The sequence below is a fragment of the Mesobacillus maritimus genome (assembly GCF_023715205.1).
GTDB classification, from domain to species: domain Bacteria; phylum Bacillota; class Bacilli; order Bacillales; family Cytobacillaceae; genus Mesobacillus_B; species Mesobacillus_B maritimus_C.
Genome location: NZ_JAMBNR010000016.1, coordinates 57,672 through 115,342 on the forward strand (window position 1 = coordinate 57,672; position 57,671 = coordinate 115,342).

Consider the following 57,671-nt stretch of genomic DNA (forward strand, 5'->3'; position numbering starts at 1 on the left):
TTCATCAGGTTTAAAACCAAATAAAACAGCCCCTAGGGGATAATTTTCTTGAGTTTCTTCGTTAAATACAGAAACATAGAAATAGCCATTTGATTTTTCATAAGCACTAACGAAGCAAGAAACATATTTCCAATTTTTAAACTTGTACCATTTATCAGTGCGTTTTCCTTCTTCCCAAATGCTTTTTATATGCTTAGCAACAATTCCTTCACCATCACTCAATTGAACCTGTCCCCAAAGAGAGTTGAAATTTGTTTCTGAAGGTACAAGTTGTATCAGTTTCGCATGCTTTTCGTCTGGAAAGTTTGGCAAATCTAGAGTATCAAAAAAATCCTCTAAAATCTTACGTCGTTCTAAATAGGTTTTACTGGTTACCTTTTTTCCATTTAAAGTTAAAACATCAAAAATCATGAGTTTACATGGATTATTCTCTGCTTTTTCTTTGATTTTTTGTTTTGCACGCATTCTTCCACGAATTTGTAGAGCTCCAAAGTTTGCTTTGTACGGGCTCTCAAGGTTAGCCAATTCACCGTCTAATATAATTGGAAGAAAGGGTTCAAACAGCGATTTGTTTTCTAAAAGAAATTGTTCGATTTCTGGGAAATTTTCAAGCAGACTGTTGCCATTTCGACTAGTAAGTTTTAACTCTTTATCCCATTCAAGGAATGCCCGGAAACCATCGTATTTTACTTCATAACGCCATTCATCCCCTTTTGGGCGTTCAAAGGTTAGAGTCGGTAGCATTGGTTTCATGTGCAGGCTCCTTTCTTTTTTATTTTTTGTCGTTAGTTTTCCTGAAAGAAGAGAAACTAAACAAGAGGATTGGCAAATGTTTATATGGATGATTACGGTTTTCTAACACAAATTAAACATAAAACCAATTTAGAATGGAGCAATGTCGATGCATACGATGTGGAAAGGCAGTATTTCATTTGGGCTTGTGAACATCCCGATAAAACTGCATACGGCAACGGAGGATAAGGATATTAAATTAAGGAATTTGCATAAGAAGTGCAATTCCCCAATTAAATATGAAAAAGTTTGTTCTGTTTGTGAGGAAGAACTTAACCCTGATGATATAGTGAAGGCTTACGAATATACAAAAGGAAAATTTGTCGTACTTGAAGAAGAAGAGCTTGAAAACCTTCGCAAAGAAAATGAAGACAAAGCGGTAGAAATCATTGATTTTGTAAAAATGGAAGAAATAGATCCAATTTATTATAACCGTAGCTATTATATTTCACCTAATGAAGGTGGTGGCAAAGCCTATTCTTTGCTAAGAAAAGCGCTGCAAGAAACTGCAAAGGTGGGTTTGGCTAAAATTATTATTCGCGCTAAGGAACAATTAGCTCTAGTTAGAGTTTATGAAAACACACTTGTCATGGAAACAATCCATTTCCCAGATGAAGTGAGAAATGCTGCGGATGTCCCAAGTGTCCCAACAGAGGATAAAGTAACCGAAAAAGAGCTTGATACTGCAAAAATGTTAATCGACCAATTGACAACTGAGTTTAATCCAGAAAAGTATACAGACGAATATCGCACCGCCTTGTTAGAGCTAATTGAAAGCAAGCGAACTGGACAGGAAACGGTAACCGCAAAAGAGAAGGAGCCAGTAACCAATGTTACCGACTTGATGGCAGCTCTCCAAGCATCTATTGACCGTACCAAGCCACCTACTAATGAAAAAGTGAAAAAAGAACCAGTAAAAAGGAAGAAGGCGGTTACAAAAAGAAAGAAAGAAGCATAGAAAAATTTTAACCGATTTTGCTAAGCAAAGTCGGTTTTTCATTCTGATTCGTAAAAACTTGGAGGTGCACTTGATTTTTATGAAAGCGTTAGGCACAAAAGCTTATTTCAATTAGTAGACAAAATAATTCAATTGATAGTAGGCTTAATAGGTGAGTTCAATTGATGTGAAGTGATTTTACTAGTTGGAAGACGGCTAAGTAATGCAATAGAAGCACAATTTAAAGATTGTTGAGCAAAGCTATAGTAACCAGCTAAGCACCATGATTAGCTGGTATTAGTGTTGTATAACTTTTCTATTTTTAAAGAACTACTTGTATTATTTGTTGTTAAAATCCTCAAACATTTGAACATGGAAAAAGTTTTTCACTTCTCTAGTTTGATAGAAAATTTGCAGGGGTCACAATGGTTAGTGCTGTTTTAAATGGCAAAGCTGAACGTTCATCGATTTCTAAATTACAATAATAAATTTGAGAAAAAAGCATTTTAATAAAGGGTTTTGCTAACGGTTTGTCAAAATAGTATTTGCTAATCCTGCATTCGCAGGGTTCTAATAACCGCCCTTTTAAAGGGAGAAGGAACAAATTTATAGAAGGGGCTGTTATCAGGATGAAACCATGGAAGATTGGTTTAATTGTTTTGGGGTGTCTTGTGGTTCTTGGAGGATACTTTGGTTATTCCCAGTATAGTGAGAACAAAACTGAAAAAACAATGAAGGTAGCTAGTAAAGAAGGTAGTGACAAGGGGATAACTAGTGATACTGTGGCACAATTTACTGAAGAAGAAGAGGCTAAAAAATATAAAGATGTGGGTCAGTTTATTCAAGATTTCCATGGGAAGTACAATGACACTCTTGGATGGGGGCGAATTAATTCGATTGACTGGACCGAGCAAAAAGAAATTTCTAATGAAATTCTTAAAACAATGAAGAATGTCCAGACAGATAACGAAGACCTCGCTAAAGACTTCGAAAGTATTGCCGATTATGCTAATGAGGTGGTTGCCGGAAAGAAAAACCAAAAGACACTGCAAAATCTTCATCGCTATTTCCATGATTTAGATATCGAATTTAACGGCTATAATGGAACCGACGATTATTTCGATGTTACGACTTTTAAGAGTAACTGACAGAATTAAAAGCTAGTCAAGAAAGTAGGTTCGAGGATAGGGATGAAAATTGTCGTTGTTTCGGATACCCATATACCAAAGCGAGCAAAAAATTTCCCTACACGTTTAACCATGGATTTGGAGACAGCTGATTTAATCATTCATGCTGGGGATTGGCAAACGTTAGACGTTTACCATAATTTGTGTCGTTATGGAAAAGTAATCGGTGTCACAGGGAATGTGGATAGCTCTGAGCTTGCTAGAAAGTTAAACAGTAGAGAAGTGGTCAGTATTAGAGGTTACAGATTTGGCATTGTTCATGGTCACGGGACAGGGAAAACAACCGAAAAAAGGGCTAAAGCTGCTTTTTTGGACGATAAAGTAAATTGCATTATTTATGGCCATTCTCATATTCCTATCCTTAAAAGCGAAGAAAATCTTATTTTATTTAACCCCGGTTCTGCGACAGATAAACGGCGACAAAAATCTTATTCATATGGCATTATTACATTTAAAGATGATGTTGAGTTTCAACATATCTTTTTTAATGAAAAAGACTAAAGGTTTTCTACGAAGAACAAACTAGTAAGGCAACAACTAAGAAAAAGGTGGAGTGAAATATGAAGGCTTTCACGGTGGATTTTCATGCAGCAGATCAGGTTGAATCCATGACTGTTCAAAAGTTAACGGAAGAAGACTATAATCAGGCTACAGCTGGAGGGACAAGACACCTCTTTGACTTAGATACGAATATTGGGTTTTTCGTATTTTTTGATGCAGTAGACCAACAAGAGAAAGTCAGCTATATGGTTTTACAGTATGAAGAAGATAGTGAAGATCCGATGGCTTGTTACAGCTTTGAACTTAAAGCGTTTTATGAATTTATGGCATTATATCTAAATGATTTGGAGTTTAATGAGGAGTTAAGCGAAGAAGAGGAAGAGTATGGCCCAATTCATCATTTAGCGCATCTCCTTTATCACATAGTTGAAGCAGGCAAAGAAGTTAATGGATAAAAAAAGAGCAAGTTTATCTGCTCTGAGACTGTCGGTACCTCGATGAATTCGAGATACCGATAGTCTTATTTATTGTTTATACGCTTCGTTTTCATGGGGATCCTCCTGATGAAATGTACCTAGGAGTCTTACCTGTTCCACCGATAACGCGCCTTACACTTTAATCAATTTTAACGAAGGTCTATTCCTCTGTATGGGCTGTAGCAAGATTGTTCTTGCAGTAGTTCGTTACGAAATCTTCTTCCTCTTCTTCGAGAGCAAAGTCGAGTACTTTCTCCGTTGAGCGCTCGATAAAGTAGTACTGAAGGATCTTAGCTTCCTCTTTATCTACTGATAAGATCACCTTTAGCATGATTCCATTTTCCGTATATAACTCATCTTCTTCATCTACGAGAAGGTTTAAGAAAAATTCATACCGTTCTCCCTTTAATAACCCAAAGGGATCTTCTAACAATTCTACAGTATGTCCAGTAATTTCCATTTAACATCATCCTTTTAATTTTCTCCTTTTATTATATATCGAAAGTTCTTCAAACAATCAACTATCCTACCTGAAAAATTGAACATGATTATCATTTATGAAGACCTTTTTCTCAAACATCGTTGCTTTCAGGGCTTAAATAGAACTCAAATGCCATCTTTTTTATCAAAAATTTGCTTTAGCGTATGAGAAAAGCACGCCGTTTTCACTTACATAATTGCTACCTCCAAATCAAACAATAATCAAGATGGAATACAGGAGGGATAAACATGAGCAGTAAGTCCTCAAAAGAATCAAAGTTAGCTTGGTGGCAGCTTTCCATGATTGGAATTGGCTGTATTATTGGAACAGGCTTTTTTCTTGGCTCCGCGCTAGCAATTACTAAAACAGGGCCATCTGCATTACTAGTTTTTGCAATTGCAGCCCTGGGAACCTATCTTGTCTTTGACGCGCTTTCAAAGATGGCAGCCAAAGACCCTCAAAAAGGTTCTTTCCGTTCGTATGCAAAGAAAGCTTATGGGAAGTGGGCAGGTTTTTCAAGTGGCTGGGTGTACTGGGGTGCAGAACTTTTGATAATGGGCAGTCAATTGACCGCTCTATCCTTATTCACGAAGTTCTGGTTTCCTGATATTCCGTTATGGGTTTTTGCTACTGGTTATGCAGTTTTGGGGATAGCGGTTGTTTTATCAGGGACACAGGGTTTTGAGAAAATGGAAAACATCTTTGCAGTTGTAAAGGTAGCTGCAATTTTTATGTTTTTAGTTCTTGCTACACTCGCGGTTTTTGGAGTTTTTAAAGGTCTAGGACACAGAGTAGATGTTGAGAATACAATGAATCACTTTCTTCCTGGTGGATATATGAGCTTATGGACCGCATTGATATATGCATTTTATGCGTTCGGTGGTATTGAAATAATGGGAATAATGGCACCGAGGTTGAAGAACAAAGGTGATGCACCTAAATCAGGCAAACTAATGTTGCTCCTCTTAACGAGTATTTATCTATTAGCTATAGCCTTAGCGGTTTTTCTTGTTCCATATGATGACTTTTCAACGAAAGAGAGTCCGTTTGTTACCACTTTAGATCATTATAAACTTCCACTGGTTCCACATTTATTTAATGGGGCGATGATTATTGCTGGATTCTCGACAATGTGTGCTTCTCTTTTTGCGGTTACGAGTATGATTGTTACTTTATCTAAAGATGGAGATGCCCCCAAAGTGTTATCAAATGAAGGAAAGTTAAAGGTTCCACATTTTGCATTAGGATTGACCATATTAGGTTTAATTACTTCGATTATATTAGCATTAGCGATGCCAGATCGGATTTATGAATACTTGACGACAGCAGCAGGGTTAATGCTCATTTATAATTGGTTATTTTTGTTATTCTCATTTAAGCATATTATAAAACTAACTAAGTTTGATAAAGTAAAACGATTTATTGGAATTGCTTTAATTTTATTAGCTGTTAGTGGAACATTGTTTGATCATATGGCAAGACCAGGATTTTTTATTTCGCTTTTATTTTTGGCGATAATCGGAATTATTTTACTCCTAAGAAACGTTTTAGGAGGGAAGAAAAAGAAAAAAAGTACAAAAGTACCAAGACCACGCTTCCAGTAAGGTGCGTAACAAAGGGCCATTTACGGCTCTTTTTTGTTTTTTCGCTAGGGAGAGTGATTGCCCCTAAAAACTTCACAATGTCTATAATGCCCGTTCTTGAATCAATGGAGAAGGATAGAACACTTTTGTTTGAATTAATGATGAAGTAAAACCTTTATCGCTTGAACCCCGAAGTAAATGGCGAAACCGATTAGGGAAACCCCAGAAAGAAGTGAGATGCTCATAAGGAGTTTTGAGGTTAAGAGCTTACGAAAACTACTAGAAATAAATGCCATGGTAATATCCCAGATAATCAAACCTAAAATTATCGCAAAGCTATATAAAAGTAGCTCACCTACTCCAAAAGATGAAGCGGTTCGAGCAAGGACAGATCCATAAATACCTAACCAGAATAGAATCGTTAGCGGGTTAGATATAGACATGAAAAATCCAGCCATAAAAGACCTCCAGCCTGATTCTGTGTGTTGCCTACTGCTCACCGCAACTTTGCCAGCGCCAAGAATGGTTTCAATACCTGTATACATTAGGACGAAAAACCCAAATAACCATAGAAAGGTTTGCATAAATGGGGTATCAAGAAATCTTACCACTCCCATATAGACGGCAATCATATAGATAATATCTGCACTTAATGCTCCCAATCCTAATAACCATGATTGGAAAAAACCACTTTTTATTCCTTTGTCCATTTGTGCTGCATTAACTGGTCCAATTGGTGCAGCAAGTGATAAACCAAGAATGATATAACTGAGAAAAGTGCTCAAACGAAAACCTCCATTACAAACGATAGTCCATGCTTGTACTATATGTATTCAACGTCAAAAGCCTGTACAACTTAAATTGAAATATTTTATAAGGAAATTGCGGTTATTTTTGGAGGAGATGAGCATATTATTAAAGGGTTGACCTATTGGTAAGCAGAGGGAAAACAGTAATTTTGTAAAAATTATTTAAATGTGTTATGATGGGAGAAGGTTGAATAAAAGGGGAAAATCATTTATTATAAAAGTTTTAAACTTATTATAATAAGTGTTTTTTATTATGAAATGCCTTGGATAAATAATGGAATGGAGCGTGAGGGAAATGGCATTTGGAAGAAAACCTCCTGAAGAGATTGTCACGGCAGAAACAAAGATATGGGTATGTACTTCAGATCAATGTAATTGTTGGGTGCGTGACAACTTTAAAAGTAGTGCAATCCCAACCTGCCCAATTTGCAGTAGTGAAATGGAACAAACTACGAAAGAGTTGGAAGTGGTTAACAACCATAGTTTCAATGTCACAGGGTAAAAATCTGTTTGCCTCATAAAGCGCGCTTAGAAATTATACACGTTAATATTGGTTTTTATTGTATGCAGTAAAGGAGGATTTCATCCATGTTTTGTGAGGATGAGTCCTTTTTTATTGTCAATAATTTGTGTGTCCAATTGTAACATCCTTTACGGGTTAGGGTCCTTATTAAACCCATTGAGCTAATCGGAGAGGAATGAATCTTGAAAAATTTTTAATGTTTGAGCTCGTTGTCTATAAAATTTGTCCTTATTCATGTATAATGTTAATGTTGTATGCAGTTATAAATTGCAGCGATACGTTATCTAATTTGAAGATTCAATGTTGAAAGTGAGTGTTCATGATGGGCCGTAAATGGAACAATATTAAAGACAAGAAAGCATCCAAAGATGCAAATACTAGTCGTATTTATGCGAAATTCGGGCGTGAAATTTATGTAGCAGCGAAGCAAGGAGAACCTGACCCGGAAGCGAACCAAGCGTTGAAGGTCGTTCTTGAGCGAGCGAAGACATATAATGTCCCTAAAACAATTATTGAACGTGCAATTGACAAGGCTAAGGGTGGGGATGAAGAAACCTATGATGAACTACGTTATGAAGGTTTCGGTCCAAACGGATCTATGGTTATTGTTGATGCGTTAACAAATAATGTAAATCGTACAGCGTCTGAAGTTCGAGCAGCATTTGGAAAAAATGGTGGAAACATGGGAGTTAGTGGTTCAGTCTCTTATATGTTCGATGCGACAGCTGTTTTTGGCGTTGAAGGTAAAACGGCAGATGACGTTTTAGAATTGTTAATGGAAGCGGATGTCGAGGTACGCGATATTCTCGAGGAAGAGAACACGGTCATTATTTACGCTGAACCGGACCAATACCACGCTGTCCAAGAAGCTCTCAAAAATGTTGGTATAACAGAGTTTACAATTGCTGAATTAACGATGCTTGCCCAAAGTGAAGTGGAACTACCAGCCGATGCGCAAGCACAATTTGAAAAAATGATTGATGCTTTAGAAGACTTAGAAGACGTTAGACAAGTTTACCATAATGTTGATTTAGGTGAATAAACCTTCAAAAGCAGGCCTGTAATATTTTGAGGTCTGTTTTTATATTTAAAATGAATAGGATTTGCGTTGAGCGAACAAAAAAATGTACAATTTTAACGAAGTCAAATATATATAGGTGGTAAAGCAATGATTGTCAAGACAGAAGAAGATTTACAAGCGTTAAAAGAAATTGGAAATATATGTGCTCGGATTCGTGATGAATTGGTTCAAAGAACTAAACCAGGGATTACGACTAAAGAGCTGGATGACGTAGCAGGTGAAATGTTTGAGAAGGCTGGTGCAATATCTGCTCCAAAGGGAGAATATGATTTCCCGGGTTACACTTGTATTAGTGTAAATGAAGAAGTTGCTCATGGTATCCCTGGAAAACGTGTAATTAAAGAAGGGGACTTGGTTAATATTGATGTCTCAGGTTCTAAAAATGGCTACTTTGCTGACACGGGTGTTTCCTTTGTTGTTGGAAAAGATGCAGGTATTAAAACAAAAGTTTGTGATGTAGCGAAAGAGGCTTTTGAAGCCGGCCTAAAAAAAGTAAAACCGGGCGCAAAAAAGAATGCAATCGGCAAGGTTGTTATGCAAACGGCAAAAAAACATGGGCTAACGGTTATTATGAATTTAACTGGTCATGGAATTGGTCGTAGAATTCATGAAAAACCTGATCATATCTATAATTACTATGAACCATGGGATAATGAACTTTTAAGAGAGGGCATGGTTATTGCGTTCGAACCATTCATCTCGACGCAAGAAGAAGAAGTATATCAATTAAATGATGGTTGGACATACGCTACGGATCATAGCATTGTTGCTCAATATGAGCACACAATTATTATCACAAAAGAAGGTCCAATTATTATAACAGAATAATAGCCGGTTAAAAGGTATTAAAAAAGACACTCGACTTGAGTGTCTTTTTACTACTTTGTACAAACAGCAATCCCCATTGGGTAGTGAATCCCATTTCTGCCTGGCTCAACAAGGACTCCCTTCTGGTAATAAAAGAGTTTCTCTTGGTATTGGTCAAACATAGAATGAAATTCCTGGACTGTTAGCTGATGAACGTGAAAAGGCTCGCTGGTTGGTTTGCCTCGACCCTGTCCAAAGGGTGTAGAAATTACCAGTTTGCCCCCGGGTTTTAACAAACGATAAATATTATGGATGAACTGTTCTTCGAGTTCGATATGTTCAAGTGTTTCAAAGCTCACAATTAAATCAAATTGGCCGAGTTTATCTGGGATGGTAGGATCTGTAACATCCCCTTGTTGAAAGTGAATCAGTGGATGATAATAATTTGCTTTTGCATAACAAATGGCTTCCTCAGCAATATCAATTGAAAACAATTCGGTAATTTCCTTCTTTCTTGCTTTGGCGAGAATGTTACTTCCGAAGCCACTTCCGCAAGCAAAATCGAGAACGCGTCCTTTCGCATATGGAATCGCAAAGTGGTATCGAGCGATGTGTTCAAGTAGAAGCCCATTTGTTGGCTTCATCAGTGCTGGGATAACTCGTTCTCCTGTATATTCAATCATATTAGTTCCTTTCTTTTTTACTCTATAAGTTAATTTTCCTTAATCACGTTTTTTTAATCGCCTGTTGCTTATTATTTCCAAGAACAAAATCCCTCCATTAGTTTGGAGGGATTGCTTTTGGATTACATAACTCCAATTTGTCCTGTTCGCTATCAATCCATATCTTATCGAAATCAGGAAGATTTAATGTAGCCAAAGAAAAGTCTTTAAGAAAAGTATTAAATTCTACCCGGGTAATGGAATGATACAGAAAGTGAAGCGAGTGACTCTCAATTAGGTAGGTTTCAATTTTTTGTAATAGTTTATTTCGTTTCGATAACTCTCTCTCATTTACAAATGACTCGAGTATGTCATCAATAATTCGTTTAAGATCTTTACTAAAGAATTGTCGGAGGAAGCCGTGCTCGCTTTTGTAAAGACAATATAAACTAAAACCAATTTCCTCCTGCAGAATCACGGATAGAAGAACAATATCTGCTTGGGTGAGGAGTTCTCTTCCTTTTGGATTATGATCAGGTATTGGATGAACCGAAAGAGAAATACCAATTTTCCTTGCTTCTTCTTGTAGCCATAAGGCACTATCATAGCCCTCATTTATATCAAAATAATACAGAGTGATTGGTTCTCCTCGATAACCACTTAACTCAAGAAAGTCTTTTGCTTTGTTAATAGAGTTATTTCTTCTTGGATGAATTCGACTGTTTACAGGTACAAAGCTGTAAGCAGGAAGGGTCCGGTTCCCCTTTAAATCATTTACTATTTTCTTAGGTTCGTATAAAGAGACAAGCGCTTTTCGAAAGTATGGGTTGTGATGAATACCGCCTTTAGAGCCGTTAAAAACAAGAAAACGACTTCCGGTAAATTCGAAATTTTTGACACGATGATTAGCTGTAACAGCTTCTGGCACTTGGATTTTATTTAGTTCAACGTTGTTAAACTTTTTTGTCATCCATATATCTACTTCGTCAATGATTGCTCGTTCTTTGAAATAGCCATCAAATGCTTGGAGGCGGATATGATGTTCAGTCTTATCAGATAGCATAAATGGTCCCGTACCATTCGTACCCATACTATCAGTTGATTTTGAGAGAATGGAACAATGATAGGAACAAAGCAGATACGGGAAGACCCAGTTTGTTTTGTTAAGATGGAAAGTAACTGTGTAATCATTGATGATTTCAATTTCCCTTAAGTCACTTAATAATGAATGGAAAAAAGTCTCCTGTCCTAACTTTTTCATTTTTGTAAAAGTAAATTTTACATCTTTAGCGGTCAGTAAATCACCATTGTGGAAATGAACAGCCTTCCGTAAATAAAAGGTCCATTCCTGCCCGTTATTATGTTCACTCCATGCATATGCTAAAGAGGGTTCTACTTGATGTGTTCCTTCATTGTATTCAACTAGTGTATTATAAATTTGCTTTACCAGATGAGCCTCGGTATATAAAAATACTTCTGATGGATTCAATGTTTGGACCGTCTGTGGAAGTAAAATAGAGACGGTTGATTTTATCTCACCCGAATTTGCAACTTCAATTTTGGGTTGAAGCGCCTCTTGTAATTTTTCAAAAATAATGGTTCGATTTTCATCTTCCAATTGAGTATTCTCTAAAAAAGACAAGATATCTGATATCGCTTCATTTTGGACTAACTTATTCACGTATCGCTCGGCAATTTCATGAAATGGAAGGTGAAATGCAATCTTGGAATGGACACCTCTACCTCTTCCGGAAATCCATGTGACATATTTTTTGTCTTCTAACTTTTTTAGGATGAAGTTGACATTACGATCCGTGCAAAAAAGAATTTCAGCTAGTTCATGTCGAGTTGTCTCGACCATTTGATTTGTAGAAAAGTGATTTCTTAAAATTAGTAGATATTCTAGTGGCCTCATGGTTTTCTCCTTATAAGGTGAAAAATAAATGAAAAGATTTCTAAATTAGGCAAACCTTTATCAAGTTATGATGATTATACCTTATAAATAATGAAAGAGTGAAGGTCTAGACTTGTTAATTGAAAAGTTTAAATTGTCATATATTGAATGCGGGCAGCTATTGCTTCTTAAGTTACTGGCTGGATATTTACAAAGAGGTAGGTAAATGATAGTGGAGTATTTTGATTACAACCATCATCTTTAGGAGGTTTTGATAAGTGAAAGCTGGCGGACAGATGTTAATCATCTGTCCGGGCTTTGGTTGAGGATTGGTTTTTAGTTATTTGTTTCTGTGGAGACTGTATTTGAATATTACCTAAGCGATTATTGCGATTGCTTTCGAGAAGGTGTATATGCGAGAGCTCTTCGGTTAATTCCTGGATGGACAGCAATTCGTATAAAATAATTGTCTCTGGAGAAAAATTCGATTTTTCCTGCATCTCAGTTGATTCTATGAAAGAGTTTTGATCAGCAAACCATTCAGTAATTTCTTTAATTTTACTGTTGTATTCGTTACTAATGATGAAATTTGGATTATAAAAGATTCCTCTGATTAAATGGATGGTCTCCATTATAAGCTCTGTTTTTGATTGACCCATGCGATAGTGGTGAGATGGTAGATAAATTAAGTTTCCAATATGGAAGGTGACCTGTCGTAATAGATTTAACTTTTTATACTCATAATGAAAACTTTGTACATCTGATTTTCGAATACGATGGTACTTCCATTCATCTTTTTGATAGGTGCATAAAGTCTCTGTGTATTCAATTTCTTTAACCAATTGATGAAATGATTTGTGTAAATCCTTATCGGTTGATTGTGAACAGCATAATTCTTTCCCACGATTCGTTAAAATTTCTCCAGCTTTCATAAAAAGAGTGTGGATCCTGCGGCTTATCGTGTCTGAATATTTTGGGGGCATCACGAAAAGGTTCACAAGCGAAGAAACAACGAGTCCAGTAACGGTTGTTCCTAGTCTTATAAAAAAAGAGGACACATATTCATCATGGACAGTTGAAATCATTGCAACACCCGTTAAGGTAGCAACTAATATTCCATCGTGCAATTTTAATTTATTACAGGTAATAATGGTTGCAAGAGCTACAAAAGTATAGGATATTGGACTGTCTCCAATTAAGAAGGTAGCGAGAACGGAGTAACCTGCACCAATTGCCGAGGCAGGGAAACGGACAAAAGCTTTCTTTATCGAATCTGCAGCGGTTGGTTCTATTGTTACAATCGCTGTGATTACAGCGAACATAGCTGGCCAGTTTAAGAAATGACAAATTAAGGCAGTTACAAAAACGGCAATCCCTGTTTTAACAATTCTCCCACCAACAAATCTAAATGTCTTAAAAAAACTCATTAAAATTATCCTTTAAGTGTTTTTTATACTATTATACCCAACTAAAAAGGTCTAGCAAACAAAGAGTATCTTGCTTTAGCTACTAATAACTCTATGGAGCCGAAGTTATCCTTAAAGGAGGGGATTCCAATAAAACTGAATAAATGCGAAAAAAACCTGTTACTGATTAAGAAAAATTAGTATATGAAAACGACATAAATGCATTGTCTATATGAGTATTGACCATCTTTTGACGATATTAAGACGATATTAATAGGTGAAGCATTAAACTAAAATCATTATGATAAAATGGAAAAATTTTATTAATAAAGGCGGTAAATGGACGAGAACAACAAGGAAATTCAAAAGTTATGAAAAAACATTGTTATAGTGCAGACGAAGAGCATGCAAAAGAAGTAACCAGTGTTTTATGAGTCTCTTTGAGTGAAGTTGAAAGCAACTAGTGGGAAAATGGAATAAGATCAGAAAGGCGAGAAAAAATGGCTTGAACTCTTCACTCAAACTTAAAGCAGGCTTTAATAGGATTATAATTTCTTAGGTAGTATTTCAGTATACAAATCACATACTATTCCCCCTGTAAGTAACCATAATTTCCCCAATTTTCATGAGAATTTGCATTACTTTTAACCCTACAGGAAGCACTCTTTAACTATTTTAAATTATTTTTCCCTATAAATTATTAGAAATTGAAACTAGAGCCATGAAGAGAGAGTGACTCGTAACGTTAGGTTCTTTATCACTAGTATTTTTAAGAAAGTTGGTACAGTGATTGCCAGTTTTTGTGATAGCGGCAGTATAGAAGTACCCTTCTTAAGATTTAGAACCATGCTGTTGGTAGGTTTGGTAGTTGTTTTTGAATGGTTTTGACTGAATTTGGACGAAAATGATTGAAATTTGTATCCGTTACCAATATAATGTTGTTATAACATGATGAAAGGGTGTTGTTTGTATGTTAACACCTGAACGCCACCGGTTGATCTTGCAATTAATTAAGGAAAAGTCAGTAGTAAAAATCCAGGAAATAGTTGAACGGACTGGTAGTTCGGAGTCGACGATTCGCCGGGACTTGAATCAGTTAGAACAGGAAAAACAATTGAAACGAGTTCACGGGGGAGCTGCTCGGCTTCAGGGAAAGTTACAAGAAATGAGCATGGTTGAAAAATCCACCAAAAACCTTCAAGAAAAAAAACAAATTGCTAAATACGCTGCTAGTTTAATTGAAAAAGGGGATTGCATTTACCTTGATGCAGGTTCTTCTACTTACGAAATGATTCCTTTCTTATTACAAAAAGATATTGTCGTTGTAACGAATGGTTTCATGCATATAGAGTCATTATTAGAAAATGAAATAACAACCTATCTAATTGGTGGTTATGCAAAGAAAAAAACGAGAGCCATGATTGGACGAGGTGCTTTAATTAGTTTAGAACAATATCGATTTGATAAATGTTTTTTAGGTGTAAATGGGATACATCCGGAATTTGGATATACAACTCCTGACCAAGAAGAGGCGCTAATCAAACAAAAAGCAATATCTTTGTCTAGAGAGGCTTTTGTATTAGCAGATAGTACAAAATTCGCAGAGGTTTCTTTTGCCAATGTAGCTGCATTAAATAAAGCGACTATTGTAACCAATGAAATAGATGAAGAAATCCTAAAGAAATATAAAAGTAAAACAAACATAAAGGTTGTGACAGCATGATATACACGTTAACACTTAATCCTTCAGTGGATTATATTTTAGGTTTAGACGAAGTAAACCTTGGGAAATTAAATCGAACTAAAACAGAAGCAAAGTTTCCTGGGGGAAAAGGGATTAATGTCTCGCGTGTACTTTGTTCATTAGGGGTACCAAATACTGCAACAGGTTTTATCGGGGGATTTACAGGAACTTACGTTAAAGATTATCTTACCCACGAGGGGATAGAAGCAGCCTTTGTTAACGTTTCTCAAGATACAAGAATTAATGTCAAATTGAAAGCAGATGAAGAAACAGAAATCAATGCAAGAGGTCCGGAAATATCGGAGAAAAATGTTCAAATGTTAAAGGAACAAATAAAAAATTTGACTAAGGAAGACCTTCTTGTTCTTGCTGGAAGCATTCCATCTACGCTACCTGAATCCATTTATGAAGAAGTCGTTCATATATGTAATGAGCGCGGAGTAGAGTTCGTCGTAGATGCAGAAGGGGATATCTTAAAAAGAGTCTTACCATACCACCCATTTTTGATTAAGCCGAATCATCATGAATTGGGACAATTCTTTAATAAAGAGATTCAAACATGTGAGGAAGCGATCATTTACGCAAAAAAACTGATTGAACTTGGCGCAAAGAACGTTATTGTATCACTTGCAGAAAAAGGCGCTGTCTTTATTAATAAAGAGAAAGCATTAACCGCAAGTGTTCCAGTAGGGCAGCTTATGAGTTCTGTGGGAGCAGGTGATTCAATGGTAGCAGCTTTTCTTGCTAAAAGTACAGTCACTGGAAACTTAGAAGACGCATTCCGGTACAGTGTGGCTGCAGGTAGTGCAACAGCCTTTTCAATTGGATTAGGAAGTCCTCAAAAGATTGAAGAATTACTACCACAAGTTCAACTTAAACAGAGCTAAAGGGGAATAGAAGATGAGAATTACAGAGTTATTAACAAAAGACACCATCCTTCTTGCTATGAAAGCCAAGACAAAAGAAGAAGCAATTGATCATTTAGTAGATGTACTCGTTGCGGCGGACCGAATCGATGATCGTGAAGGTTTCAAGGCAGCGATTGTAAATAGAGAACAACAAAGTACTACCGGGGTTGGAGAGGGAATTGCAATTCCTCATGCGAAAACCAAATCTGTAAAGCAACCGACGATTGTGTTTGGAAAGTCAGTTGAAGGAGTCGACTATGAGTCATTAGATGGACAACCAGCACATTTATTCTTTATGATTGCAGCGCCTGAAGGAGCTAATAATACTCACTTGGAAGCATTAGCTCGTTTGTCTGGAATGTTAATGCAAGCTGAGATTCGTAACCAATTGATGGAGGCTACATCCGCAAATGAAGTCATTGAGATTATAAATAATCATGACGAAGAAGAAGAGAATGAAACCGTTGTTTCGGATAGCAAGAATTTTGTTATTGCGGTAACCGCTTGTCCCACAGGAATCGCTCATACTTATATGGCTGCTGACGCGTTGAAGGCAAAGGCTGCAGAGTTGGGAGTTGATATAAAGGTTGAAACTAATGGTTCAGGTGGAGCAAAGAATGTACTGACCGAAGAGGAAATCAAAAATGCAGTAGGTGTTATTGTTGCTGCTGATACGAAAGTAGAAATGGCAAGATTTGCTGGAAAACATGTAATTGAAACTCCAGTGGCAAGCGGAATCCGTAAGCCACAAGAATTAATTGAACGGGCATTAAAACAGGATGCACCTATTTATCAAGCAGAAAAAAGTTCGAGTACAGAAAAAGAACATAATGAGGGAAAAAAATCTGTAGGTTCTACAATTTATAAGCATTTAATGAACGGTGTTTCTAATATGCTCCCATTTGTTGTCGGTGGTGGAATTTTGATTGCTATCTCCTTTTTGTTTGGATATAATGCTGCAGATCCGAATGACCCAACATTTCACCCTGTTGCGAAACTACTGAAAGATATCGGTGGAACAGCATTTGGATTACTTGTTCCCGTTTTAGCAGGATTTATCGCCATGAGTATTGCAGACCGCCCCGGATTTGCACCTGGTTTGGTTGGTGGACTTTTAGCTGCTAATGCAGATGCAGGCTTCCTAGGTGGGTTAGTTGCTGGTTTCCTAGCAGGTTATGTTGTTGTTGGATTGAAGAAGGTCTTGCAGGCTCTACCAGCATCAATTGAAGGAATCAAAACCATTCTTTTATATCCATTACTGGGTATTGCATTAACTTCTATCTTAATGATTTATCTTGTAAATGAACCTGTGGGCGCTTTGAATTTGGCAATTTCAGAATGGCTTTCAGGTTTAGGGACGGCAAATGCTGTTTTATTAGGTGGGGTTCTTGGCTTGATGATGGCTGCCGATATGGGTGGGCCTATTAACAAAGCTGCATATGTATTTGGAACTGGTTTATTGGCTAATGGTGTCTATGAACCAATGGCAGCGATCATGGCTGGAGGTATGGTTCCTCCACTTGGAATTGCTTTAGCAACAACGTTTTTTAAATCGAAATTCACTAAACAAGAACGTGATGCAGGAAAAGCAAATTATATTATGGGATTATCTTTCATTACCGAAGGTGCCATCCCTTTTGCAGCCGCAGATCCACTTCGTGTGCTTCCATCTGCTATGGTTGGGGCTGCAGTTGCTGGTGGATTAACGATGATGTTTGATATTAGTTTAAGAGCCCCACATGGTGGACTATTTGTTGTTCCACTAGTTGAAGGTGGTTGGTTCATGTATCTACTAGCGATTGTTATTGGTGCTGTTATTACAGCTATTTTACTAGCGATATTAAAAAAACCAGTCGAGAAATAAACCAAATTGTATCTAAGCAATCCAATAGATTTTGTTACTATCTTAAAAATTACACAAGACTGAAAAGGGTTAGAGAAAACTTCTCTAACCCTTTTTTCTCGAATTTGTAGGAAATCTAAAAAATATGTTGGAGGAACGTAATTGAAAAAGCATGTTGTTTCATGGTTGTGGGATGCTATGTTGTAGAGAAACCGAATAAACGAAGGAGAAAATAAAAATGCCATTCTGTCAGTTAGAATACGGAAAAATCTATTACGATGAATACGGGGATGGAGTTGCAATCATGATGATTCACCCACCGGCAATGGGAAGGAAAGTATTTTCTTATCAAATTCCGTTAGGTGAGAAGTTTCACTTAATCTTACCCGACCTAGGTGGCCATGGGGATTCAGAAACGAAAAAAACAATGTTTTCTACAAAAGAATATGCTCAGGAAATCCTTGCTATATTGGATCATCTCCAGATCGACAAAGTTCTGCTTTGTGGTTATTCCTCTGGTGGTAATATCGTGCAGGAATTTGCTTTATCCTTTCCTGAACGAACAAGAGCAATTATTTTGTGTGGTGGATTTCCGAAAGTACACTCCTATCTTCTAAAATATGAACACATTGCAGGAATGTATATGGTTAAGCGACATGATAAGTTGTTGGCAAAAGGGATTGCTTCTGCTCATACTGCTGAAAAACATATTCGCGATATGTTATATCAACATATGCTGAAAGTGGACAGGCAAACATGGTTTTACTGTTATCATGAATCTTTGCACTTTTCGTGTTTGGAGCGCTTACCTGAACTTAAAGTTCCTTTATATCTTTTTTATGGTTCGCGAGATTTTAACAATAAACATATCCGTCTTTATAAAAAATATGTACCACAAGTGCAAACATTTATTATTAAAAAAGTAGCTCATCAAATTATTACGAAAAAACCTGATGAATTTAATCAAGCTCTTATACAAATTGTTAAGCAATTAACCTAAATAAAAGTCCCGCTCTAAAAGAAGAGCGGGATTTTTTATGCCTCTTTTTTAGGTGGTTTGATTGCAAATAAAGTAACAATTGCTGCAGCAATACTTAATCCTGTTAATAAATAAAACATGAATTTATCTGAGTGTTTCATCATAATCGCAATAACGGGTGGTCCTGCCGCCACGCCAATAAAGCGCATTGAACTGTATATCGAAGTAATCGTACCGCGCTCTGCTTTTTCAATAGTTGCCGTAATTAATGAATCAAGAGGCGGCAATGATACGCCAATCCCAATTGCTCCAACTAGAAAAACAATTATTAAGTACCAAAGGTTCTCTGAAAAACCGAGAAGAGCAATGGAAATACTCATCAAAAGTGAACCTGTAAACGAAATCCATTTCATTAAAATTTGATTTTCTTTTATGACTTTCCCAGTTATAAAAGATGCTAAACACAGTGCACCAAGTGGCAGCGCTAAGAATAACCCTTTTTTAAGATCGTGAATGTTATACTTTGTTTCTAAAATGGTTGATAGGTAAAAAAGCACCCCAAATAATACAAACATTAAAATGACGCCGATAAAAAAGATGGCATAAAGCCAACGCCCATTCTCGCTAAAAATCAAACGGATTTTTTTTACAAAATCTTTGAAAGGGAGTGCTTCTTTCTTCTTTTTCGGGCTCTTAACTAAAAGAACCATTAACAAAATAGAAATGGCTGAAAAGATTGGTATCGAGAAAAACGGTAAAAACCAGATAATTCCCGCTAAATAAGAGCCTAGGATAGGACTAAGTACCTTTCCTAGTGTATTTGAGGTCTCAATTTCTCCTAATGCACTGCTAACATCATCATCGTTTTTAAACATATCGCCGACTAGTGGCAATACAATAGGGAAAGACCCAGCTGCACCTGCCCCCTGTAATGCCCGACCCACTAATACGAGCCAGTACCCATCAGTCATTTTCCATGTCGCCCATCCAGCAATCAGTCCGCCGATTCCAGCTAAAGCTAAACTAGGGATAATGACTTTCTTCCTCCCAAGCCGATCAGATAAATATCCAGCAATTGGGATCAGGAAGATGGCAACAATGGAATAAACAGTAATAATCAAACTAGACTGAAATGAGGAGATTTTCATTTCTCTTTCAAGAATAGGTAACACTGGTATTAACATTGAATTCCCAAGTGTCATAACTAACGGAATTGACGAAATGGATAAAATTGCCCATTTCTGACTACTTGTTCCAGACTTTTTCTTAGAAGATTTATCTTCTGAGCTCGTGAACAATTTTTCCACGTAATTCATCTCATACCCGCCTTTGATTCATACTGTTAATAGCTTTCACTAAAACGCTGTAAATAGCACTTCTTTTTTATGGTAAACGTTGATGACCCACCCATTTCAAGACAAAAAAGCAGGGATGCCGAGTGAAAATGTCTTATAAAACGGATTTAATCTATGCTTGAAACAGGGAAGTTAATTCAAAATAGTTCCGATGTCAAAAGAATCTAATGAAAAAGCAAACTGAGCAGTGATCAGGTATTTTACATTTTTAAGCATAATAAAATTGCTCCTTTGCAATAGTGGAGCATGAAAATCGATTTCACTTGCTGTTTTATAGGGTATTAGAAAATGTTTTTAGAAAAAGAAAAAAGAAAAAAGAATTTTATGATTTCTTCAACTAGCGGCTTTGATAAGGTTTTGAAAGCTTTTAGTGTAGTTTTGGATGGTTTGATTAAATAAAATCTTCGGAATTTATGAAATTTATTTGTGATTTCCTCTTGACAATTACTGCAAATATTTTTATGATTAGAACCAATAATATAAATGTTGCGTTGAAGAAGAGTAGTAATTATAACCGAAATAACAGAGAGCTGGTGGACGGTGTGAACCAGTATGGACGTTATAATGAATGGACTTCTGAGCTCTAGACTGAACCCTGTGGGAAGTAGGATCTAGCGAAAGACCTCATCGTTATAAGAGGTAGGATTAAAGCTTAATGGCTTTAATCTATAAAGTGAGCTGAATTTAGCTAATCAAGGTGGTACCACGGGTTTCTCGTCCTTATTTATAGGAGAGGACCCGTTTTTTGTTTTTTTAAAAGGTTTTTCTCGATAAAAAACCAATTCATAAAAAATATATAAATAAATCGTTGCGCAAGAAGAGTACTTAGCTAATAATCGTCACAGAGAGCCGGAGTTGCTGTGAACCGGTACGCTTATGGCTTTGGAATGGGCTTGCAAGAGGCTTCCTGAACGGGTATCAACTAGTAGGGAAACACGGGATTCCACCGTTAAAAGGATAGGATATATAGTCTGAATTTTTATTTTTGACAAATGTATCCGAAAAGTGGAAACCTTCTAGGTTTCAATTTGAGGTGGCACCGCGGTCTTAATCGTCCTCTATACGCATTTTTCTTTTGCGTATAGGGGATTTTTTTATTTGGATTGAAAGGAGCGAGCAAAACATGGTTTTAAAACATCAGGAGGGTATTTATATTAGGGAAATTGAAGGCGATATATTAACTCCGATTGCCATTTATCAAAAAATCTCTGGAAAGAAAAAATTTCTATTCGAAAGTTCTTTAAAACATGAGGATACAGGAAGATACTCATTTATCGGCTCAAACCCGGTATATGAGGTGAAAGGATACCGAGGACATGTCACTATAAGCGGACTTGAAGAAGAGCAAATAAAACATGCAAAAGTTCTCGATGTTCTTAAGAGTCTTTTGCCCGAAACAAATTCAGTTCCCGATATTCCATTCATCGGCGGAGCGGTCGGTTATATAGGGTATGATATTATTCGCGATTATGAGGATATTGGCCGTGAAATCAGTGACCCATTACAAATGCCCGAGTCCCATTTATTTATTTTTGATGAAATCATTGTTTTTGACCATTTAAAAGAACGAGTGTTTATTGTAGGGATATCTCTTCCAGGAATATCAGAATCAGAGTTACAACAGAGGCTAGAAAAACGTCTGCAAGAACTGAAAAGGGAGTTGGTCCAACAAGAAGAACCAACCATTGAATTATCGGAATTCCACTCCAACTTATCACGTGAAGAATACGAAGAAATGGTTTTAACTGCAAAAAAACATATTGAAGCAGGAGATGTTTTTCAGGTAGTGCTGTCAAGAAGGTTGGAGGCAAATCTGACAGGAAACCCTTTTACTTTTTATCGGAAGCTACGAGTGAACAATCCATCACCTTATATGTATTTCTTAGACTTTGGTGAGTACTCAATTGCGGGGGCTTCTCCGGAAAGCTTAGTGAAAGCTAGAGACGGTGTCATCATGACAAATCCTATTGCAGGTACAAGACCAAGGGGTAAAACGGTAAAAGAAGATGTAGAGTTCGAGCAAGAATTGCTAAAAGATGAAAAAGAACTTGCTGAACATCGGATGCTTGTTGATTTAGGAAGAAATGATCTAGGGCGGATATGTAAAATAGGCAGTATTAACCTGGAGAAATACATGAATGTCGAAAGATATCAACATGTGATGCACATTGTATCAGAGGTTAGCGGTGAATTAGAAGATGGTTGTTCTGCATTAGATGGTTTGGCCTCATGTTTGCCAGCGGGAACTGTATCAGGAGCGCCAAAAATTAGGGCGATGCAGATTATAAATGACCTTGAACCTGTCAAAAGAGGAGTTTACTCAGGTGCAATTGGCTATTATTCTGCTTGTGGAAATATGGACTTTGCTTTAGCAATTCGAACGATGGTGATTAAGGATAGTAAAGCTTATATTCAGGCAGGAGCAGGTATCGTCTATGATTCAGATCCAGCAAAGGAATTTGATGAAACAGCACATAAATTGAGAGCGTTGAGGGAGGCCGCCAATGATCTTATTAATTGATAATTATGATTCATTTACCTTTAACCTTTATCAATATTTAGGCGAACTTGGAGAGGTACCGAAAGTAGTCAGAAATGACAGAATTACGGTTGCAGAAATCCAAGAATTGAATCCAGAAGGTATCATTATTTCTCCTGGGCCAGGAAGGCCGGAGAATGCGGGAATCTGTATTGACTTGATTCGAAACCTTGCTGAAAATATTCCCATCCTTGGTATCTGCCTTGGTCATCAAGCAATAGGCAAAGCCTTTGGTGGACAGATCGTCAAAGCGAATGAAATTATGCATGGTAAAGTGTCCGAAATTTCACATAATAGTGATTGTATTTTTTATAACCTGCCTGAAAAGCCGTCAGTAATGAGATATCATTCGCTTGTTATTGAGAAACATTCAGTACCGGAACAATTGAATGTTTTAGCTAAATCTGTTGATGATCAAGAAATTATGGCAATCAAGCACAAAGCCTACCCATTGTATGGATTGCAGTTTCATCCTGAGTCAATTGGAACAAACGAAGGAAGACAATTATTAAAAAACTTTTTAACTGAAATGAGAAAGGAGAATGGAACTTATGAAGTTTTATCTTGAAAAGTTAGCAGCAAAGGAAGCATTAACGCAATTAGAAACTGAACAAGCGATGGGAAAGATTTTTGGGGATGAAATCTCAGATAGTGAAATTGCTGCCTTTTTGATTGGATTAAAAACAAAAGGTGAGACGGTCGAAGAAATTGCCGGGATTGTGCAAGCAATGCGGAAAAATTCACGTTCGTTCTCAACACAATTACCAAATCTCATTGATAATTGTGGAACTGGTGGAGATGGATCGAAAAGTTTTAATATCAGCACAACGTCTGCATTTGTCATTGCGGGAGCAGGAATTACCGTTGCAAAACACGGGAATCGAAGTATTTCAAGTAAGACCGGAAGTGCAGATGTACTTGAAGAACTAGGAGTTTCCTTAGATTTACCGACTGAGTTAACGGAAGAAATCCTTGCTGAAAATGGTATTTCATTCTTGTTCGCTCCTTATGTTCATCCGAAAATTAAATCCATTATGAAGGTAAGGAAGGACCTGAAAATTCCAACTGTATTTAACTATATTGGTCCGCTAACAAACCCAATGGATCTTGATTATCAACTTCTAGGAATCAGTCGTGGGGATATGCTGGATACTTTTGCAGATGTTTTAAACATGTTGGGCCGTAAACGTGCGGTTGTCCTAAATGGTGCGGGTTCCATGGATGAGGCCTCTTTAGCTGGTGAGAATCATTTGGTTTTATTAGATGAAGGAAAAATGACAAGAAAGACGCTTAACCCAGAAGATGTTGGTCTTCCTGTTTATGATAACAGTCATATTGTGGGGGGCGATGCGAAGGAAAATGCTGAAATTCTATTAAGTGTTTTAAGAGGAGAAAAAGGTCCTTGTCGCGACACAGTCGTCTTGAATGCAGGAATTGGGATTTTTGCGGCTGGCCGTGCTGAAACAGTCCAGCAAGGGATTTTTCGAGCAATTGAAAGCATTGATTCAGGTGCAGCATTAGAAAAGTTAAACTATTTAATCGATAAAAGTTCAAAGTATAGGAAAGCGGTGATTTAATTGACAACGATTTTAGATAAAATTATCCATCAAAAGAGAATAGATATTATAGAGTTAACAGACTTATCAGAGGAAGACATTCGGGCTTTCAAAAAAGAACGATCGTTCATCGATTCTCTTAAAAATGCAAACAAGATGGCGATTATTTCTGAATTTAAACGTGCATCCCCTTCAAAGGGGATTATAAATACGGAGCTAGACCCGGTCCAACAAGCTGTTCTATATGAAAGTTGTGGGGCGAGTGCGATATCTGTCTTATGTGATCGGCATTTTCAAGGCAGTTTAACGGACCTAAAAAAGGTTCGTCAAGCTGTTAAACTTCCAGTGTTGTGTAAGGATTTTATTGTCGAACGAAAGCAAATAAGTCATGCAAAAGCGGCTGGGGCTGACTTAATCTTATTAATTGCTTCAGTATTAGAGCCCAATGAGTTAGAAGAGTTGTTTACTTATGCAACTGAGATTGGTTTAGAAGTTTTAGTTGAAATCCATGATGAGGAAGAGCTAGAGAAAGCAATTGCAGTTAATGCAAATTTAATCGGTATAAATAATCGAGATTTAAAAACATTTCAAGTCGATTTGGGGATTACTGAAAAGTTAGGGCCGCTTGTCAAACAATCAGGAGCGTTTCTCATTAGTGAGAGTGGGATGAAAGTGAAGGAAGATGTAGAAAAAGCTGCTAAGGCTGGCGCAAATGGAATTCTTGTAGGAGAAACATTCATGGAATCAGGTGATTTAGAAAGAACAATTACCGATTTCTTAGTCCCGTTAAAGGATGTGATGCCAAGATGAAGGTGAAAATTTGTGGTATACAAACAATAGAAGCTGCACTTCATGCAACAAAGGAAGGGGCAGATGCAATTGGATTTGTATTTGCACCAAGTAAAAGAAAAATCACGCCAGAAAAAGCGAAACACATTATTCAAACACTACCTGAAGATATATGGAAAGTGGGAGTTTTTGTTGATGAAACGCCAGAAACGATTGCAGAAATAGTGGAGTTTACAGGACTCACTCATATTCAGTTACATGGTGAAGAGGAGCCAGATTTATACTGGACACATGATCGCGCACTGATTAAATCGGTAAGCGTAAGAACGATTGAAGATATTCAAAAGATTAAAAATATACAAACGGTGGATTACATTTTGTTGGATAGTCCACCAGGTCTTTATAAGGGTGGAACTGGCAAAAGTTTTGATTGGGACCTTGCCTCTGGACTAGGGGTAAAAGATAAGATAATCCTTGCTGGAGGCCTGAATCCCCAAAATGTAAAAAAAGCAATCCAAGCTGTCCAGCCAATTATGGTGGATGTTAGTAGTGGGGTTGAGACAAATGGTGAAAAGGATTTTGAAAAAATTAGTGCATTTATAAGTGAAGCTAAGCAGACAAGAGAGGATGAAAATAAATGAAAACAGAAACTGCTGTATACTCCCTTCCTGATGAAAAGGGTCACTTTGGTCCATATGGTGGCCGTTATATTCCGGAAACATTAATGCAATCGGTAATTGACCTTGAAAAAGAATATGAAAAAGCACAGGCCGATCCACAATTTCATGAAAAATTGAATTCTTTATTAAAGGAATATGTGGGTAGAGAGACTCCGCTTTATTTTGCAGAGAATTTAACGAAGTATGCTGGTGGAGCCAAAATCTATTTGAAACGCGAAGATTTAAATCATACGGGTGCTCATAAAATCAATAATACTATTGGTCAAGCGTTACTCGCACAAAGAATGGGAAAACGAAAGATTGTTGCGGAAACAGGAGCAGGTCAGCATGGCGTGGCGACTGCAACAGTTTGTGCCTTATTAAACTTAGAATGTGTTATTTTCATGGGTGAAGAAGACATCAGAAGACAACAATTAAATGTATTTCGAATGGAGCTATTAGGGGCAAAGGTAATTGGAGTAGGTTCTGGAAGTGGGACTTTAAAAGATGCCGTAAACGAAGCCCTCCGCTATTGGGTGGCCCATGTACAAGACACGCATTATATTTTAGGTTCTGTGATGGGACCTCATCCGTTTCCGAAAATAGTCAGAGATTTTCAAAGTGTGATTGGAAAGGAAACGAAAACACAATATGTAACTAAAGAAGGAAAATTACCAGATGCTGTTGTCGCTTGTATTGGTGGTGGTAGTAACGCAATGGGAATGTTCCATCCGTTTGTGGCCGATGAAAGTGTGAAAATGTTCGGCGTCGAGGCAGCTGGATTAGGGGTAGACACCAATCGACATGCTGCGTCCTTAACAAAAGGAAAACCAGGTATCTTACATGGAGCAATGATGTACCTGTTACAGGATGATAACGGTCAAATACAAGAAGCCCATTCCATCTCAGCAGGACTAGATTACCCAGGAATTGGTCCTGAACACAGCTATCTTCATGATGTTAAACGAGTAACCTACGAATCTATTACTGATGAAGAGGCACTTGAAGGAGTTCGCTTACTTTCAAGATTAGAAGGGATTATTCCTGCGCTTGAGAGTGCGCATGCTGTTGCTTATGCTGTTAAGCTTGCCGGTCGAATGAATAAAGAGGAAGGCATTGTTATTTGTCTTTCTGGTCGTGGGGATAAAGATGTACAAACAATTAGAGAGAGACTGGGAGGGGACTTAAATGTCTAGAATTAAGAACGTATTTCATGAGTTGAACCAAAAAGCTTTCGTTCCCTATATAATGGCAGGAGATGGAGGCCTTGATACTTTAAAAGAAAAGTTGTTATTTTTACAAGATAACGGTGTGGATGCAGTTGAAATTGGCATTCCATTCTCGGACCCAGTAGCAGATGGGCCAACCATTCAAAAAGCTGGAATCCGTGCATTAGCAGAAGGTGTCACATTAACAAATGTACTTGAAACAATCGGATCGTTCCGAAGTGAAATTAGGATTCCGCTGATTATTATGACGTATACAAATCCAGTAATCGCCTATGGTATTGAATCATTTGCAAAAGAATGTGCATTAGTTGGAGTAGATGGTTGCATTATTCCAGACCTCCCGCTTGAAGAAGAAGAATTATTTGCGCCACACTTAGAAAAAAACGGACTTGAGTTGATACGACTCGTAACAGTGACAAGTCCAGAGGAAAGAATCCGGAAAATTGCTTCAAAAGGGAATGGGTATATATACGCAGTTACGGTTGCTGGGATTACTGGTGCACGAGCCGGTTTTCAAGCAGAGCTAGGGGAATTTTTAACGCGCGTCAAACAAGCGAGCCATTTACCTGTCTTGGCTGGTTTTGGAATCTCTACACCAGAACATGTACAGGAAATGAATCAATATTGCGATGGAGTAATCGTCGGAAGTAAGATAGTTGATCTCTTTCATGAAAAAAATCTAGAAGGAATTAAAGAGCTTATTGCAGCTGCTAAAATCAGCTAAATAAGAAACAGTCGTGTGTCTTTTCCACTGAAAAAACGGAAAAGTACCTCGACTGTTTTTTTTATAATTTCCAGTCATCGAGATGAAAAAAACGGACAGAATCTATGTGACCGCCGACGAAGAAAAAGGGAGGAATCGGTAAGGTAGAGAGGTTCTATGTGCCCGTCGACGAAGAAAAAGGAATGAATCGGTAAAGTAGAGAGGTTCTATGTGCCCGTCAACGAAGAATTGGTAAGGTAGAGGAGTCCTATGCGCCCATCAACTAACCTTACTTATTTCTTGGGAAAGCGCAAAGAGAGACACAGAAATACAAACTTCAATCAAAATGGAAGGTGAATGTCGAATCAGGATAACTTGATCTAAACCAATCGTGCTGTTTGTTACAGTTTTTCCCTATTGAAACCTTTATACTTATTATACTAACAGTTTATGAAAACTGCCTATCTCTGAATTAGATAAAACATTTTAAAAGGGAAAGTGAACAGAGATGAATTTATATGAAGAGATTATAAATATCTTAGAAATGAAAGGGTCAGCTACAATTCCCGCTATTTGGGAAGAAATGAACCAGCTGAATAGCAAAGAAATAAATAATATGGAAGGTATAGATTTGCCTTCTTTACGATTAATGATTGGTCATAAAAGAGATTGGTTTAGGATTAAGGGAGACATCGTATCGATTCGTCCAGAAAGGGAGCCAGTTAAGTTAATCTTTCATTTGTCTGGATACCCAGGGCCAGAAGTCAAAATTAGTATTGATTTTAAAAGACAGACATTTATTTTACTAGAATGGCGTTTTGGAAAACACGGGGCCCAGAGGAAACCAAATTTTCTACCTGGAAGTATTCTTGAATTTAAAAGGGAGCTATATTCTTTAAATTTATGGGAATGGGAAAAAGATTATCACGCAGAGGGAATCATCGTCGACGGTACGAGTTGGTCTGTTGTACTTGAAACAAAAACGACAAGCTACCATAGTGAAGGCTTCGAATCCTTTCCAAAACAATGGAAGAACCTATGCCGAGCTCTGATGCAACTAACCGGTGGGGCACTTCGATTTTAGCGCTGGAAAGGTTAGAAACTCTCGAAACTTGCAATCCTCACGCAAGAAGGTGTAAAATAGTATAGTTTTATATCGTATTATTAACTCCTTTGGAGGATTGATTTATAAATGATAGACATAACAGTTGAAGAGCTTCTCCGTTCCAAAGAATTCATACCAGTGGATGTTCGATCCCCGATAGAACATGAAGAAGCTAGGATCCCAGGAGCCGTAAATATCCCGTTGTTTACGAACGAAGAACGAGAAGAAATTGGCATTCTTTATAAAAAGTCTGGGAATCAAGCAGCAAAATGGAGAGCGATGGAGATTGTTTCACCGAAACTCCCATCCCTTTTAAAACAAATAAAATTATTAGAGGACTCAGGGGCTAAACCTGTAGTTCACTGTTGGCGTGGTGGCTCTAGAAGTAAAGCGGTTGCTACTTTTTTAGAGCTTTCAGGTATCTCTACGTTGCGCCTAGCAGGGGGTTACCGAGCTTATCGTGAATATATACTTGAACAAATACCGAATTTATTACCACAGAATGCCGTTGTTTTACATGGATTCACAGGAACTGGTAAAACTGAAATTTTAAAAGTGCTTGAGGGAAATCAGCTGCCTGTTTTAGATCTAGAACAAATGGCTAATCATAGAGGATCGTTATTTGGAACAATTGGGATTGGAAATGGCCATAATCAAAAGATTTTTGATGCTTTGTTATTTGATCGATTGGACGAGATAAATAGTTCAGATTATTTTATTGTCGAAGCGGAAAGCAAACGAATTGGTCGTGCCATCCAACCTGATTTTATGATGGAACGGAAGCGAACAGGTACACATTTCTTAATTGAATGCTCATTCGAGAACCGAGTGAATCGAATTTATGGAGAATATGTTCAACCTTATAAAAACGAGAAATGGTTTCAAAATGAAGTAAAGGCGAAAATTGAAAAAATTGAAAAGCGCTTAAAAAGACCAGAACTCGTTCAATCGCTTGAAGAAGCAACGGAAGCTCATGATTATGAGACAGTGATTTCAATATTGTTAGAACATTATTATGACCCAAGATACAATCATACGATTAAAGATTATGTAGGGGACTTTACCGTAATTAATGGAGATGATTCAACAAAGGCAGCGATTGAGATTATGAATCATTTAGAGAATAGATTTCCAGTTAAAATAAAGACAGGGCAGTCGAGTTAACCAAAAGTGTAGGGATGTCCCTACACTTTTATTATTAAAAAGTCAAGAAATTGCCACATAAAAATTCTAAATATTTAGTATATAATTACTATATTCAATACTGTTAGGAGGATGAACACCCATGAGAGAATCAAAAAACTGCCATCATCGATTCGCAGTCCATGAAGAAAATTTAGGATTTTTAACAGATGATGGTATAGAGGTTTTTATCGCTGGAGCGAGATTTCAAAAAACAATTAGTTGTGGTCATAAAGAAACAACAACGGATATGGATGAAATTTTGACTGGCTCTTTATTGGAAAGACGTAATGAACCTTCTGCACCTAAAAACTTATATTTAAACTTAATAAACTTTTAAATTTTACCGAGCTATTAAGCTCGTTTTTTTTGTTTTTAAAGGGCTTTTTACATTTTAGTAGAAAATTTTTTTAAAATAAGAAATTTTCTCTCGTAGGTTTTCACCATATTTATATTCAAAACCTTTGTACTTAAGTGAAAGCAGTGGTAAAATGGCTATGAAAACGGTTATCCCCTGAATTTTAACATTATTCATATTTTTAATTCATGGGATGCTGGGCTCAACTATATACGAAATGGTAGGGGAAATTTCTATGAGTAAACCTGACACCAGTCAAGGATCCTTGTCTGGGTTTCACGGTCCGAATTTGGGGTATATCATCGAATTGTACGAGAAATATCTCGAGGATCCGAATTCCATTGATCCTGAAGTAAAAGAATATTTTGATCAGGGAAATATTCCAACACTTGAAACGAATTCAGCAAGCTTAGAAAGCAATGTTCTTCAGGAAAGCAATACTGAAAAAATAATTGCTGCTATACGATTAGCAGACCATATTAGAGGATACGGCCATATTTCTGCCAACATTTTTCCTCTGGAAGAAGCTAATAAAGATGCACGAATTGAGCTTGAAGCATGGGGGCTAACGCGTGCTGATTTGGAGAAAATTCCAGCAACTTTAATTTGTTCTGATGCACCACCTAATGTTGTAACTGGTGCGGATGCAATTGAACATTTAAAACAAGTTTATACAAGTACCATTGCTTTTGAATACCATCAAGTCCATGATGTTGAAGAAAAAAATTGGTTGCGTCAAAGAATTGAAAATGGTCAATTATTTCCTTCATTAAAAACAAAGAAGAAACATTCTTTGGTAAAGCGGTTAACCGAAGTAGAAGAGTTTGAAAAATTTCTTCATCGTACTTTTGTTGGGCAAAAGCGTTTTTCTATTGAAGGTTTAGATACGATGGTTCCACTTATTGATGAAATTATTTCTGAGGCAGTGAAAGATGGAGTAAATACTGTCAACATTGGAATGGCCCATCGTGGTCGTTTAAATGTATTAGCACACGTATTAGAAAAGCCTTATGAAATGATTTTTGCGGAATTCCAGCATGCACCTAATAAGGAGCTAGTACCATCTGAGGGATCGATTGGAATTAACTTTGGATGGACTGGTGACGTAAAATATCACCTTGGTTTGGATCGCCAAATTAAGACAGAAAGTACTGCAAATGTTCGCTTGACTCTAGCAAATAACCCAAGTCATTTAGAATTTGCCGGTGCAGTTGTAGAAGGTTTTACAAGAGCTGCTCAAGATGAAAGGGAGCAAGCTGGTTATCCAAAGCAAAATCCAGCTGATGCACTCGCTATTTTAATACACGGTGATGCTGCTTTTCCTGGTCAAGGGATTGTTGCTGAAACATTAAACCTTAGTAGGTTAAAAGGATATAATACTGGCGGAACGATTCATATTATCGCAAATAATACGATTGGTTTCACCACTGAATCGAGTGATTCTCGCTCAACGCGGTATGCTAGTGACTTAGCCAAAGGTTATGAAATGCCAATCATCCATGTGAATGCGGATGATCCAGAAGCATGCGTAATGGCAGCGCTTTTAGCAACCGATTACAGAGCAAAATTTGGTAAGGATTTCCTTATTGACTTGATTGGCTATCGTCGTTTTGGTCATAATGAAATGGATGAACCAATGACAACTAACCCACTCTTGTATAAAGTCATTCAACAACATCCGACTCAAAAGACAGTATACGCTCAAAAATTGAAAGAAGAAGGATCCTTGGATGATGCTACCTTAAATGAGATGGAAAAATCCGTTTTAGATAAACTTAAGGCTGCTTATGAGAAAGTTCCTAAAAAGGCAGAGCACGACTTAAGTGAAGTGGCTGTTCCAGAAGTTATCGAGAAAGGGTTGCCAAAAATTTCAACAGCGGTTCCAATTGATACACTTTCACAAATGAATGAAGATTTGTTGAAATGGCCAGACGGATTTAAGGTATTTGGCAAGCTTGAACGAATCTTAAAGAGAAGACAAGGAGCATTTGATGGTGACACAAAGGTTGATTGGGCACTTGCCGAAACAATGGCTTTTGCGTCAATTTTAGCGGATGGTACTCCAGTACGTCTATCTGGTCAAGATTCGGAAAGAGGAACATTTGCACATCGGAACATTGTCTTGCATGACCGTGAGACAGGTAGTGCTTTCTCTCCGTTACATAACTTGCCAAATGCAAAAGCTTCATTTGCGGTTTATAATAGCCCATTGTCTGAAGCTGGTGTTCTTGGATTTGAGTATGGATATAATGTATTCTCACCAGAAACGCTGGTCCTTTGGGAAGCTCAATATGGAGACTTTGCAAATGCTGCACAAGTAATTTTTGATCAATTTATTGCTGCTGGTCGCGCTAAATGGGGACAAAAATCAGGGCTAGTTATGCTTCTTCCTCACGGATTTGAAGGGCAAGGACCAGAACACTCATCTGGCCGATTTGAAAGATTCCTAACACTAGCTGCTGAAAACAATTGGACAGTTGCCAATCTAACATCTGCTGCCCAGTATTTTCATATTTTACGACGTCAAGCTGCTATCTTAAACAAAGAGTCTGTTCGTCCACTTGTTTTAATGACACCTAAAAGCTTGTTGAGAAATCCTTTGGTTGCTTCAAACCCGGTGGAGTTTAGTAATGGTGAGTTCCAATCAATTATTACTCAACCTGGTTTAGGGGCAGAGCCGGAAAAGGTTGAAAGAGTTGTTCTATGTACAGGAAAAGTAGCAATTGATTTAGCAGAAAAAGTTAATCCTGAAGAGCATAGCTGGCTACAAATTTTGAGATTAGAAGAAATCTATCCATTCCCATTAGAAACACTTAAAGCTCAATTTGATCAATATCCTAATTTGAAAGAAGTGATTTGGTTACAAGAAGAGCCGAAAAATATGGGGGCATGGACTTTTGTAGAGCCGCGCATTAACGAAATTCTTCAAGGCAAGATTGAGGTTTCCTATGTTGGTCGAAGAAGACGGTCAAGTCCAGCTGAGGGAGAACCAGATATTCACAAAATTGAACAAGCACGAATCATTGGGGAAGCATTAACGAGAAAGTAAAGGAGAGGACAACTGTGCCAGAAATCAAGGTTCCAGAATTAGCAGAGACAATTAGTGAGGGAACGATTGCCCAGTGGCTAAAAAAGCCAGGCGATCATGTAAACAAAGGGGAATATATTGTTGAACTTGAAACAGATAAAGTTAATGTAGAGATTATTTCCGAATATGAAGGAACTCTCACTGAGTTGAAAGCGGACGAAGGCGATACGGTAGAAGTAGGAGCTACGATTGCTGTTGTAAGTGAAGGTGGAGAGGCACCTGCAGCAAGTGAATCAAAGCAACAGCCTGAAGCTCAAGCAAATGAAGAAGTACAAGCTCAAGCAAATGAAGAAGTAACGAAAAAGAATGAAAGAATCATTGCGACACCGGCTGCTAGAAAGCTAGCTAGAGAAAAGGGCATTGATCTAAGCGATGTACCCGCAGTTGACCCATTAGGTAGGGTTCGTAAGCAAGATGTAAGTAACTTTGATTCTCACAAAGCACAACCACAAGCTACTTCTCAGGCTTCAACACCGGCGCCAGCACCAAAAGCCCCAGCAACTGCTAAGGACGATGCTAAGCCTGTTGAGCGAGTTAGAATGTCACGCCGACGTCAAACAATCGCAAACCGTCTTGTTGAAGTACAACAAACTGCTGCAATGCTAACGACGTTTAATGAAGTGGATATGTCAGCAGTTATGGAGTTAAGAAAGAAATGGAAGGATCGCTTCTTTGAGGAAAATGATGTCCGTCTAGGCTTCATGTCTTTCTTTACAAAAGCGGTTGTCGCTGCATTAAAGAAAACGCCTTACTTAAATGCAGAAATTCAAGGAAATGAACTTCTTTTAAAGAAATATTATGATATTGGAGTAGCTGTTTCTACAGAAGAAGGTCTTGTTGTACCAGTTATTCGCGATGCAGATCGTAAGAACTTCGCTGAAATTGAAGGAAATCTTGTGGAGCTCGCTGTGAAGGCTAGAGACAACAAACTTTCTTTAAGTGATCTTCAAGGTGGAACATTTACTATTACAAATGGTGGTGTATTTGGTTCCTTACTTTCGACTCCGATTTTAAACGGCCCACAAGTTGGGATTCTAGGAATGCACACAATCCAGCTTCGACCGGTTGCTGTTGATAAAGATCGGATTGAAAACCGCCCGATGATGTATATTGCCCTTTCATATGATCACCGCATTGTCGATGGAAAAGAAGCCGTTACCTTCCTTAAAAAAGTGAAGGAGCTAATTGAAGATCCAGAATCACTATTGTTTGGTAGTTAAATAGCAAGAAAGCCCTAGAATGAAATAGCATTCTAGGGCTTTCCTGTTTTGGAAAGAAACATCAAAAAATAAAAAAGCCGCATGCTGCGGCCTAGTCGTTATTAACGTTGCTTAAAAGGTTTTAATCCTCGTCTGGTAATTTCATCTTTTAGAATTTTTGCCCATTCCTTATCTTGTTCCGACTTCAAAGCATCACGATAGGAGACAACTAATTGCTCGTTACTCATAATTTTCATTTGACGTCCTCCTCAGTAGAATGGTTGAATTTTCTAAAAATATGAAGTTTTAATTTATTGTAAAGGTTTATGAAGGTTTTGAAAACCCCTTTTGATAAATTTTTGGTTCTTTTTTAGCTCTTTTCTCAAACCTTGTTGCTTTTAAGAATAAAAAATAAATGATTTTGCTATGACTTCATCCAAAGTAAGGGTAGAAAAGAAAAGAGCTTATTAACTAAAGAATATCACAGAAAATGCTTATTTCGCGTTTAAATCAGCTTTAGGATTTTAATAACAATCTTTACGAAAACAGCTTTTTATAAAACTATTTCTGGGAATAAATAATAGGCAGATTAAATAAAGGAGTAGGGGAAACAAGTGTGTTACAGGAGTTCCCTATGGAAGTTTCATCGTAAGTGTAAGAGTATAGTAGTGTTTGCTAAATGTTCACAGGAGATTTGAACGTTTTGTTACAAGTATAGGAAACTAGTCCTTTCCCCTCTATAATAAAAGTATAGCTAACTTAAATACATTAAAAAATAAATATGTTATAAATGGGGGGATTCGGATGGTACGGTTGTTGATTGTAATGTTATTTCTATTCGGTCTCCTGTTGTTTGGGAAAGGAATGGAACTTTGGCTTGTACAGGGACAGGTAGGAGCGTTGGGAACGGATATTCATTTTCTCGGACTCAAAATGGTGGGACACGTATTAAAAGATGGGCTTTCTGTATACGCATTTGGTTTTACTGTATCTGGACTTATTCCAATTTTAGTCGCAATTAATCTAATTATAAAACAAAAAATCGACAAAGATCGTCATATTGCCTAAGGCTTGTGTTGTACACAGGCTTTTTTTGTCCCATAAAAAAAGAGGTACGTTACGAATCTCCTCATTTTTGAACGGTTTATGTTTAAAACAAGCAGCAAATGTGGTAAAGAAGGTTAGAAATACTTAAGGAAAAATAAAGGAAGAGGGATTGAAAAATGAACCTTTTTACCGAAAATGGTCTTTATGAAATTGTTTATCAAGGCGCTCACTTTTCCTTTTTGCGTTTTATCCGAATGGACCAAATTTGCAATGTTTATTATGTAACGCTAAAAAATATACTCAATGGAGAAATGTATACCTTTGATTATGAAGGGATTATTGGGATTCGAGAAATTAGTAACTCTATTCATTCTTATGCCAGTTAAGGAAAATCATGTTGCGTTTATATAAGTTTCTTCTTTATACTATATGTTAACGAGTATAAAGGAGTGCTAAAAATGATTCATTTAAATTGGCAAAATCGGTCAACCGTAAAAACGGTGAAATGTGTACACACAGATGCAAAAAAGTATATTGTAAATCGTGTTCTTACCCCAGGTAAAGAGTATGAAGTGAAGAATGAGACAGAAGAATTTTATTTCATTATTGATAACTCCGGAAAAGTTGGAGGATATTATAAAGATTATTTTGCAGATGTGAATTAATGGATGAGACCTACATAAAAAGGGTTCCGCAAGTAGCGGAACCCTTTTTATCTATCATGTTCAGGTTTTATTTCATCCATTTGTGGTCGATATAATTTTTTCGCTATCAGGTTTTGAACGATCAGAAATAGACCACCAATTGACCAGTAGAGAGGAAGAGCTGCTGGGGCATTCAGTGAAACAAAAATGATCATAATTGGCGATAACAACCCGATCAGCTTGAATTGTTTCTGTTGCTCAGCAGTCATATTCAACTGTGATATTTTATATTGTAGCAAATATACTAGCCCTGCAATAGCTGTCATCCATAAATTGGACTGCCCGAGGTCAAACCAAAGGAAAGAATGGGTTGCAATCTCATGTGAATGGATAATCGCATAATACAGTCCCATAAGAATCGGCATTTGTATCAAAAGTGGTAGGCAACCCATGTTTAATGGATTTATTCCATGTTTTTGATAGAGCTTAATCATATCTTGTTGGAGTTTTTGTTGTTCCTGGATATCCTGCGTTTCTTTTAGCTTCCTTTGAATCTCTTCTAAATCAGGTTTGACCATTTCCATTTTTTCTTTCATTAGTTGCTGGTTCTTCGTTTGTTTTAGCATCGACGGCATTAAAACTAAGCGCACTAATAAGGTAATTAGAATGATCGAAAGTCCAAAATTTCCACCAGTTATTTCCGCAAAGAAATAGATAAGTTGTTCAAAAGGCTGAACAAGCGTATTTTGGAAAATGGAAGGTTCATTAGTTGATTGACAACCTGTTAACACTAAAAAGGGGAATGCCCCAAATAAAGAATAAATAACTTTTTTCATTTTCTCCTCCTAAAATTTTGCTGTTAATATTGGGAGAAAATGAAGTAAGTTCTTCATCAGGAGACAGTTTTAGTCTAATTTTTTTTAAAAAGGTTAGGTGAAGAGAAGTGCTTAAATCGGATTTTTGTATATAGTCTAGGTCAGACTGTGAAAGTTGCAAAGGTAATTCTTTGGCCGTACTTTCTAATTCAGGCAGATAAAGGTCCAACAACCAAAAAATCTGTATAAATAAGGATACAAAAAAGGTGGCATATAAGGTATAAAAACTTGTATGTTCACAGGTTAGTATAAATAATTCAAAATCAAACAGATAAACCACCTCAATCTATTACGATAATAGATAATACGGAAAACTATCAAAAAGGTTTCACGGTACAAAATTCACCTTATAATTGGAGTGCTAATCCCGGGTGCTAACTGTGTAATTAAAGACAGAAGCCGTTTGGAAGATGCGGCTTCTGTCTTGGTTTTATTATGAATAATTGATTGACGTCATTAGACCTTAGAACCAAGGATAGTTATAAAGCCCAATCGAAATTTGATAAAATTTTAACGTATGCTAGTGGTTTCGTCCATATACTCTACTTTAGCGGTAAGTAATTTATATGCTTTTTCAACTAATTCCTCAGATGGTGGTTCAACTTCATGAAGTGGATATTGTAGTCCAAGAGCCTCCCACTTGTACACTCCAAGCTTGTGGTAAGGGAGAATCTCGACCTTTTTTACGTTTTGCAGTGTACCAATAAAATGACCAAGATTCACAAGATCTTCCTCAGAGTCTGTTCTTCCAGGGACAAGTACATGGCGGACCCAAACGGGAACTTTTTTCTCGGAAAGGTGGCGGGCAAATGACAGTATATGTTCATTGGTAAGGCCAGTTAGTTTTTTATGTTTTTCACGGTCAATATGTTTCAAGTCTAATAAGATTAAATCAGTGTAGGTTAATAACTCATTAAGTTGGTCCTGGAAATGAGTATTGGTAGAATAACAGCCTCCAGAGGAATCAATGGTTGTATGAATACCAAGTTTTTTACACTCTCTGAAAAGCTCAATTAAAAACGGAATCTGTAAAAGTGGTTCACCACCACTAACCGTAATGCCGCCGCCTGATGCTTCAATAAAGGGGAGGTAGGATTTTAAATCATCGATGATTTCGGAAACAGACATCTGTTTACCTGTTCCAATCTCCCAGGTATCTGCATTGTGGCAAAACTGACAGCGGAGCAGGCATCCCTGAGTAAAAACAATGTAGCGAATGCCTGGTCCGTCTACTGTGCCTAATGTTTCAATAGAGTGAATGTTTCCGATCATGATGAATGACCCCTTTCGAACGGTTTAGGAGCCTTCCTGCAATAGAGGAAGGGACTCCGGTTGTTTTTTTAGTAATATAACATTTACATGGTTTCGTGGAATGTACGATTAATGACATCAAGCTGTTGTTCACGTGTTAGCTTGATAAAGTTTACCGCGTATCCAGAAACACGAATCGTTAGCTGTGGATATTCTTCGGGATGCTCCATGGCATCTAATAGTGTTTCGCGATTAAAGACGTTTACATTCAAATGATGGCCAGTTTTTGCAGCATAGCCGTCCAAAATAGCTACTAGATTGGTAATGCGACCATCCTCTTCTTTTCCTAGTGCTTTTGGTACAATTGAGAACGTATTTGAAATTCCATCTAAGGCATATTCGTAAGGAAGCTTGGCAACAGAAGAAAGGGAAGCAAGCGTACCTTTTGTATCACGTCCATGCATTGGATTTGCACCAGGTGCGAACGGTTCACCAGCACGACGACCGTCTGGTGTATTACCAGTCTTTTTACCGTAAACAACATTTGATGTGATGGTTAGAATCGACATCGTATGCAATGAGCCACGATAAGTTGGGTGTTTACGAAGCTTTTTCATAAAGTTTTGAACAAGCTCAATTGCAATAGAATCGACTCGGTCATCGTTGTTTCCGTATTTAGGGAAGTCACCTTCTGTTTCGAAGTCAACAGCAAGACCGTTTTCATCACGAATGACTTTTACTTTCGCGTACTTAATCGCACTAAGAGAGTCAGCAGCAACACTCAAGCCAGCAATTCCTGCAGCCATCGTACGTAAAATTTCAGTATCATGTAACGCCATTTCAATCCGCTCATAGCTATACTTATCGTGCATATAATGAATGATGTTTAAAGCGTTGATATACAAACCAGCTAGCCATTCCATCATGTTGTCAAATGCTTCCAATACTTCCTCGTAATCGAGCACATCAGAAGTAATTGGGCGGAATTTTGGTCCAACTTGAATGTTTAGCTTCTCGTCAACACCACCATTAATGGCATAGAGAAGAGCTTTTGCTAGGTTGGCCCGAGCGCCGAAAAATTGCATTTGTTTCCCAATTTCCATTGCAGATACGCAGCATGCGATTCCGTAATCATCACCATATTCTGGGCGCATAATGTCATCGTTTTCGTATTGAATAGAACTTGTTTTGATCGACATTTTTGCACAGTATTTCTTGAAGTTTTCTGGAAGCTGCGTAGACCATAAAACGGTTAAGTTTGGTTCTGGTGCTGGTCCAAGGTTATCTAGTGTGTGTAAGAAGCGGAAGCTATTCTTTGTTACAAGTGACCTTCCGTCTTGAGCCATCCCACCAATTGATTCTGTTACCCAAGTAGGGTCGCCACTAAATAATTCATTGTAATCTGGTGTTCTCGCAAATTTAACGAGGCGAAGTTTCATGACAAAATGGTCGACTAGTTCTTGTGCTTCTTGTTCAGTTAGGATGCTATTTGCAATATCACGTTCAATATAAATATCAAGGAAGGATGATACACGTCCAAGACTCATTGCAGCCCCGTTTTGTTCTTTAATGGCTGCTAAGTAAGCAAAGTATAGCCATTGGAACGCTTCTTTTGCGTTTGTTGCTGGTTTAGAAATATCAAAGCCATATCTTTCAGCCATTTGCTTTAATTCATTAAGAGCACGATATTGTTCGGAAATTTCTTCTCGCAGTCTAATTGTATCTTCGGTCATGATCTTACTTGTAGACTCATGGTCCTTTTTCTTTTGTTCCATTAAGAAGTCAACACCGTATAGTGCAACACGACGGTAATCACCAATAATACGGCCGCGGCCATAAGCATCAGGAAGACCTGTAATAATTCCTGCCTTACGAGCTAGGAGCATTTCTTTTGTATAAGCATCAAATACCCCTTGATTATGTGTTTTTCGAAAATCAGTAAAGATTCTTTCTACTTCCTCATTTAGTTGATATCCGTAGGATTCAAGAGCAGCTTTTGCCATTCGGATTCCACCAAAAGGTTGCATGGAGCGTTTAAAAGGTTCGTCTGTTTGTACACCTACAATGGTTTCTTTTTCTTTATCAAGGTAGCCAGGACCATGGGAAGTGATCGTTGAAACAACTTCAGTGTCCATATCAAGAACGCCGCCTTTATCACGTTCTTGTTTAGTTAGTTCCATCACTTGTTTCCAAAGATCGTTTGTTGCCTCTGTTGCAGGTGCAAGGAATTCGTCATTTCCAGTGTATTCTGTATAGTTTTTTAAGATAAAGTCACGAACATTGATTTCTTTCTGCCATTTCCCGTTTGCAAAACCTTTCCATTGTTCCATTTAGGTTCACCTCTAATAGTTCATTTAAAGTATATAACAGTTACTACACTTACATCATACTACGGATGAAACAGTTTTAGTGTGACGAATTTGTGAAATAGTGAGCAACATTACAAAATGGTGTTTCCGTTTTGTTGGGAATCACCCAAAATAAGAACTGTACTATAATTGTTTATGGATGATATTTATCTGTCCTATGGAAGAAGGAGAGATAAATTAACCTACTGAGGAAAGTATAACAAACAAGGTTCGCACTATGTTTAGTTGGTTATGAACCTTTTGTGACTAGATAAAAAAAGAGGATGTGGAGAGGTTTAATTAAAATTCTAAACGAATTATGGAAGTGATTTTTGAACATTATACGCTATTGCTTTCTCATAAACATAAATCCTATTAAATTGACAATATGGGCTATCATTTACAGCAAGAAAGTTAAACATCAAAAAACAGGAGTTTACCTCCTGTTTTTTTGATGTTGTGAATTTTAATCTACTACAATATAGGCAATCATTGGTCCATTATTGTCTTTATCCTGATGTATTTGACAAACTAGACGATAAACGCCATCTTTGTTAAATTCCAAAGGTACAGTGGTTTCTTCCCCTTTTTTTACGGTTCCTTTTATATTTGTTCCTTCAATTTCAAAAGGGTGCTCCATTCCATTAATTCCATAAATCTTAAGAGCCACTTTTTCTCCTTTTTCAAGAAAAATCACTCCTGGGTCCCAACGATAGGATTCGATTTCTTTACCAGAGTCCGTTACAGTTTTAAACTCACCGGTAACAAGGTGGATCTCTCTCTCTGTTTTCCCTTCGTCAAGGGTTGAAACCGTCTCTGCTTCAGGTGTTTGGAAATACCATAAGGAAGCACTAACAGCTACCACTGCAAGGATGATTGCTAATAATAAATATTGCCGTTTTATAATGTAAAAACGCATTGGTTTCCCTCCTTTTTTTACTTGTCCTAGTTTCATCATATGCACAAGCTTATAGGAAACTTGTCTATTATTTTTAAAAAGATGAACTAAATCGTAAGAATGTGGAAGGGGAGTAGTTCTTGTGCCTCAAAATACGTAAAAGGTAAAAGGAGAGGAAATAGAGCTGATAATAGAAAAAGACGTGATCTCAATTCACGTCTTTATAGAGGTTCTTTCTCTCAATTTATTCAAGAAGGGACAATACGTAGTTGTTAAAATCAAATACAATATTAACACTAATTAAATACCGTAGATAGTATTTCTTATTTTAAGATTGGAGAAAACGTGTAGCCAAAAGCATAAGAAATGAAATAATAACAATAACAATAACCCACGCCCAAGCAGCTTCCATATTTCCCGATTCGAACGCAACGTAGATGGCGGTTGGGATTGTTTGCGTTTTACCGGGAAGGTTACCAGCAAACATCAAAGTTGCTCCAAATTCTCCAAGCGCACGAGCGAAACTTAAGATTACTCCAGCGATAAGGGCCTTCAAAGAAAGGGGAAGAGTAATGTAGAGAAAGACTCTCCATTCACTAGCACCATCCACTCTTGCTGCTTCTTCAGCTCCTTTATCAACTGAAAGGAAACCAGTCTTAGCGGATTGATACATCATTGGAAAAGCGACTACCGAAGCAGCTATTACCGCTGCAGACCAAGTAAACATAATCGGGTAACCTAGTATGGTTTCGATAATGGAACCTATGATACTATTTCTCCCAAAAAGGATTATTAATAAAAAACCTACAACTGTAGGGGGAAGAACGAGTGGTAAAAGGAGCAAGGTCTCTATGATGGTTTTTCCTTTGAATTGTTTGGCTGTCATCCATCTAGCAAATACAATCCCTAAAATAACAACAATGATTAATGCAATTGTTGCTGTTTGCAGAGACAAAAAAACCGGTGCCCAAAAGGAATTATTCATTGTTTTTACCTACTATATTGAAACCATACTTTTGAAAAATTTTTATAGCATCATCGGATTGAAGAAATTTAAAAAATTTAACCGCTTCTTCTTGATTTTTCGTTCCGTCCACAATCCCAACTGGATAAATAATGGGATCATGTAGTTCCGCAGCTATAATCATTACGTTGTTCACTTTGTTAGATGATAAAGCATCTGATTTATAAACAATTCCGGCATCTACATTATTGGTTTCTACGTAGGAAAGCACTTGTCTTACGTCTTTAGAAGGGATGATTTTTTCTGATAGCTTTTCCCATAAACCTAATTGTTTTAATGTTTGTTGAGCGTACATACCAGCAGGGACAGTTTCAGGAATACCAATCGCTATTTGTCGAACGTCACTTGTTAATAAGTCTTGAAGTTTTTCAATATTAACATTCGACTGTTTTGGCGTAATTAGTACTAATTGATTTCCTAATAAATCGGTGCTATATGTTGAATCAATAAGACCTTCGTCAACTAATTGATTATAACGATCTTCTGCAGCTGAAAAAAACAAATCAACTGGAGCGCCTTGAGTAATCTGTTGTTGCAAAGAACCAGAGCCCCCAAAGTTTAAAAGCAATTCAATACCTTTATGGTCTGACTCATAAATAGTTTTTATTTCAGACAATGCTTCGTTCAGGCTGGCGGCTGCAGAAATTGTAAGGGAGATGGTTTCGTCCCCTTGGTTTTGAGATTTACCACAGCTAATTAGGGCAGCTAGGAGGAAAAGAAAAAGGAAAATAGTAGATATCTGTTTCAGTTTCATAGTCATACATCCTTAAAAGTTAATCTATTCGCTTTTCTTATTATAACGAAGTCAAAAAAAAAAAACTGCCCCAACGAGGCAGTTTTCATTGAATAATTAAGATTGGCGACCAAACCTTTGCTCGATTTGGCTACAAACTTCGTCTGCAGAAAGACCATTCGCTTCAATTACTGATCCTTGGGTCACTGTGTCTTGCATGCCCATGACATTGGAATCAATGCCACTGATAACACAGCAGTCACACCCTTGTGCATCTGATTCTTGTTTTAGGTCGACAACATCATATCCTTTATCGCGTAATGCTTGTGAAATATTTGATAGAGACTGCTCTACTCCTACTCTTGCCAAGTTAACACCTCCTCCGAGATTAACATTGCCTTGTGATCCTCAATTTATTCTTTTAAGATTTTGTATTAATTCTTCTTAAAAAAGTGCAAAGTAAACGTGGAGGTGTGAACATGTCAAAACGTAAAAAGAACCCTGCAACAATTGGTCTGAACTCATCTCAAGTGGAAGGACAGGGGACGACGAATCAAGAAACTGGTCAATTCAAAGCTCCGTCTTCGAGAAAGAAGCAAAAACGTAATTAAGATTTACCAAATAAGGATTAAAAGAGCCCGGGATTACCCGAGCTCTTTTGGAACATTTAGTATAGCTTACGAATACATTTTGGCAACTTGCTGTTGAATTTCTTGGTTCTCTAAATATTCATCATAAGTCATTTGTTTATCAACCAAACCAGATGGTGTTATTTCTAGAATACGGTTTGCAATCGTTCCAACGAATTGATGGTCATGGGACGAGAAGATAATGGATCCTTTATAATTAATCAGTCCATTGTTTAAGGCAGTAATGGATTCTAAATCAAGATGGTTCGTTGGTTCGTCTAGTAATAGCACATTTGAACCTGAAAGCATCATTTTTGAGAGCATACAACGAACTTTTTCTCCCCCAGATAGTACGCTTGCTTTTTTCAAAACCTCGTCTCCTGAGAATAACATTCGACCAAGAAAACCACGTAGGAAACTCTCGCTATCATCTTTAGGAGAGAATTGACGTAACCAGTCGACAAGACTCAAATCACTGCCCTCAAAATACTCGGAGTTATCCTTAGGGAAGTAGGCTTGAGAAGTAGTGATGCCCCATTTAAAACTTCCGCTGTCAGGTTCCATTTCCCCCATAAGAATTTTAAAGAGAGTCGTTTTTGCTAATTCATTTTTCCCAACAAGCGCGATTTTGTCATCCTTGTTCATTACAAATGAAAGATTATCAAGGACTTTTTCACCCTCTATAGTCTTTGTAAGGCCTTCAACCCGCAATAAGTCATTTCCGATTTCACGTTCAATCGAAAAATTGACATACGGGTATTTTCGAGAAGATGGTTTAATATCGTCGAGTGAGATTTTATCAAGCAGTTTCTTTCTTGAAGTCGCTTGTTTTGACTTGGATGCATTGGCACTAAAACGGGCAATAAATGCTTGTAATTCTTTAATTTTCTCTTCCTTTTTACGGTTTGCATCTTGAGACATTCTTGTTGCTAACTGGCTAGATTCATACCAGAAATCATAGTTTCCAACATAGATTTGAATTTTACCAAAGTCTAAGTCGGCAATATGTGTACAAACCTTATTTAGAAAATGACGATCATGGGATACAACAATTACCGTATTCTCAAAGTTAATGAGGAATTCTTCAAGCCATTGAATTGCTTTAATGTCCAAATGGTTCGTAGGCTCGTCCAAAAGCAGAACATCTGGTTTCCCAAATAATGCTTGAGCCAAAAGCACTTTTACCTTTTCAGCACCATCGAGGTCTGCCATTTTTTTGGTATGAATTTCCTCGCCAATACCTAGTCCTTTTAAAAGAATTGCCGCTTCAGATTCTGCTTCCCAACCGTTTAATTCGGCAAATTCTCCTTCAAGCTCAGCTGCTCTCATTCCGTCTTCATCGGAAAAATCAGCTTTCATATAAATAGCGTCTTTTTCTTGCATAATCTCATAGAGTCTGCTGTGCCCCATAATAACCACTTTAATAACTTCTTCATCTTCATATTCAAAGTGGTTTTGTTTTAACACAGCAAGACGTTCACCTGGCGTAAGTGCTACGTTGCCGTTTTGTGGTTCTATTTCCCCTGAGAGAATTTTCAAAAATGTCGATTTACCAGCGCCATTTGCACCAATTAGACCATAACAATTTCCGGGAGTGAACTTGATATTAACATCTTCAAATAGCTTACGGTCACCATATCTTAATCCAACGTTATTAACTGTAATCATGAATAGCCTCCAAAAGTATAATCCAAAGCATTATAACATATTGAAGGAGATAACGTGAATTTTTTCCTTATAAAGCGATATATCTTACATATTATGGTTTTTAAAATAAAGGATAAAATTATGAAGGAGTACCATGTTTTTTTCAATTTTTTTGCTCATTTTCATACATTTTTCATATTTATCATGTAAAATGAAGACAAACAGGTAGTTGAAGGAGTTTTTGTGATGGCGAATAAACAACTGGTTGATTTTGTGAACCGTCTGAAAGAGTCAGGAATAAATATAAGTTTTACAAAGCCAAAGTCAAAGTTTTTCTCGCTACAAGAAAATGAGAAACACTCATCTATTAAGGTACACATAAATTAAGATGCTAAAACTTGTGATTGGTTGAACGTAGTAAAAGGCGTGAGGAAAGATTCTCACGCCTTTTATCTATAATTCTTCCATGATTTTTTTAAAAACTTCGTCTTTATTGAAATCCTCGCCCATTGGGAATTTTTTGATGTACTTATTATCATCATCGACAAGGTACGTGTAAGTAGTATGGACAAAGAAGCCGTTTCCTGGATCGCGATATTGGAACTGAAATGTATCTGCTAGTTCTCTTATTTTAGCTTGATCTTCTTTTAGGTTGCTAGGGTCACCTGTAAGCATAATCCAGTTTCCATCTTCTTCAATCTCAAACATCTTCATATAGTTTTGCATCACTTCTGGTGTGTCTCGCGCAGGGTCAATGGTCACTGTTAGAAACTGAACTTTGTCACCGAATACACCCTCAAATTTTAAATCTTCTTTGAGAAGTTTCATCTTCTGAGTTGTCGTGGGGCAGACATCAGGGCAATGGGTATAGACAAATTCAACGAGTTTGAGAGTTTCCTTGGCAGTTCCAAACTCGTAGTCTTCCTTGTCCTGTGTAATAAGAGTAATATCCTTAGGGATTTGTGCGCTAGCATCTCGGATGAGAAAAAAGGAAATTCCAACAGAAATACCAATAATTACAATCAAACCACAAATTATATAAATTTTTTTCATCAATCACAACTCCGTTCTATTTTTATCTTTATTGCCTCCTTGTTTACTCAATATTGCAATATTCAATTGGACAGTTTTCACAGTCGATTTCACTTTTTATAAAGCTTAAATTATGAACAATAATTTTTTTTCGTTCTACTGAAATTATCCCCTCGTCTCGCAATTCACCTAACATTCGACTAACACTTTCTCGGGCTGTGCCGCAATAATTTGCGAAATCTTGATTGGTTAACGGAACATCGATATAGATCCCATTGGGTTTAAGAATTCCGTAGCTGTTGCATAATCGAACAAGCGTGGAATACAAAGCGCCTTTTTTCCCGTTTAAAACGAGGTCACGGAATTTGGTAGTGGTTTTGCGGATATGGTCGTTCATCCACTTCATATATTGGTAAGCAAGCTGACTATTACTAAACAGAATCCTTTCGAGGTCATCGATATTAATTGCTGCCGCTTCGCCAGATTCGATAATCTTGGCATTGAATAAGTACCTCGGATCCATCGTGAAAAGGGTGAGTTCCCCAACTATATCATTATGTCCGGACAGTCTAAGGGATAGTTCTTTTCCTTCTGCATTCATTTTAGATATTTGAACTTTTCCAGAAAGGATTATATACATTTCTTTTGCAACTGTTCCTTCTTGGAATAAATAAGTACCTTTTGTTAATTTTAATTTACGAGTGGTATTTTTTAGTAGTTCTCCCAACTCATAGGAAAGTGTACTATTATGTTTCTGCATTTTTCCTTTTCCCACCTTTTCCCCTTTGTTGCTTTATACCATAAATTACATCGTGTCGTTATTATCTATGTTCATTAAAAAGAAATGTTTTCACACGGTCAATAGAGAAAAAGTGAACATTCTTGGATTATGTGAATGATTTTTAAAAAGTCACATTTTGTTCATTTTTCAGAGTGTCTAAATGTTTATTTCAGACAAAAAAAGAGCTCAAACCATAATGGTTTTAAGCTCAATCTTGTTAACCGCGAAACATATTTTGTAGCCACTCGCCAGCTACTCCACCTACGTAAACACCAACAATTCCTATGACTCCAGCTAAAACAGGTGGAGCTGGAAGAGGGAGTCGAAGCATCTTAAAGAGAATGCCAACGAAAACTCCTGCTAACAAAGCCATGATAACATCCTTCATTTTATAACACCTTCTATTCAGTATTTAGGTTTCTATTTGTTTATTTTGTGTGGGAAAACCACCCGCATAACAAAAAAATAATGGTAGAATTAGTCAGTATGATTTGTCATTGGAGGATGGCTATGAATAGAAAAGATTCGGATTTATTAAGACTTAAATGGTTTTATCTGCTTACGTTTTTTGGAACGGGCAGTATTTCACCTCTACTTAGTGTCTATTTTAGTGAAGTTCAACAATTAAATGGATATCAAGTTGGGACGTTACTTTCTATAGGTCCAATCATGATGATTTTTTTTCAACCTTTATGGGGATTACTTGCTGATGCAAAAAGTGCTCATAATAAATTATTAGTGGTTGCAACCTTCATTGCAGGAGTAATGGGCCTTGGTTATGCTGTAATTGGTAGTTATTATTGGTATTTGCTTATTGCGATTATCTTAGGGATTTTCCAAAGTGCGATTATTCCTTTGTCGGACAGCATTTCCGTTCAATATGCAAATAAGAAAAAAGTCGCTTATGGGAACATCCGATTATACGGGTCACTAGGATTTGGCTTAGCTGTATTCGTAATGGGAAGTCTGTCTGAGTGGAAACCGGAAGTTATATTTTATGCTTTTTTCCTTACCTTAACTCTTGCGGCAATCCTAGCTGTTCAATTACCTAAAGAAAAAACGCGTTCTTCAAATCTTAACCTCTTCTCGGGAGTCAGGAATCTTCTCTCCATTCGCAAATTTTTAGTGTTTTTATTGATCACGTTTTTAATATTTGGTCCTAATTTAGCCAATAATTTTTATTTCAGTCTCTTCATTGAACATAGTGGGGGAACATACACGGGTATTGGAATTGCATTTTTAATTGCTGTGCTTTCAGAAATTCCATTTATGAGGCTGGCTGGAATCTGGAGTAGTAAAGTAGGTTTATTACAAGTTGCGTTTATTGCTGCCATTGCCTCGATGCTTCGTTGGATTATATATTTTATAGAACCAGGATTACCAATCATTTACGCAACGACCGTCATCCAAGGTTTTTCACTCGGATTATTTATTCCAGTTGGAATACAATATGTTCGGGAAATTTCTCCCCTAACTTTGACAGCTACTGCTGTGACCTTATATTCAGCAGTCGGTAATGGCATTGGAAACTGGTTTTGTACCTTCATCGGTGGGATTATATTTGAGGTGTATTCTATTTACGCAGTTTACTTATTTTTTGGTTTGCTTTCGTTATTTGGTGCTATTTTAACGACATACCTTATAAAGCAAGACAAGCAACAACCTCAATACAAAACTAAGTTTTCCTAACAATGTCTTCTTCATTCACTAAAATAACTTCTTTTTATTGCCTGTATGGTAAAACCACAAAAGAAGGAAAGTAATCATAAGTCTCTAAAAAGGAGGAATGAAGATGACGAATTCTAAAAACAAACAAGAGTCAACAAAAATTGCGGGTAGACATTATCATACCGATGATTATAAGCGACAAGATGAACTTTCAGCAGGCCTTGCCGAAACTCATGAACAAGTGAGCGATGCCTATTTTGAAGGGGAAATCAAAGCAACCATCGAAAATTCAGAAGGGAAGAATATTGAAATTCCCCGAAAAGGATATGAATAAAAATAGATAAAACACCTTCGTCTGAAGGTGTTTTTTTGTATGTGTTTAGTCATGCCATTTTATAAGGAACATTTTTAAAAATGGTTTGTTATTCTTTCCCTAACATGAAACCTAAAGTCGTACAGCATAATATTAGTGCCGGAATTAAGGCGAATTTTATGTAGATAGGAGGTCATTGTATGGGGATCTTAAGTGGAAATCCTAAAGAGGAGCCTATGCACTATGGGGAAGTTTACTCGGTTTGGATGCACCTTAGCGCAGCAAAGGCGTCAGTTGCTGCATATGAGACTTTGCTAAATCACGCTGGTGATGAAGACTTGCAAAAAATTATTAAGGATATAATTGAAGATACTTCTAAACAAGAAATAGAGGAAGTTGAGAGGTTATTAACGGAACATGGAATCGGGATGCCTCCAACTCCAGCAAAACGCCCTGAAGCATGTATAGAAAAGATTCCGGCAGGGGCTAGGTTTCTGGATCAGGAAATAGCAAATAAATTAAGTGCTGATATAGCAGCAGGCCTTATAAGCTGTAGTACAGTTATGGGACAGTGTATTCGAGAAGATATTGCCTCAATGTACGCAAACTTCCATACTAAGAAAGCTCAGTATGCGACAAAGGTTTTGAGGCTTTTGAAAGATAAAGGGTGGTTAATCCCACCACCACTTCATATCGACCCATCTGACTGTTAGAAAGGGGATTGTGATGTCAAATAGAGGAGAGTTTCAAAATAATCGATCTCAATATAAAATGCCGGATGCATTAAAACAGAAGAAAGAGTTTAATTATCGTGTTGGTTATACAGCCACTACTGGGAATGCCACTGGTGGAAAAACTGAACCTGGGAAAAGATCTGATTTATAAAAAAGAGGCTGTCAATATTTGGCAGCCTCTACGTGATCTGATTATCACTTTTTAAGAAAGGTTTCTGGTGCTATCACAGCGATTACTTCCCCTGTAGCAACTACGTCTTCGCCTGCCAGTACTTCCGTAGTAATTTTCCACTTTTTTGGATGTATTTCTTCCCCAAAACCATACGCCTTCAATTCTATACCTTGAGGAGTAGGTTTTTTATAATCTACTGTTAGTTGAGCTGTAACAAAACGAGGCGGTTCTGTTCCGTCACCAATTTGATGGCCATTTTTATGATGTAAGTAAATGGAAGCGGAGCCTGTACCGTGACAGTCTATTAATGATGCTAGGATTCCTCCATAAACAAAACCAGGAATAGCCATATGCTCTTCGCTTGGTTCAAAGTAGGTAATGGTCTTTTCATCATCCCACCCCGTTCGAAAATGATGCCCATTCTTATTTAAACGCCCACATCCATAGCACCAAGAAATTTCATCAGCATAAGTATCTTGGATCGCTTTAACAATTTCCCCCATAGAAAAACCCTCCTTCTTTTATCAGAATATTTTAACACATTCTGCGGGGAGGGAAAAATAAATTTTCTTATTCGATGTCATACAAATTTTGATAAGCTTGGTTTGCTGCTTCTTCACTGGAAAACAGTGCATCATCATCTTCAATTACATGAAATGTTTCGTTAATGAAAAGTGCCAGTGAGTTTTCATCTTTTGGATGAGGAACAATTTCCGCTGCTTTAACATTTGCAACACTTGGGACATGAGGGTTGTGATAAATGACAAAAACCTCATCTCCTTGTTTAATTTGTTTCGGGTCTAAAGTATCCAATAATATCCCCCTTTATAATTATAAATTTTCATTCTGTTGTCGTATTTCATCTCCAGTGACTATGATGTTTGCCTTTTCAAAGCTTCGGTGTTCATCGATAGAGTCACCAGTTACATCGCTAGTTGAAGGAGAAATGCCTCCGTAAGGACTAGGAGGAGCAATAGCCTTTGCTTTTTGATTACGTGTCTTAAATTCACTGTTTTTCATTAAAACCACTCCTTAAGATATAATTTTCACTTAAAGAAACAGTCATATACGAAGGCAAACTAATCAAGTTTTCCCAGTTACGAGTGAAGGTTAGGTGTATGTGTATTCACAGAATTGTCATAAAAATTCCGTTCTTAAGAAATGAAAGGGGGGTATAATAAAGATGTAAAGAAGAGTACCCCTAACATCTTAGGAGGCTCAACCATATTTGTTCGTTCCGTAAGTTGAACGAAACATTTTCTTTATCTTGTAAGCGATTACGAAAGGTTGTTTGACTCAAAAGTGGACTGGACTGTTTCCAGATGTGTGCTAACACAAAAAACGAAACTACCATATGCAACTAATCCAGTGACCCTGGTTTTCTGATTGTCGTGGACCTAAATGAATTCAAAGGGAATGGAGAACCAATCTTCTACCTACCTAGGTACCGTACGTAGAAGTACAAGGCTCCTGACCAAAAGAATTTTAATGACTATGGACGTAGAGAGGCATCTATATTGGGATAAAACGAAGCGATTCATGTCATGAAAGTTTGGAATTCTAAAAGGGAGCCACTTCAAATCGAGGTTACAAATAGGGCATAAAGGTGATTTTGCAAATGGTAAATGAAGTTTACTGGAGTAGAGTAGGTACCGACGAATGGAAATTGTTAAGGCTTAAATTCTTTACTCAAAAACTTTTGAGACATAACCTATTCGTATTTGTAGACAGTAGTGAGAAAATGAGTCTCGCGGTGATTAACCCGCATTAATTAAGTGAAGGGTCCTTTCCTACGCTATACTAGTAAAGGCCACTTTCTACGGAACAGCAAACATCGGCTGGACAAAATGATGGTTTCTTCATCATTATAAAAAGTAGTGAAGTTTGGCTGGATGGATGGTTGGGTCTCCTAAGATGTTAAGTTGTTTCTAATAATTGTACCTTTAGTTTGATTACAACAAACCCGACTACTTGAGTAGCCGGGTTTCTTTCTTTATTCAACTTTTTTTGCTAAGCATCTTTCGCATTCCATTAAATATGACTCTGCTTGCTCCTCTACATGTTGACCACACTCTGGACAAACTTTTTTTGGTAACTTCTTGAAAAACTCAACCGGACTCATCATTGAAATCCTCTCCTTTTCTTTTATAATACAATGTTATTTACTGTCTTTCTGTTATAGTACAGTATAAACGAAAAAAGAAAAAATGTGTAGACTTTTTTATAAAATTTCTGAAATATATATTCAATGGGCATATGAGGAATGGTAATACAAATAAGACTTTAAAAGTCAAGAGGAAAAAGTGACGAAGTTATTACAATTCCAAGATTTTTATCTTTCCTTCCCTTTAAGTTTGCCTTACAATCAAATTAACTTTTCATCAAGGGGAATGATGCTTAATATGGAAACACTTGAACAATCATTTAACCCTGTTTTATTTTTGGTTGCTATTGTTTTAACAATGATGGCATCCTATACAGCGTTGGATTTGTTTAGTTTAGTAAAGACGTCTAATAAGAATAAACGGTTCCTTTTTATAGGTGCTGCGTTTTCGTTCGGAATGGGCATTTGGGTAATGAACTTTTTTGGTATTCTTACGTTAAATGTGAATGCAAACAGTGCCTATCAAATACCAATGAATATTTTGGCGATTTTTTTAGGTGTTATCTTCTCAGCAATGGGTTTTTTAATCCTGATTGGAGAAAAAAAGCAAATCCGACAATTACTTATTAGCAGCCTACTGATGACTATAGCCGTGATATCCGTTCATATTGTTGGAATTCTCTCAATTAATATGGGCTTTGAGTACAATCTGGCAATCTTAGCGGTAAGTATTGTGTTGATGTTTGGTTCGTTTTTGTTCTCATTTTGGATCTTATTTTATTCAAAAAGTTTTTCACCATCTAGTCATGTTTGGCTTAAACCATTAACAGCACTTTTAACAACTGGTGCGATTGTTGAGGGACATTTACTTTTAGCTAAAGCAACAACATTTTACTCGAATCAAAATCAAATTGAACGAATAGCAGTACCTCAGTCTTTGATTGGCTATACGATTTTTATTGTAGCGGTCGTAATTTTAGGTGGTCTCATCACATCTAGTGCATTTATGGGAAAAAGATTAGCTGTTAGTGACACGAATCTAAAAGATATTACAGACGCACTAAATGTTTCGTCGATTGTTGCAATTACCGATCCAAAAGGAAACATCACTTATGTTAATGATAAATTCGTAGAAATCTCTGGATATAGTGAGGATGAACTAATTGGGCAAAACCACTCGATTTTGAATTCTGGATACCATCCAAAGGATTTTTTCAAAAAGATGTGGGCAACGATTGGGACTGGTAAGACATGGAAAGGCGAAATTCGTAATCGTGCCAAAGATGGCTCTTTTTATTGGGTTGCTACAACGATTGTTCCTTTTTTAAATCTCAAAGGAAAACCGTATCAGTATGTTTCTATTCGTTCTGATATTACTAGTCGAAAAAAGGCAGAAGCAGATTTAAAGGAAACTTTAAAGGAAGTTAGTGACTACAAATTTGCAATTGATGAGTCTTCGATTGTGGCCTTTACAGATGAAAAAGGAATAATTAAGAGTGTAAATAATAAATTTGTCGAGATTTCTAAATACTCTCGTGAGGAATTAATTGGACAAGATCACCGAATTTTAAATTCTGGTTATCATTCAAAAGACTTTTTCAAAAACTTGTGGAAAACAATCGGTACCGGAAACGTCTGGAAAGGCGAAATTCGTAATAAAGCGAAAGATGGTTCTTATTATTGGGTCGCTACAACGATTGTCCCGTTTTTAAATGATCATGGCAAACCTTATCAATATTTAGCTATTCGTAATGACATTACAGAGCGAAAACAAAACGAAGAGTTAATTCATCGCCAAGATAAACTGGCTGCAGTGGGACAATTAGCTGCTGGTGTGGCGCATGAGATACGGAATCCACTTACCTCAATGAAGGGCTATGCCGAGTTTTTGCAATTAGATGAAGAAGATCCTCAGCGCCGTGAGTTCATTGATATTATTCTTGATGAAATTGACCGAGTGAATAATATTGTTGAGGAGTTTATGGTATTAGCTAAGCCGAAGGTTGTTGAACTTGAAGAGAAAAATATCATTCCAATCCTAAAGAATATCTTATCGCTGCTCGAATTTGAAGCGAAAAAACGACATGTAAAACTCCATTTAGATGTTAAAAAAGATATCGTCCAAATTGAGTGTGATGAAAATCGCTTGAAGCAAGTGTTCTTGAATTTTATTAAAAATGGAATTGAAGCTATGCCTTCTGGTGGTGACTTATATGTTCGAGCAGAGGTACAAAATCAAAACGTCGAAATATCCATTCAGGACACCGGTGTTGGAATCCCTCCTGAAACACTTAAGAAAATAGGTGAACCTTTCTATACAACCAAGAAAAATGGTAATGGCTTGGGTCTAATGGTCTCGTTTAAAATTATTGAAAGTCACAATGGTAAAGTATATATAGAGAGCGAGCAAAACAAAGGAACAACGTTTAAAATCCTTTTACCAGCTACAAAAACAGCATAGAAGATTGGCGTTTACTACGCCAGTCTTCTTTTTTTTGCTGTTTACTACAAATTTTAGTAAGTTTGTTGTTTCCTAATAGAGGGTTGCTGTTATATAGAAGATATATCAAACAGTTAGTTTCTTTACTCAACGTGAACCTATTGGTTGTTCAAGATATATTTTTAACAGAGACAGCAGAATATGCTGATGTTGTTTTACCTGATAAATCATGGGGAAAGGTAGAAGGGACCTATACCAATACAGACAGAAGAATCCAACGTGTCAGAAAAGCCGTTGAGGCAGCTCCTGATGTTAAAGAGGATTGGGGAATCTTGGGTGAGCTGTCTACACGATTAGGATACAAAATGAATTATAAAAATAGTGAGCAAATCTGGAATGATGTTCGTGAATTAGTATGGGAGATGTATGGAGGAATATCCTATGAAAGGCTAGAAAAGGAATATAGCATTCACTATCCTTGCCCACATGAACAACATCCAGGGACAAAAATTCTTCATCACAACCCGGTTGTAAAGGTGAATGGATACTGTTCATCTGGAAGTTCAAGTGGTTCTGTATAGTCCACTGGTACAAAAGAAGCTATTTTTTGATTACGATCTGTATTGTTAACGAGTGTAGTTTTTTTAAAGTAAGTTCCCGTCGCGGATCCCTTCAAGTCAAGGCGAAAATAACAGAACAAGTAGTCCCTTGGACTAGTATTTATGAGTTTCCATTGGTCAGAAGTTCCAACAAATGTGCTTACCCTGAATGAGCTTGACCCAGTTTTGGGTACTGCTGAAATACAAAGCATGTGCTGTACAAAAAGCCCCTGTTACTTAATAAAGCCATGTAAAACCTATACTGATTGATTTAGGATAGGTTTTTTATTAAGTATTTAGTTTATTCTGTTTTACTGTTACAATTCTGCAATCTTGTTGTTACCTTTGTAAATGAAATAATATCTGGTTGTTCTTATCTATTTCGCAAATTATGTTAGGATAGTTTTATTAAATGAAAAAAGCCGAAGGAGGCGAACCTACATGAAGAAATTGATTTTATCATTAGTTGCTATGACGGCTATTTTCTTGAGTATCGGGATAAATGCAGGTGCACAAGGACTTCAGGATGATATAAATGAAAAACCAATAGATGAAGTACAATCAGCTCCAGCGAAACCAAATGATTCTGCAGCGGCAGCATTAAAACAAGAAGTTTCGATTAAAAAAGTAATTACAGTAGATGCGACAGCTTATACAGCTGAATGCGAAGGTTGTTCTGGAGTAACGAAACTAGGTGTAGATTTAAAGAGCAATCCGAGTGAAAAAATCATTGCAGTTGACCCAGAGGTTATTCCTCTTGGATCTAAAGTGTATGTAGAAAATTATGGCTATGCAACTGCTGCTGATATCGGAGGAGGGATCAATGGTTATGAAATTGATGTGTTCATTCCAGAAGAAGAAGCAGCTGTTGACTGGGGAAGACAACAAGTAAAGGTAACAATAGTTGAAGATTAGAAAAAGCTGTCCGTTTAAGGGACAGCTTTTTTATTTTCGTAAAGATTGTTGTTAAAATCCTAAAGCCGATTTTAACGAAAAAGTAGCCATTTCATATGTTTAAAATTAGTTTGCAAGCTCTTTTCTCTTAAAATGTAGCTATTCTGTGAAAAATCTTGCTTATTTAGTTATTTAGTCATATTTCTTGTTCAAAAGTAGCAAAGTTCGAGAAAAGAACCTTTAGGAATCATCATTTGTTGAGGGTTTCTTTCGTCGTGTTTGTATTGTCTATTTCTTGTAAAGAAATGTTTTGTTTAACATTCCTTTTAGGGACAAGATGACTGAAAAATTCAGTGAATTTCTTGAAATGCTCATCAAGCTTTTCGGAAAGGTCTGCTGCACGTTCAAATATCGTTGATTTAATGAAGTCCAGCTTTCGGTCGATATTCTCGGTTTGATAGTCATGATGATCGACAATTTCTTGTAGGTGTTGGTTTTGCTGTAGAAGTCGTTCAGCGAGAGTGGTGTTTGCGTGTGCTAAATGCTGGGATAATTCAGAACTCATTTTTGTTTGGTGTTCTCTAATGTCTAGATTTTGTGTCTCTAATTTCTTTAATAGGCGGTGGTCTAGGGAATTGAAATTTTCCTTAAATTGAAGTTCATAAAGTTCTATCTCGTTTAAAATGGAGTTCAGTTTTTCCATCTGTTTTGTTGAAAGATCGTCTTGATGAGTAATGCAATGTTCTATACTCATTAATAACTGATTAAAGTGATTGCTAGTAATTTGTTCTTGGTTATTAAAGCGTTCGATAATGACCTCGATCTTTTCAAGCTGTTCAAGATTTTGTTTATCTTGCGAGAGCCTTTCTGTTTTTAGCCAATTTTGTAATTGTTTGAAGTGTTTAATGAATTGTTCTTGTTGGTCGTCAACTTTATCGCTAAGTTGTCCCTGAACTTGATTAAATTCCTCTTCAACTCGATTTGAGTTTTCAATGAGTTGATTTGAAAGTTGATGAGTGTGTTCCTCTAATTGTTCCTCGATTTGTTTACTATTTTTCTTAATTTGTTTCCTATTCTTTTTGATTTGTTTACTGAATCGTTTATTTACAAGGTTCAGGCGTTCTTTTATATCTTCATTTTTTGACTCAATTTGCTCTAAAACTGTTTTGTGATAAATCACTTGTAAATCTTCATGTTCTTCCATTAACTTCTTTATTTCGAGTTGGAGTTTTGTTTGTTCTTCTAAAGTAGTAGAGGTTTTCTCGTAGGCCTGGAGTTTGCGGTCCATTGCTTGTAAAAGGGTTTGTTGTTGACTAATCTCCTCTATTAAAACCTGTGTGTACATCTGATTTTTCTTCGCATTGTTGGTGACAGCTTCTGAAAAACGTTGATTAATCGATTGTTGTTCATTCATTAAGCTTTCTAAGAAATTTTCGCGGTAAACTTTTTGATTATGGTTATTG

59 protein-coding genes and 2 other annotated features (2 of these 61 cut by a window edge) are annotated in these 57,671 nt (G+C 37.0%); of the genes, 35 read left to right on the forward strand and 24 right to left on the reverse strand.

All coding sequences use genetic code 11. The features are described 5' to 3' along the window. On the reverse strand, nt 1-753 hold the 5' portion of the coding sequence (locus M3182_RS20315) for a DNA ligase D (protein WP_251426707.1). 1,089 nt of this gene lie to the left of the window's left edge; the window shows 753 of its 1,842 coding nt (coding positions 1-753); its start codon is at nt 751-753; its stop codon lies off the left edge, out of view. Nucleotides 754-901: 148 nt separating this feature from the next. Between M3182_RS20315 and ku the strand changes: the two genes are divergently transcribed. The 4 genes from ku (at nt 902) to M3182_RS20335 (ending at nt 3,872) form a co-directional block, all read left to right on the forward strand. Continuing rightward, nucleotides 902-1,750 (forward strand): non-homologous end joining protein Ku, encoded by an 849-nt coding sequence (gene ku, locus M3182_RS20320; RefSeq protein WP_251426709.1) that lies wholly within the window; start codon nt 902-904, stop codon nt 1,748-1,750. A 608-nt stretch (nt 1,751-2,358) separates the two neighbouring features. After that, on the forward strand, nt 2,359-2,877 hold the full coding sequence (locus M3182_RS20325) for a hypothetical protein (RefSeq protein WP_251426711.1): 519 nt from the start codon (nt 2,359-2,361) through the stop codon (nt 2,875-2,877). A 42-nt stretch (nt 2,878-2,919) separates the two neighbouring features. After that, on the forward strand, nt 2,920-3,417 hold the full coding sequence (locus tag M3182_RS20330) for a metallophosphoesterase family protein (RefSeq protein WP_251426713.1): 498 nt from the start codon (nt 2,920-2,922) through the stop codon (nt 3,415-3,417). Nucleotides 3,418-3,476: 59 nt separating this feature from the next. Then, nucleotides 3,477-3,872, forward strand: a complete 396-nt coding sequence (locus M3182_RS20335) for a Rossmann-fold NAD(P)-binding domain-containing protein (RefSeq protein ID WP_251426715.1) — start codon at nt 3,477-3,479, stop codon at nt 3,870-3,872. A 181-nt stretch (nt 3,873-4,053) separates the two neighbouring features. On the opposite strand, the gene M3182_RS20340 is transcribed toward M3182_RS20335, so the two are convergent. Then, entirely contained in the window at nt 4,054-4,353 is a 300-nt protein-coding gene (locus tag M3182_RS20340) for a DUF6509 family protein (RefSeq protein ID WP_251426717.1), read from the reverse strand. 269 nt (nt 4,354-4,622) lie between these two features. Here M3182_RS20340 and M3182_RS20345 point away from each other — a divergent pair, with 269 nt between their 5' ends. Beyond that, complete coding sequence (locus M3182_RS20345) at nt 4,623-5,978, forward strand: amino acid permease (protein ID WP_251426719.1); 1,356 nt, start codon at nt 4,623-4,625, stop codon at nt 5,976-5,978. Nucleotides 5,979-6,112: 134 nt separating this feature from the next. Here M3182_RS20345 and M3182_RS20350 read toward each other — a convergent pair whose 3' ends face one another. Further along, complete coding sequence (locus M3182_RS20350; RefSeq protein ID WP_251426721.1) at nt 6,113-6,742, reverse strand: LysE family transporter; 630 nt, start codon at nt 6,740-6,742, stop codon at nt 6,113-6,115. A 319-nt stretch (nt 6,743-7,061) separates the two neighbouring features. On the opposite strand from M3182_RS20350, the gene M3182_RS20355 reads away from it, so the two are divergent. The 3 genes from M3182_RS20355 (at nt 7,062) to map (ending at nt 9,198) form a co-directional block, all read left to right on the forward strand. Continuing rightward, on the forward strand, nt 7,062-7,268 hold the full coding sequence (locus M3182_RS20355; protein ID WP_251426723.1) for a cold-shock protein: 207 nt from the start codon (nt 7,062-7,064) through the stop codon (nt 7,266-7,268). Between the two features lie 343 nt (nt 7,269-7,611). After that, a complete protein-coding gene (locus M3182_RS20360) occupies nt 7,612-8,331 on the forward strand; it encodes a YebC/PmpR family DNA-binding transcriptional regulator (RefSeq protein ID WP_251427646.1) in 720 nt (239 codons plus the stop codon). A gap of 126 nt (nt 8,332-8,457) precedes the next feature. After that, entirely contained in the window at nt 8,458-9,198 is a 741-nt protein-coding gene (map, locus tag M3182_RS20365; RefSeq protein WP_251559807.1) for a type I methionyl aminopeptidase, read from the forward strand. Between the two features lie 50 nt (nt 9,199-9,248). Here map and M3182_RS20370 read toward each other — a convergent pair whose 3' ends face one another. The 3 genes from M3182_RS20370 to M3182_RS20380 form a co-directional block, all read right to left on the reverse strand. After that, nucleotides 9,249-9,860: a class I SAM-dependent methyltransferase gene (locus M3182_RS20370; RefSeq protein ID WP_251426727.1), complete on the reverse strand. Its 612-nt coding sequence runs from the start codon at nt 9,858-9,860 to the stop codon at nt 9,249-9,251. 97 nt (nt 9,861-9,957) lie between these two features. Continuing rightward, nucleotides 9,958-11,754 carry an ABC transporter substrate-binding protein gene (locus M3182_RS20375; protein WP_251559809.1) on the reverse strand — a complete coding sequence of 599 codons (1,797 nt, stop codon included), beginning with the start codon at nt 11,752-11,754 and terminating at the stop codon, nt 9,958-9,960. A gap of 278 nt (nt 11,755-12,032) precedes the next feature. Beyond that, nucleotides 12,033-13,160, reverse strand: a complete 1,128-nt coding sequence (locus M3182_RS20380; protein WP_251559811.1) for an FUSC family protein — start codon at nt 13,158-13,160, stop codon at nt 12,033-12,035. A gap of 949 nt (nt 13,161-14,109) precedes the next feature. Here M3182_RS20380 and M3182_RS20385 point away from each other — a divergent pair. The 4 genes from M3182_RS20385 to M3182_RS20400 all read left to right on the forward strand — a co-directional run bounded on the left by M3182_RS20385 (nt 14,110) and on the right by M3182_RS20400 (nt 18,634). Next, the gene (locus M3182_RS20385) at nt 14,110-14,862 is read left to right on the forward strand and encodes a DeoR/GlpR family DNA-binding transcription regulator (RefSeq protein ID WP_251559813.1); all 753 of its coding nucleotides are present in this window, start codon (nt 14,110-14,112) and stop codon (nt 14,860-14,862) included. Next, nucleotides 14,859-15,770 (forward strand): 1-phosphofructokinase, encoded by a 912-nt coding sequence (gene pfkB, locus M3182_RS20390; protein ID WP_251559815.1) that lies wholly within the window; start codon nt 14,859-14,861, stop codon nt 15,768-15,770. Before M3182_RS20385 ends, pfkB begins: the two co-directional genes overlap by 4 nt. Nucleotides 15,771-15,783: 13 nt before the next feature. Beyond that, nucleotides 15,784-17,655 (forward strand): PTS fructose transporter subunit IIABC, encoded by a 1,872-nt coding sequence (locus M3182_RS20395; RefSeq protein ID WP_251426743.1) that lies wholly within the window; start codon nt 15,784-15,786, stop codon nt 17,653-17,655. A gap of 217 nt (nt 17,656-17,872) precedes the next feature. Beyond that, the gene (locus M3182_RS20400; protein ID WP_251426745.1) at nt 17,873-18,634 is read left to right on the forward strand and encodes an alpha/beta fold hydrolase; all 762 of its coding nucleotides are present in this window, start codon (nt 17,873-17,875) and stop codon (nt 18,632-18,634) included. 35 nt (nt 18,635-18,669) lie between these two features. Here M3182_RS20400 and M3182_RS20405 read toward each other — a convergent pair whose 3' ends face one another. Continuing rightward, nucleotides 18,670-19,929: an MFS transporter gene (locus M3182_RS20405; protein WP_251426747.1), complete on the reverse strand. Its 1,260-nt coding sequence runs from the start codon at nt 19,927-19,929 to the stop codon at nt 18,670-18,672. 521 nt (nt 19,930-20,450) lie between these two features. After that, nucleotides 20,451-20,693, forward strand: a binding site (T-box leader). 74 nt (nt 20,694-20,767) lie between these two features. Continuing rightward, nucleotides 20,768-21,030 (forward strand) — a binding site (T-box leader). 61 nt (nt 21,031-21,091) lie between these two features. Between M3182_RS20405 and trpE the strand changes: the two genes are divergently transcribed. From trpE to odhB, 12 genes are all read left to right on the forward strand, one after another. Beyond that, nucleotides 21,092-22,489: an anthranilate synthase component I gene (trpE, locus tag M3182_RS20410; protein WP_251559817.1), complete on the forward strand. Its 1,398-nt coding sequence runs from the start codon at nt 21,092-21,094 to the stop codon at nt 22,487-22,489. Next, nucleotides 22,473-23,075, forward strand: coding sequence for an anthranilate synthase component II (locus M3182_RS20415; protein WP_251559819.1), 603 nt, complete (start codon nt 22,473-22,475; stop codon nt 23,073-23,075). Before trpE ends, M3182_RS20415 begins: the two co-directional genes overlap by 17 nt. Continuing rightward, nucleotides 23,059-24,084 carry an anthranilate phosphoribosyltransferase gene (trpD, locus tag M3182_RS20420; protein WP_251426755.1) on the forward strand — a complete coding sequence of 342 codons (1,026 nt, stop codon included), beginning with the start codon at nt 23,059-23,061 and terminating at the stop codon, nt 24,082-24,084. The genes M3182_RS20415 and trpD overlap by 17 nt, the downstream gene beginning before the upstream one ends. Next, nucleotides 24,085-24,873 carry an indole-3-glycerol phosphate synthase TrpC gene (trpC, locus tag M3182_RS20425; protein ID WP_251426757.1) on the forward strand — a complete coding sequence of 263 codons (789 nt, stop codon included), beginning with the start codon at nt 24,085-24,087 and terminating at the stop codon, nt 24,871-24,873. Beyond that, on the forward strand, nt 24,870-25,493 hold the full coding sequence (locus M3182_RS20430; RefSeq protein WP_251426759.1) for a phosphoribosylanthranilate isomerase: 624 nt from the start codon (nt 24,870-24,872) through the stop codon (nt 25,491-25,493). Before trpC ends, M3182_RS20430 begins: the two co-directional genes overlap by 4 nt. Further along, entirely contained in the window at nt 25,490-26,707 is a 1,218-nt protein-coding gene (trpB, locus tag M3182_RS20435) for a tryptophan synthase subunit beta (RefSeq protein ID WP_251426761.1), read from the forward strand. The genes M3182_RS20430 and trpB overlap by 4 nt, the downstream gene beginning before the upstream one ends. Beyond that, nucleotides 26,700-27,464 (forward strand): tryptophan synthase subunit alpha, encoded by a 765-nt coding sequence (gene trpA / locus M3182_RS20440; RefSeq protein ID WP_251426763.1) that lies wholly within the window; start codon nt 26,700-26,702, stop codon nt 27,462-27,464. The genes trpB and trpA overlap by 8 nt, the downstream gene beginning before the upstream one ends. A gap of 487 nt (nt 27,465-27,951) precedes the next feature. Further along, nucleotides 27,952-28,527, forward strand: coding sequence for a hypothetical protein (locus M3182_RS20445; protein ID WP_251559821.1), 576 nt, complete (start codon nt 27,952-27,954; stop codon nt 28,525-28,527). Between the two features lie 108 nt (nt 28,528-28,635). Continuing rightward, on the forward strand, nt 28,636-29,712 hold the full coding sequence (gene mnmH, locus M3182_RS20450; RefSeq protein ID WP_251559824.1) for a tRNA 2-selenouridine(34) synthase MnmH: 1,077 nt from the start codon (nt 28,636-28,638) through the stop codon (nt 29,710-29,712). A 121-nt stretch (nt 29,713-29,833) separates the two neighbouring features. Then, nucleotides 29,834-30,070: a hypothetical protein gene (locus M3182_RS20455; RefSeq protein ID WP_251426775.1), complete on the forward strand. Its 237-nt coding sequence runs from the start codon at nt 29,834-29,836 to the stop codon at nt 30,068-30,070. Between the two features lie 253 nt (nt 30,071-30,323). After that, nucleotides 30,324-33,137, forward strand: coding sequence for a 2-oxoglutarate dehydrogenase E1 component (locus M3182_RS20460; protein ID WP_251426778.1), 2,814 nt, complete (start codon nt 30,324-30,326; stop codon nt 33,135-33,137). Between the two features lie 14 nt (nt 33,138-33,151). Then, on the forward strand, nt 33,152-34,396 hold the full coding sequence (gene odhB / locus M3182_RS20465) for a 2-oxoglutarate dehydrogenase complex dihydrolipoyllysine-residue succinyltransferase (protein ID WP_251426782.1): 1,245 nt from the start codon (nt 33,152-33,154) through the stop codon (nt 34,394-34,396). A gap of 101 nt (nt 34,397-34,497) precedes the next feature. On the opposite strand, the gene sda is transcribed toward odhB, so the two are convergent. Beyond that, a complete protein-coding gene (sda, locus tag M3182_RS20470; RefSeq protein ID WP_251426786.1) occupies nt 34,498-34,632 on the reverse strand; it encodes a sporulation histidine kinase inhibitor Sda in 135 nt (44 codons plus the stop codon). Nucleotides 34,633-35,179: 547 nt separating this feature from the next. On the opposite strand from sda, the gene M3182_RS20475 reads away from it, so the two are divergent. The 3 genes from M3182_RS20475 (at nt 35,180) to M3182_RS20485 (ending at nt 36,087) form a co-directional block, all read left to right on the forward strand. Further along, on the forward strand, nt 35,180-35,443 hold the full coding sequence (locus tag M3182_RS20475; RefSeq protein WP_251426789.1) for a hypothetical protein: 264 nt from the start codon (nt 35,180-35,182) through the stop codon (nt 35,441-35,443). A gap of 155 nt (nt 35,444-35,598) precedes the next feature. Next, nucleotides 35,599-35,808, forward strand: a complete 210-nt coding sequence (locus M3182_RS20480) for a hypothetical protein (RefSeq protein WP_251559826.1) — start codon at nt 35,599-35,601, stop codon at nt 35,806-35,808. Between the two features lie 72 nt (nt 35,809-35,880). After that, entirely contained in the window at nt 35,881-36,087 is a 207-nt protein-coding gene (locus tag M3182_RS20485; protein WP_251426795.1) for a DUF6501 family protein, read from the forward strand. Nucleotides 36,088-36,134: 47 nt separating this feature from the next. Here the strand turns inward: M3182_RS20485 and yidC are convergent, their stop codons facing one another. The 7 genes from yidC to M3182_RS20520 form a co-directional block, all read right to left on the reverse strand. Next, nucleotides 36,135-36,902, reverse strand: coding sequence for a membrane protein insertase YidC (gene yidC / locus M3182_RS20490; protein ID WP_251426799.1), 768 nt, complete (start codon nt 36,900-36,902; stop codon nt 36,135-36,137). 549 nt (nt 36,903-37,451) lie between these two features. Next, the gene (gene pflA / locus M3182_RS20495; RefSeq protein WP_251559828.1) at nt 37,452-38,213 is read right to left on the reverse strand and encodes a pyruvate formate-lyase-activating protein; all 762 of its coding nucleotides are present in this window, start codon (nt 38,211-38,213) and stop codon (nt 37,452-37,454) included. 83 nt (nt 38,214-38,296) lie between these two features. Continuing rightward, a complete protein-coding gene (pflB, locus tag M3182_RS20500) occupies nt 38,297-40,522 on the reverse strand; it encodes a formate C-acetyltransferase (protein ID WP_251426804.1) in 2,226 nt (741 codons plus the stop codon). Nucleotides 40,523-41,006: 484 nt separating this feature from the next. Further along, nucleotides 41,007-41,459, reverse strand: a complete 453-nt coding sequence (locus M3182_RS20505; protein WP_251426806.1) for a cupredoxin domain-containing protein — start codon at nt 41,457-41,459, stop codon at nt 41,007-41,009. Nucleotides 41,460-41,766: 307 nt separating this feature from the next. Next, a complete protein-coding gene (gene modB, locus M3182_RS20510; protein WP_251426822.1) occupies nt 41,767-42,423 on the reverse strand; it encodes a molybdate ABC transporter permease subunit in 657 nt (218 codons plus the stop codon). Continuing rightward, on the reverse strand, nt 42,416-43,222 hold the full coding sequence (gene modA / locus M3182_RS20515; RefSeq protein ID WP_432806580.1) for a molybdate ABC transporter substrate-binding protein: 807 nt from the start codon (nt 43,220-43,222) through the stop codon (nt 42,416-42,418). The genes modB and modA overlap by 8 nt, the downstream gene beginning before the upstream one ends. 90 nt (nt 43,223-43,312) lie before the next feature. Further along, nucleotides 43,313-43,564, reverse strand: a complete 252-nt coding sequence (locus M3182_RS20520) for a YkuS family protein (RefSeq protein ID WP_251426828.1) — start codon at nt 43,562-43,564, stop codon at nt 43,313-43,315. Between the two features lie 110 nt (nt 43,565-43,674). Between M3182_RS20520 and M3182_RS20525 the strand changes: the two genes are divergently transcribed. Next, entirely contained in the window at nt 43,675-43,806 is a 132-nt protein-coding gene (locus tag M3182_RS20525; RefSeq protein WP_251426830.1) for a YuzL family protein, read from the forward strand. A gap of 66 nt (nt 43,807-43,872) precedes the next feature. Here the strand turns inward: M3182_RS20525 and M3182_RS20530 are convergent, their stop codons facing one another. The 4 genes from M3182_RS20530 to M3182_RS20545 all read right to left on the reverse strand — a co-directional run bounded on the left by M3182_RS20530 (nt 43,873) and on the right by M3182_RS20545 (nt 47,672). Then, nucleotides 43,873-45,492: an ABC-F family ATP-binding cassette domain-containing protein gene (locus tag M3182_RS20530; protein ID WP_251426833.1), complete on the reverse strand. Its 1,620-nt coding sequence runs from the start codon at nt 45,490-45,492 to the stop codon at nt 43,873-43,875. Nucleotides 45,493-45,924: 432 nt separating this feature from the next. Then, the gene (locus M3182_RS20535) at nt 45,925-46,524 is read right to left on the reverse strand and encodes an SCO family protein (RefSeq protein ID WP_251426836.1); all 600 of its coding nucleotides are present in this window, start codon (nt 46,522-46,524) and stop codon (nt 45,925-45,927) included. A gap of 43 nt (nt 46,525-46,567) precedes the next feature. After that, the gene (locus M3182_RS20540; RefSeq protein ID WP_251559830.1) at nt 46,568-47,263 is read right to left on the reverse strand and encodes a Crp/Fnr family transcriptional regulator; all 696 of its coding nucleotides are present in this window, start codon (nt 47,261-47,263) and stop codon (nt 46,568-46,570) included. Between the two features lie 238 nt (nt 47,264-47,501). Next, nucleotides 47,502-47,672 carry a XapX domain-containing protein gene (locus M3182_RS20545; protein ID WP_251559832.1) on the reverse strand — a complete coding sequence of 57 codons (171 nt, stop codon included), beginning with the start codon at nt 47,670-47,672 and terminating at the stop codon, nt 47,502-47,504. A gap of 116 nt (nt 47,673-47,788) precedes the next feature. On the opposite strand from M3182_RS20545, the gene M3182_RS20550 reads away from it, so the two are divergent. The 4 genes from M3182_RS20550 to M3182_RS20565 all read left to right on the forward strand — a co-directional run bounded on the left by M3182_RS20550 (nt 47,789) and on the right by M3182_RS20565 (nt 50,150). Next, nucleotides 47,789-48,973: an MFS transporter gene (locus M3182_RS20550; RefSeq protein ID WP_432806581.1), complete on the forward strand. Its 1,185-nt coding sequence runs from the start codon at nt 47,789-47,791 to the stop codon at nt 48,971-48,973. A 103-nt stretch (nt 48,974-49,076) separates the two neighbouring features. Beyond that, entirely contained in the window at nt 49,077-49,286 is a 210-nt protein-coding gene (locus M3182_RS20555) for a YozQ family protein (protein WP_251426848.1), read from the forward strand. Nucleotides 49,287-49,465: 179 nt separating this feature from the next. Further along, nucleotides 49,466-49,978: a DUF3231 family protein gene (locus M3182_RS20560; protein WP_251426852.1), complete on the forward strand. Its 513-nt coding sequence runs from the start codon at nt 49,466-49,468 to the stop codon at nt 49,976-49,978. Nucleotides 49,979-49,991: 13 nt separating this feature from the next. Beyond that, entirely contained in the window at nt 49,992-50,150 is a 159-nt protein-coding gene (locus M3182_RS20565) for a hypothetical protein (protein ID WP_251426856.1), read from the forward strand. A gap of 44 nt (nt 50,151-50,194) precedes the next feature. Here the strand turns inward: M3182_RS20565 and M3182_RS20570 are convergent, their stop codons facing one another. The 4 genes from M3182_RS20570 to yhfH form a co-directional block, all read right to left on the reverse strand. After that, nucleotides 50,195-50,674, reverse strand: a complete 480-nt coding sequence (locus M3182_RS20570) for a PaaI family thioesterase (protein ID WP_251559835.1) — start codon at nt 50,672-50,674, stop codon at nt 50,195-50,197. Nucleotides 50,675-50,741: 67 nt separating this feature from the next. Then, nucleotides 50,742-50,984, reverse strand: coding sequence for a transcriptional regulator SplA domain-containing protein (locus M3182_RS20575; RefSeq protein ID WP_251426859.1), 243 nt, complete (start codon nt 50,982-50,984; stop codon nt 50,742-50,744). An 18-nt stretch (nt 50,985-51,002) separates the two neighbouring features. Continuing rightward, nucleotides 51,003-51,191, reverse strand: a complete 189-nt coding sequence (locus tag M3182_RS20580) for a hypothetical protein (RefSeq protein WP_251426862.1) — start codon at nt 51,189-51,191, stop codon at nt 51,003-51,005. 973 nt (nt 51,192-52,164) lie between these two features. After that, nucleotides 52,165-52,296, reverse strand: a complete 132-nt coding sequence (yhfH, locus tag M3182_RS20585; RefSeq protein WP_251426865.1) for a protein YhfH — start codon at nt 52,294-52,296, stop codon at nt 52,165-52,167. A gap of 277 nt (nt 52,297-52,573) precedes the next feature. On the opposite strand from yhfH, the gene M3182_RS20590 reads away from it, so the two are divergent. The 3 genes from M3182_RS20590 to M3182_RS26420 all read left to right on the forward strand — a co-directional run bounded on the left by M3182_RS20590 (nt 52,574) and on the right by M3182_RS26420 (nt 56,229). Beyond that, the gene (locus M3182_RS20590) at nt 52,574-54,736 is read left to right on the forward strand and encodes a PAS domain S-box protein (protein ID WP_251427649.1); all 2,163 of its coding nucleotides are present in this window, start codon (nt 52,574-52,576) and stop codon (nt 54,734-54,736) included. A gap of 131 nt (nt 54,737-54,867) precedes the next feature. Next, nucleotides 54,868-55,296: a molybdopterin oxidoreductase family protein gene (locus tag M3182_RS20595; RefSeq protein ID WP_349775470.1), complete on the forward strand. Its 429-nt coding sequence runs from the start codon at nt 54,868-54,870 to the stop codon at nt 55,294-55,296. A gap of 459 nt (nt 55,297-55,755) precedes the next feature. After that, nucleotides 55,756-56,229, forward strand: coding sequence for a 3D domain-containing protein (locus tag M3182_RS26420; protein WP_349774428.1), 474 nt, complete (start codon nt 55,756-55,758; stop codon nt 56,227-56,229). Nucleotides 56,230-56,458: 229 nt separating this feature from the next. Here M3182_RS26420 and M3182_RS20605 read toward each other — a convergent pair whose 3' ends face one another. Continuing rightward, nucleotides 56,459-57,671: the 3' portion of a hypothetical protein gene (locus M3182_RS20605; RefSeq protein ID WP_251559837.1), read on the reverse strand. It continues 62 nt past the right edge of the window; the window shows 1,213 of its 1,275 coding nt (coding positions 63-1,275); the start codon falls outside the window, past its right edge — the gene reads right to left on this strand; its stop codon occupies nt 56,459-56,461.

Excerpts from the sequence above, each read along its gene's own strand:
- ku (WP_251426709.1), top strand. The coding sequence starts at position 902 with ATGCATACGATGTGGAAAGGCAGTATTTCATTTGGGCTTGTGAACATC.
- M3182_RS20325 (WP_251426711.1), top strand. The coding sequence starts at position 2,359 with ATGAAACCATGGAAGATTGGTTTAATTGTTTTGGGGTGTCTTGTGGTT.
- M3182_RS20330 (WP_251426713.1), top strand. The coding sequence starts at position 2,920 with ATGAAAATTGTCGTTGTTTCGGATACCCATATACCAAAGCGAGCAAAA.
- M3182_RS20335 (WP_251426715.1), top strand. The coding sequence starts at position 3,477 with ATGAAGGCTTTCACGGTGGATTTTCATGCAGCAGATCAGGTTGAATCC.
- M3182_RS20340 (WP_251426717.1), bottom strand. The coding sequence starts at position 4,353 with ATGGAAATTACTGGACATACTGTAGAATTGTTAGAAGATCCCTTTGGG.
- M3182_RS20345 (WP_251426719.1), top strand. The coding sequence starts at position 4,623 with ATGAGCAGTAAGTCCTCAAAAGAATCAAAGTTAGCTTGGTGGCAGCTT.
- M3182_RS20355 (WP_251426723.1), top strand. The coding sequence starts at position 7,062 with ATGGCATTTGGAAGAAAACCTCCTGAAGAGATTGTCACGGCAGAAACA.
- M3182_RS20360 (WP_251427646.1), top strand. The coding sequence starts at position 7,612 with ATGGGCCGTAAATGGAACAATATTAAAGACAAGAAAGCATCCAAAGAT.
- map (WP_251559807.1), top strand. The coding sequence starts at position 8,458 with ATGATTGTCAAGACAGAAGAAGATTTACAAGCGTTAAAAGAAATTGGA.
- M3182_RS20370 (WP_251426727.1), bottom strand. The coding sequence starts at position 9,860 with ATGATTGAATATACAGGAGAACGAGTTATCCCAGCACTGATGAAGCCA.
- M3182_RS20375 (WP_251559809.1), bottom strand. The coding sequence starts at position 11,754 with ATGAGGCCACTAGAATATCTACTAATTTTAAGAAATCACTTTTCTACA.
- M3182_RS20380 (WP_251559811.1), bottom strand. The coding sequence starts at position 13,160 with ATGAGTTTTTTTAAGACATTTAGATTTGTTGGTGGGAGAATTGTTAAA.
- M3182_RS20385 (WP_251559813.1), top strand. The coding sequence starts at position 14,110 with ATGTTAACACCTGAACGCCACCGGTTGATCTTGCAATTAATTAAGGAA.
- pfkB (WP_251559815.1), top strand. The coding sequence starts at position 14,859 with ATGATATACACGTTAACACTTAATCCTTCAGTGGATTATATTTTAGGT.
- M3182_RS20395 (WP_251426743.1), top strand. The coding sequence starts at position 15,784 with ATGAGAATTACAGAGTTATTAACAAAAGACACCATCCTTCTTGCTATG.
- M3182_RS20400 (WP_251426745.1), top strand. The coding sequence starts at position 17,873 with ATGCCATTCTGTCAGTTAGAATACGGAAAAATCTATTACGATGAATAC.
- M3182_RS20405 (WP_251426747.1), bottom strand. The coding sequence starts at position 19,929 with ATGAATTACGTGGAAAAATTGTTCACGAGCTCAGAAGATAAATCTTCT.
- trpE (WP_251559817.1), top strand. The coding sequence starts at position 21,092 with ATGGTTTTAAAACATCAGGAGGGTATTTATATTAGGGAAATTGAAGGC.
- M3182_RS20415 (WP_251559819.1), top strand. The coding sequence starts at position 22,473 with ATGATCTTATTAATTGATAATTATGATTCATTTACCTTTAACCTTTAT.
- trpD (WP_251426755.1), top strand. The coding sequence starts at position 23,059 with ATGAAGTTTTATCTTGAAAAGTTAGCAGCAAAGGAAGCATTAACGCAA.
- M3182_RS20430 (WP_251426759.1), top strand. The coding sequence starts at position 24,870 with ATGAAGGTGAAAATTTGTGGTATACAAACAATAGAAGCTGCACTTCAT.
- trpB (WP_251426761.1), top strand. The coding sequence starts at position 25,490 with ATGAAAACAGAAACTGCTGTATACTCCCTTCCTGATGAAAAGGGTCAC.
- trpA (WP_251426763.1), top strand. The coding sequence starts at position 26,700 with ATGTCTAGAATTAAGAACGTATTTCATGAGTTGAACCAAAAAGCTTTC.
- M3182_RS20445 (WP_251559821.1), top strand. The coding sequence starts at position 27,952 with ATGAATTTATATGAAGAGATTATAAATATCTTAGAAATGAAAGGGTCA.
- mnmH (WP_251559824.1), top strand. The coding sequence starts at position 28,636 with ATGATAGACATAACAGTTGAAGAGCTTCTCCGTTCCAAAGAATTCATA.
- M3182_RS20455 (WP_251426775.1), top strand. The coding sequence starts at position 29,834 with ATGAGAGAATCAAAAAACTGCCATCATCGATTCGCAGTCCATGAAGAA.
- M3182_RS20460 (WP_251426778.1), top strand. The coding sequence starts at position 30,324 with ATGAGTAAACCTGACACCAGTCAAGGATCCTTGTCTGGGTTTCACGGT.
- sda (WP_251426786.1), bottom strand. The coding sequence starts at position 34,632 with ATGAAAATTATGAGTAACGAGCAATTAGTTGTCTCCTATCGTGATGCT.
- M3182_RS20475 (WP_251426789.1), top strand. The coding sequence starts at position 35,180 with ATGGTACGGTTGTTGATTGTAATGTTATTTCTATTCGGTCTCCTGTTG.
- M3182_RS20480 (WP_251559826.1), top strand. The coding sequence starts at position 35,599 with ATGAACCTTTTTACCGAAAATGGTCTTTATGAAATTGTTTATCAAGGC.
- M3182_RS20485 (WP_251426795.1), top strand. The coding sequence starts at position 35,881 with ATGATTCATTTAAATTGGCAAAATCGGTCAACCGTAAAAACGGTGAAA.
- yidC (WP_251426799.1), bottom strand. The coding sequence starts at position 36,902 with ATGAAAAAAGTTATTTATTCTTTATTTGGGGCATTCCCCTTTTTAGTG.
- pflA (WP_251559828.1), bottom strand. The coding sequence starts at position 38,213 with ATGATCGGAAACATTCACTCTATTGAAACATTAGGCACAGTAGACGGA.
- pflB (WP_251426804.1), bottom strand. The coding sequence starts at position 40,522 with ATGGAACAATGGAAAGGTTTTGCAAACGGGAAATGGCAGAAAGAAATC.
- M3182_RS20505 (WP_251426806.1), bottom strand. The coding sequence starts at position 41,459 with ATGCGTTTTTACATTATAAAACGGCAATATTTATTATTAGCAATCATC.
- modB (WP_251426822.1), bottom strand. The coding sequence starts at position 42,423 with ATGAATAATTCCTTTTGGGCACCGGTTTTTTTGTCTCTGCAAACAGCA.
- modA (WP_432806580.1), bottom strand. The coding sequence starts at position 43,222 with ATGACTATGAAACTGAAACAGATATCTACTATTTTCCTTTTTCTTTTC.
- M3182_RS20525 (WP_251426830.1), top strand. The coding sequence starts at position 43,675 with ATGTCAAAACGTAAAAAGAACCCTGCAACAATTGGTCTGAACTCATCT.
- M3182_RS20530 (WP_251426833.1), bottom strand. The coding sequence starts at position 45,492 with ATGATTACAGTTAATAACGTTGGATTAAGATATGGTGACCGTAAGCTA.
- M3182_RS20535 (WP_251426836.1), bottom strand. The coding sequence starts at position 46,524 with ATGAAAAAAATTTATATAATTTGTGGTTTGATTGTAATTATTGGTATT.
- M3182_RS20540 (WP_251559830.1), bottom strand. The coding sequence starts at position 47,263 with ATGCAGAAACATAATAGTACACTTTCCTATGAGTTGGGAGAACTACTA.
- M3182_RS20545 (WP_251559832.1), bottom strand. The coding sequence starts at position 47,672 with ATGAAGGATGTTATCATGGCTTTGTTAGCAGGAGTTTTCGTTGGCATT.
- M3182_RS20550 (WP_432806581.1), top strand. The coding sequence starts at position 47,789 with ATGGCTATGAATAGAAAAGATTCGGATTTATTAAGACTTAAATGGTTT.
- M3182_RS20555 (WP_251426848.1), top strand. The coding sequence starts at position 49,077 with ATGACGAATTCTAAAAACAAACAAGAGTCAACAAAAATTGCGGGTAGA.
- M3182_RS20560 (WP_251426852.1), top strand. The coding sequence starts at position 49,466 with ATGGGGATCTTAAGTGGAAATCCTAAAGAGGAGCCTATGCACTATGGG.
- M3182_RS20565 (WP_251426856.1), top strand. The coding sequence starts at position 49,992 with ATGTCAAATAGAGGAGAGTTTCAAAATAATCGATCTCAATATAAAATG.
- M3182_RS20570 (WP_251559835.1), bottom strand. The coding sequence starts at position 50,674 with ATGGGGGAAATTGTTAAAGCGATCCAAGATACTTATGCTGATGAAATT.
- M3182_RS20580 (WP_251426862.1), bottom strand. The coding sequence starts at position 51,191 with ATGAAAAACAGTGAATTTAAGACACGTAATCAAAAAGCAAAGGCTATT.
- yhfH (WP_251426865.1), bottom strand. The coding sequence starts at position 52,296 with ATGATGAGTCCGGTTGAGTTTTTCAAGAAGTTACCAAAAAAAGTTTGT.
- M3182_RS20590 (WP_251427649.1), top strand. The coding sequence starts at position 52,574 with ATGGAAACACTTGAACAATCATTTAACCCTGTTTTATTTTTGGTTGCT.
- M3182_RS26420 (WP_349774428.1), top strand. The coding sequence starts at position 55,756 with ATGAAGAAATTGATTTTATCATTAGTTGCTATGACGGCTATTTTCTTG.